Source organism: Pseudoalteromonas amylolytica, assembly GCF_001854605.1.
Taxonomy (GTDB): domain Bacteria; phylum Pseudomonadota; class Gammaproteobacteria; order Enterobacterales; family Alteromonadaceae; genus Pseudoalteromonas; species Pseudoalteromonas amylolytica.
The window spans coordinates 115,344-173,014 of record NZ_MKJU01000028.1; the positions used below are offsets into that span (position 1 = coordinate 115,344).

Annotated in this window: 54 protein-coding genes (2 of these 54 cut by a window edge); 31 read left to right on the top strand and 23 right to left on the bottom strand. The window is 44.8% G+C overall.

Annotated features, from left to right (window positions below; all coding sequences use genetic code 11):
• Nucleotides 1–776 carry the 3' portion of a glycosyltransferase family 9 protein gene (locus BET10_RS14145; RefSeq protein WP_070986490.1) on the top strand. It extends 244 nt beyond the left edge of the window, so 776 of the gene's 1,020 nt are visible here — the last part of the coding sequence; its start codon lies off the left edge, out of view; the stop codon is at nucleotides 774–776.
• On the opposite strand, the gene BET10_RS14150 is transcribed toward BET10_RS14145, so the two are convergent.
• The 5 genes from BET10_RS14150 to BET10_RS14170 all read right to left on the bottom strand — a co-directional run bounded on the left by BET10_RS14150 (nucleotide 766) and on the right by BET10_RS14170 (nucleotide 6,214).
• Entirely contained in the window at nucleotides 766–1,200 is a 435-nt protein-coding gene (locus BET10_RS14150; protein ID WP_070986248.1) for a group I truncated hemoglobin, read from the bottom strand. The two genes, BET10_RS14145 and BET10_RS14150, sit on opposite strands and share 11 nt — an antisense overlap.
• Entirely contained in the window at nucleotides 1,201–2,022 is an 822-nt protein-coding gene (locus tag BET10_RS14155) for a DUF3034 family protein (protein WP_070986249.1), read from the bottom strand.
• Complete coding sequence (locus BET10_RS14160; RefSeq protein ID WP_070986250.1) at nucleotides 2,009–4,324, bottom strand: EAL domain-containing protein; 2,316 nt, start codon at nucleotides 4,322–4,324, stop codon at nucleotides 2,009–2,011. The genes BET10_RS14155 and BET10_RS14160 overlap by 14 nt, the downstream gene beginning before the upstream one ends.
• Nucleotides 4,314–4,967 carry a methylamine utilization protein gene (locus BET10_RS14165; RefSeq protein ID WP_070986251.1) on the bottom strand — a complete coding sequence of 218 codons (654 nt, stop codon included), beginning with the start codon at nucleotides 4,965–4,967 and terminating at the stop codon, nucleotides 4,314–4,316. Before BET10_RS14165 ends, BET10_RS14160 begins: the two co-directional genes overlap by 11 nt.
• A gap of 140 nt (nucleotides 4,968–5,107) precedes the next feature.
• Complete coding sequence (locus tag BET10_RS14170; protein WP_070986252.1) at nucleotides 5,108–6,214, bottom strand: phosphoribosylaminoimidazolesuccinocarboxamide synthase; 1,107 nt, start codon at nucleotides 6,212–6,214, stop codon at nucleotides 5,108–5,110.
• A 198-nt stretch (nucleotides 6,215–6,412) separates the two neighbouring features.
• Here BET10_RS14170 and BET10_RS14175 point away from each other — a divergent pair, with 198 nt between their 5' ends.
• From BET10_RS14175 to BET10_RS14185, 3 genes are read left to right on the top strand one after another with little or no spacing between them, the layout of a single operon-like run.
• Nucleotides 6,413–7,099 (top strand): ABC transporter ATP-binding protein, encoded by a 687-nt coding sequence (locus BET10_RS14175; protein WP_070986253.1) that lies wholly within the window; start codon nucleotides 6,413–6,415, stop codon nucleotides 7,097–7,099.
• On the top strand, nucleotides 7,096–8,421 hold the full coding sequence (locus BET10_RS14180) for an ABC transporter permease (protein WP_070986254.1): 1,326 nt from the start codon (nucleotides 7,096–7,098) through the stop codon (nucleotides 8,419–8,421). Before BET10_RS14175 ends, BET10_RS14180 begins: the two co-directional genes overlap by 4 nt.
• A gap of 6 nt (nucleotides 8,422–8,427) precedes the next feature.
• Entirely contained in the window at nucleotides 8,428–8,913 is a 486-nt protein-coding gene (locus BET10_RS14185; protein ID WP_070986255.1) for a DUF3299 domain-containing protein, read from the top strand.
• 240 nt (nucleotides 8,914–9,153) lie between these two features.
• Here BET10_RS14185 and BET10_RS14190 read toward each other — a convergent pair whose 3' ends face one another.
• The 3 genes from BET10_RS14190 to BET10_RS14200 all read right to left on the bottom strand — a co-directional run bounded on the left by BET10_RS14190 (nucleotide 9,154) and on the right by BET10_RS14200 (nucleotide 14,163).
• Entirely contained in the window at nucleotides 9,154–11,745 is a 2,592-nt protein-coding gene (locus tag BET10_RS14190; RefSeq protein ID WP_070986256.1) for a M14 family zinc carboxypeptidase, read from the bottom strand.
• Nucleotides 11,746–11,843: 98 nt separating this feature from the next.
• Nucleotides 11,844–13,223, bottom strand: a complete 1,380-nt coding sequence (locus tag BET10_RS14195) for a hypothetical protein (protein WP_070986257.1) — start codon at nucleotides 13,221–13,223, stop codon at nucleotides 11,844–11,846.
• A gap of 4 nt (nucleotides 13,224–13,227) precedes the next feature.
• Complete coding sequence (locus BET10_RS14200; protein ID WP_070986258.1) at nucleotides 13,228–14,163, bottom strand: ATP-grasp domain-containing protein; 936 nt, start codon at nucleotides 14,161–14,163, stop codon at nucleotides 13,228–13,230.
• A 175-nt stretch (nucleotides 14,164–14,338) separates the two neighbouring features.
• Here BET10_RS14200 and BET10_RS14205 point away from each other — a divergent pair, with 175 nt between their 5' ends.
• Nucleotides 14,339–15,481, top strand: a complete 1,143-nt coding sequence (locus BET10_RS14205; RefSeq protein ID WP_070986259.1) for a M20 family metallopeptidase — start codon at nucleotides 14,339–14,341, stop codon at nucleotides 15,479–15,481.
• A gap of 5 nt (nucleotides 15,482–15,486) precedes the next feature.
• Here the strand turns inward: BET10_RS14205 and mutM are convergent, their stop codons facing one another.
• The 5 genes from mutM to BET10_RS22080 all read right to left on the bottom strand — a co-directional run bounded on the left by mutM (nucleotide 15,487) and on the right by BET10_RS22080 (nucleotide 18,698).
• Nucleotides 15,487–16,296 (bottom strand): bifunctional DNA-formamidopyrimidine glycosylase/DNA-(apurinic or apyrimidinic site) lyase, encoded by an 810-nt coding sequence (mutM, locus tag BET10_RS14210; protein WP_070986260.1) that lies wholly within the window; start codon nucleotides 16,294–16,296, stop codon nucleotides 15,487–15,489.
• 25 nt (nucleotides 16,297–16,321) lie between these two features.
• Nucleotides 16,322–16,801: a hypothetical protein gene (locus BET10_RS14215; RefSeq protein WP_070986261.1), complete on the bottom strand. Its 480-nt coding sequence runs from the start codon at nucleotides 16,799–16,801 to the stop codon at nucleotides 16,322–16,324.
• Between the two features lie 394 nt (nucleotides 16,802–17,195).
• Nucleotides 17,196–17,906, bottom strand: coding sequence for an alpha/beta fold hydrolase (locus BET10_RS14220; protein ID WP_070986262.1), 711 nt, complete (start codon nucleotides 17,904–17,906; stop codon nucleotides 17,196–17,198).
• Nucleotides 17,903–18,526 carry a PhzF family phenazine biosynthesis protein gene (locus BET10_RS14225; RefSeq protein ID WP_070986263.1) on the bottom strand — a complete coding sequence of 208 codons (624 nt, stop codon included), beginning with the start codon at nucleotides 18,524–18,526 and terminating at the stop codon, nucleotides 17,903–17,905. Before BET10_RS14225 ends, BET10_RS14220 begins: the two co-directional genes overlap by 4 nt.
• Nucleotides 18,519–18,698, bottom strand: a complete 180-nt coding sequence (locus BET10_RS22080; RefSeq protein WP_170829163.1) for a PhzF family phenazine biosynthesis protein — start codon at nucleotides 18,696–18,698, stop codon at nucleotides 18,519–18,521. The genes BET10_RS14225 and BET10_RS22080 overlap by 8 nt, the downstream gene beginning before the upstream one ends.
• 450 nt (nucleotides 18,699–19,148) lie before the next feature.
• Here BET10_RS22080 and BET10_RS14230 point away from each other — a divergent pair, with 450 nt between their 5' ends.
• From BET10_RS14230 to BET10_RS14240, 3 genes are all read left to right on the top strand, one after another.
• Complete coding sequence (locus tag BET10_RS14230) at nucleotides 19,149–20,069, top strand: manganese-dependent inorganic pyrophosphatase (RefSeq protein ID WP_070986264.1); 921 nt, start codon at nucleotides 19,149–19,151, stop codon at nucleotides 20,067–20,069.
• Nucleotides 20,070–20,133: 64 nt separating this feature from the next.
• Entirely contained in the window at nucleotides 20,134–20,862 is a 729-nt protein-coding gene (locus BET10_RS14235) for an AraC family transcriptional regulator (protein ID WP_070986265.1), read from the top strand.
• A 66-nt stretch (nucleotides 20,863–20,928) separates the two neighbouring features.
• The gene (locus BET10_RS14240) at nucleotides 20,929–21,627 is read left to right on the top strand and encodes a transglutaminase-like domain-containing protein (protein ID WP_070986266.1); all 699 of its coding nucleotides are present in this window, start codon (nucleotides 20,929–20,931) and stop codon (nucleotides 21,625–21,627) included.
• A gap of 35 nt (nucleotides 21,628–21,662) precedes the next feature.
• On the opposite strand, the gene BET10_RS14245 is transcribed toward BET10_RS14240, so the two are convergent.
• Nucleotides 21,663–23,087: an immunoglobulin-like domain-containing protein gene (locus BET10_RS14245; RefSeq protein ID WP_070986267.1), complete on the bottom strand. Its 1,425-nt coding sequence runs from the start codon at nucleotides 23,085–23,087 to the stop codon at nucleotides 21,663–21,665.
• Nucleotides 23,088–23,458: 371 nt separating this feature from the next.
• On the opposite strand from BET10_RS14245, the gene BET10_RS14250 reads away from it, so the two are divergent.
• The 6 genes from BET10_RS14250 to BET10_RS14275 all read left to right on the top strand — a co-directional run bounded on the left by BET10_RS14250 (nucleotide 23,459) and on the right by BET10_RS14275 (nucleotide 29,252).
• Entirely contained in the window at nucleotides 23,459–23,998 is a 540-nt protein-coding gene (locus tag BET10_RS14250) for a sigma-70 family RNA polymerase sigma factor (protein WP_070986268.1), read from the top strand.
• Nucleotides 23,995–24,699, top strand: coding sequence for an anti-sigma factor (locus BET10_RS14255; RefSeq protein WP_070986269.1), 705 nt, complete (start codon nucleotides 23,995–23,997; stop codon nucleotides 24,697–24,699). The genes BET10_RS14250 and BET10_RS14255 overlap by 4 nt, the downstream gene beginning before the upstream one ends.
• A gap of 238 nt (nucleotides 24,700–24,937) precedes the next feature.
• Nucleotides 24,938–26,461, top strand: a complete 1,524-nt coding sequence (locus BET10_RS14260) for a DUF4331 domain-containing protein (protein ID WP_420820128.1) — start codon at nucleotides 24,938–24,940, stop codon at nucleotides 26,459–26,461.
• A 10-nt stretch (nucleotides 26,462–26,471) separates the two neighbouring features.
• Entirely contained in the window at nucleotides 26,472–26,990 is a 519-nt protein-coding gene (locus BET10_RS14265) for an Ig-like domain-containing protein (RefSeq protein WP_070986271.1), read from the top strand.
• A 50-nt stretch (nucleotides 26,991–27,040) separates the two neighbouring features.
• On the top strand, nucleotides 27,041–28,114 hold the full coding sequence (locus BET10_RS14270; protein ID WP_070986272.1) for a tetratricopeptide repeat protein: 1,074 nt from the start codon (nucleotides 27,041–27,043) through the stop codon (nucleotides 28,112–28,114).
• A 34-nt stretch (nucleotides 28,115–28,148) separates the two neighbouring features.
• The gene (locus BET10_RS14275) at nucleotides 28,149–29,252 is read left to right on the top strand and encodes a HupE/UreJ family protein (protein ID WP_070986273.1); all 1,104 of its coding nucleotides are present in this window, start codon (nucleotides 28,149–28,151) and stop codon (nucleotides 29,250–29,252) included.
• 40 nt (nucleotides 29,253–29,292) lie between these two features.
• On the opposite strand, the gene BET10_RS14280 is transcribed toward BET10_RS14275, so the two are convergent.
• From BET10_RS14280 to radC, 4 genes are all read right to left on the bottom strand, one after another.
• Nucleotides 29,293–30,144 (bottom strand): hypothetical protein, encoded by an 852-nt coding sequence (locus BET10_RS14280; protein WP_070986274.1) that lies wholly within the window; start codon nucleotides 30,142–30,144, stop codon nucleotides 29,293–29,295.
• 164 nt (nucleotides 30,145–30,308) lie between these two features.
• A complete protein-coding gene (gene rpmG, locus BET10_RS14285; RefSeq protein ID WP_005493124.1) occupies nucleotides 30,309–30,464 on the bottom strand; it encodes a 50S ribosomal protein L33 in 156 nt (51 codons plus the stop codon).
• Nucleotides 30,465–30,475: 11 nt separating this feature from the next.
• The gene (rpmB, locus tag BET10_RS14290; RefSeq protein ID WP_070986275.1) at nucleotides 30,476–30,712 is read right to left on the bottom strand and encodes a 50S ribosomal protein L28; all 237 of its coding nucleotides are present in this window, start codon (nucleotides 30,710–30,712) and stop codon (nucleotides 30,476–30,478) included.
• A gap of 274 nt (nucleotides 30,713–30,986) precedes the next feature.
• Nucleotides 30,987–31,661 (bottom strand): RadC family protein, encoded by a 675-nt coding sequence (gene radC, locus BET10_RS14295; RefSeq protein WP_070986276.1) that lies wholly within the window; start codon nucleotides 31,659–31,661, stop codon nucleotides 30,987–30,989.
• A gap of 139 nt (nucleotides 31,662–31,800) precedes the next feature.
• On the opposite strand from radC, the gene coaBC reads away from it, so the two are divergent.
• From coaBC to BET10_RS14335, 8 genes are all read left to right on the top strand, one after another.
• On the top strand, nucleotides 31,801–32,997 hold the full coding sequence (gene coaBC, locus BET10_RS14300) for a bifunctional phosphopantothenoylcysteine decarboxylase/phosphopantothenate--cysteine ligase CoaBC (RefSeq protein ID WP_070986277.1): 1,197 nt from the start codon (nucleotides 31,801–31,803) through the stop codon (nucleotides 32,995–32,997).
• A 129-nt stretch (nucleotides 32,998–33,126) separates the two neighbouring features.
• Nucleotides 33,127–33,717, top strand: a complete 591-nt coding sequence (gene slmA, locus BET10_RS14305; protein WP_070986278.1) for a nucleoid occlusion factor SlmA — start codon at nucleotides 33,127–33,129, stop codon at nucleotides 33,715–33,717.
• A 146-nt stretch (nucleotides 33,718–33,863) separates the two neighbouring features.
• The gene (locus tag BET10_RS14310) at nucleotides 33,864–36,638 is read left to right on the top strand and encodes a S9 family peptidase (RefSeq protein WP_070986279.1); all 2,775 of its coding nucleotides are present in this window, start codon (nucleotides 33,864–33,866) and stop codon (nucleotides 36,636–36,638) included.
• A gap of 158 nt (nucleotides 36,639–36,796) precedes the next feature.
• Entirely contained in the window at nucleotides 36,797–37,420 is a 624-nt protein-coding gene (gene gmk, locus BET10_RS14315; RefSeq protein WP_070986280.1) for a guanylate kinase, read from the top strand.
• Nucleotides 37,421–37,511: 91 nt separating this feature from the next.
• Nucleotides 37,512–37,787, top strand: coding sequence for a DNA-directed RNA polymerase subunit omega (gene rpoZ, locus BET10_RS14320; RefSeq protein ID WP_070986281.1), 276 nt, complete (start codon nucleotides 37,512–37,514; stop codon nucleotides 37,785–37,787).
• A 421-nt stretch (nucleotides 37,788–38,208) separates the two neighbouring features.
• Complete coding sequence (gene spoT, locus BET10_RS14325; protein ID WP_070986282.1) at nucleotides 38,209–40,311, top strand: bifunctional GTP diphosphokinase/guanosine-3',5'-bis pyrophosphate 3'-pyrophosphohydrolase; 2,103 nt, start codon at nucleotides 38,209–38,211, stop codon at nucleotides 40,309–40,311.
• Nucleotides 40,312–40,319: 8 nt separating this feature from the next.
• Nucleotides 40,320–40,712 (top strand): RidA family protein, encoded by a 393-nt coding sequence (locus BET10_RS14330; RefSeq protein WP_070986283.1) that lies wholly within the window; start codon nucleotides 40,320–40,322, stop codon nucleotides 40,710–40,712.
• A gap of 158 nt (nucleotides 40,713–40,870) precedes the next feature.
• Nucleotides 40,871–42,484: a DUF342 domain-containing protein gene (locus BET10_RS14335; RefSeq protein ID WP_070986284.1), complete on the top strand. Its 1,614-nt coding sequence runs from the start codon at nucleotides 40,871–40,873 to the stop codon at nucleotides 42,482–42,484.
• 664 nt (nucleotides 42,485–43,148) lie between these two features.
• On the opposite strand, the gene asnA is transcribed toward BET10_RS14335, so the two are convergent.
• The gene (asnA, locus tag BET10_RS14345) at nucleotides 43,149–44,147 is read right to left on the bottom strand and encodes an aspartate--ammonia ligase (RefSeq protein ID WP_070986286.1); all 999 of its coding nucleotides are present in this window, start codon (nucleotides 44,145–44,147) and stop codon (nucleotides 43,149–43,151) included.
• Nucleotides 44,148–44,333: 186 nt separating this feature from the next.
• Between asnA and asnC the strand changes: the two genes are divergently transcribed.
• Genes asnC through recG form a run of 3 tightly spaced genes read left to right on the top strand, consistent with a single transcriptional unit; the run spans nucleotide 44,334 to nucleotide 47,642 of the window.
• On the top strand, nucleotides 44,334–44,792 hold the full coding sequence (asnC, locus tag BET10_RS14350; protein ID WP_070986287.1) for a transcriptional regulator AsnC: 459 nt from the start codon (nucleotides 44,334–44,336) through the stop codon (nucleotides 44,790–44,792).
• Nucleotides 44,793–44,843: 51 nt separating this feature from the next.
• Nucleotides 44,844–45,542: a tRNA (guanosine(18)-2'-O)-methyltransferase TrmH gene (gene trmH, locus BET10_RS14355; RefSeq protein ID WP_070986288.1), complete on the top strand. Its 699-nt coding sequence runs from the start codon at nucleotides 44,844–44,846 to the stop codon at nucleotides 45,540–45,542.
• A gap of 12 nt (nucleotides 45,543–45,554) precedes the next feature.
• On the top strand, nucleotides 45,555–47,642 hold the full coding sequence (gene recG, locus BET10_RS14360) for an ATP-dependent DNA helicase RecG (RefSeq protein ID WP_070986289.1): 2,088 nt from the start codon (nucleotides 45,555–45,557) through the stop codon (nucleotides 47,640–47,642).
• 57 nt (nucleotides 47,643–47,699) lie between these two features.
• On the opposite strand, the gene galE is transcribed toward recG, so the two are convergent.
• Both galE and BET10_RS14370 read right to left on the bottom strand, forming a co-directional pair.
• Nucleotides 47,700–48,716 carry a UDP-glucose 4-epimerase GalE gene (gene galE / locus BET10_RS14365; RefSeq protein WP_070986290.1) on the bottom strand — a complete coding sequence of 339 codons (1,017 nt, stop codon included), beginning with the start codon at nucleotides 48,714–48,716 and terminating at the stop codon, nucleotides 47,700–47,702.
• A 68-nt stretch (nucleotides 48,717–48,784) separates the two neighbouring features.
• Complete coding sequence (locus BET10_RS14370) at nucleotides 48,785–49,648, bottom strand: TolB-like translocation protein (protein ID WP_070986291.1); 864 nt, start codon at nucleotides 49,646–49,648, stop codon at nucleotides 48,785–48,787.
• A 132-nt stretch (nucleotides 49,649–49,780) separates the two neighbouring features.
• Here BET10_RS14370 and BET10_RS14375 point away from each other — a divergent pair, with 132 nt between their 5' ends.
• The 3 genes from BET10_RS14375 (at nucleotide 49,781) to yjjG (ending at nucleotide 51,983) form a co-directional block, all read left to right on the top strand.
• Nucleotides 49,781–50,680 (top strand): phosphoribulokinase, encoded by a 900-nt coding sequence (locus BET10_RS14375; RefSeq protein WP_070986292.1) that lies wholly within the window; start codon nucleotides 49,781–49,783, stop codon nucleotides 50,678–50,680.
• A 66-nt stretch (nucleotides 50,681–50,746) separates the two neighbouring features.
• Nucleotides 50,747–51,313, top strand: coding sequence for an inosine/xanthosine triphosphatase (gene yjjX / locus BET10_RS14380; RefSeq protein WP_070986293.1), 567 nt, complete (start codon nucleotides 50,747–50,749; stop codon nucleotides 51,311–51,313).
• Nucleotides 51,303–51,983, top strand: coding sequence for a pyrimidine 5'-nucleotidase (gene yjjG / locus BET10_RS14385; protein WP_070986294.1), 681 nt, complete (start codon nucleotides 51,303–51,305; stop codon nucleotides 51,981–51,983). Before yjjX ends, yjjG begins: the two co-directional genes overlap by 11 nt.
• A 63-nt stretch (nucleotides 51,984–52,046) precedes the next feature.
• Here yjjG and rlmB read toward each other — a convergent pair whose 3' ends face one another.
• Together rlmB and rnr are read right to left on the bottom strand one after the other, a co-directional pair.
• On the bottom strand, nucleotides 52,047–52,787 hold the full coding sequence (rlmB, locus tag BET10_RS14390) for a 23S rRNA (guanosine(2251)-2'-O)-methyltransferase RlmB (RefSeq protein WP_070986295.1): 741 nt from the start codon (nucleotides 52,785–52,787) through the stop codon (nucleotides 52,047–52,049).
• Nucleotides 52,788–52,792: 5 nt separating this feature from the next.
• Nucleotides 52,793–55,273 (bottom strand): ribonuclease R, encoded by a 2,481-nt coding sequence (gene rnr / locus BET10_RS14395; protein WP_070986296.1) that lies wholly within the window; start codon nucleotides 55,271–55,273, stop codon nucleotides 52,793–52,795.
• 177 nt (nucleotides 55,274–55,450) lie between these two features.
• Between rnr and BET10_RS14400 the strand changes: the two genes are divergently transcribed.
• From BET10_RS14400 to BET10_RS14410, 3 genes are all read left to right on the top strand, one after another.
• A complete protein-coding gene (locus BET10_RS14400) occupies nucleotides 55,451–56,347 on the top strand; it encodes a DMT family transporter (RefSeq protein ID WP_070986297.1) in 897 nt (298 codons plus the stop codon).
• The gene (locus BET10_RS14405) at nucleotides 56,313–57,008 is read left to right on the top strand and encodes a glycerophosphodiester phosphodiesterase (RefSeq protein WP_070986298.1); all 696 of its coding nucleotides are present in this window, start codon (nucleotides 56,313–56,315) and stop codon (nucleotides 57,006–57,008) included. Before BET10_RS14400 ends, BET10_RS14405 begins: the two co-directional genes overlap by 35 nt.
• 104 nt (nucleotides 57,009–57,112) lie before the next feature.
• A protein-coding gene (locus BET10_RS14410; RefSeq protein ID WP_240503704.1) for a methyl-accepting chemotaxis protein crosses the window boundary here: on the top strand, nucleotides 57,113–57,671 show its beginning. Its footprint extends 659 nt past the window's final position; 559 of the gene's 1,218 nt are visible here — the first part of the coding sequence; its start codon is at nucleotides 57,113–57,115; its stop codon lies beyond the right edge, outside the window.

The window sequence follows — 57,671 nt, forward strand, 5'->3', positions numbered from 1 at the left end:
TTGCCAAATCTTTGAAAAAATACAAGTTTAACATGGCAGTCTTGCTAAGAGGCTCGCTCAGCGAAGCTATATTGTGCAAACTGACTGGGATCAAATTTGTTTTGGGCTATAAGCAAAATGGCCGCGCTGCGCTACTCAGTCACGGTTTAAAGCTCAATCAAAATCACCATTATATTCATCGCTACTGTCATCTTATAAATGACTGTCACAATAAGCCTTTTGCACATTATAGCTTGCCTCAATTAAGCTATGAACATACTGATAAAGTAGTCAGCGATGGCGTAAAAACACCTATTGCCGTGTATTTTGGCGGAAAAAACAAAGGTGCTCGCCACTATCCGCTTGCGCTTGCGCAGCAGGCACTTATAGCGCTGTCTAAGCAGGTTGATGCGCACTTCTATTTAGTTGGCGATCCATCGGAAACCACTGACAACCAACAGCTTTATGAAACCCTGCAGGCACAAAATATCACTGCTACAGATCTCACAGGCAAAACCAGCTTAGTGGAGTTGGTTGACTGTATCGCAGCGTGTGAGTTAATGATTAGTATAGACTCTGGACCTATGCATATGGCGGCTGCGGTAGATACGCCGTGTGTGGCAGTAGTTGGATTCGGCACTTCCCCTTGGTCAGTTGTGGCACCTAAAAACCAATCGTTTATCGCTCTTACCAGTCAAAGTTGCAGTTTATCAGAAGAAAAGATCATCGAAGAAGTTCGCCCCAGCGCAATCGCTGAGGCCAGCGCTCGGTTATTGAAAGAGTGTGCTAAATCTTGATGATCTCCGAGCGCATCGGCGCTAACTTAGCAAGAATTTGATTTTGCACGGGGTGGGCAATGCCAACCTCGTCCATTGCTGCTATCAATAAATCAACCACATGATTAAAGTCATGCTCATTGATGTTCATACCGGTATGAATTTGTACCATCGAGTCCCCATCATACTGGCATGGCCCGTCCAACACATCGCATAAATGGCTGACAAACCCGGTCCGAAAGTGGCTGACATTCGTTTGTTTAAAATAGTGAAAAACCACGTCATCCTGACCAATTTGATTGATAAAAGCATCCACCAAACGCTCCAATCCAGCTTGCTCACCCACTCTTTGATACAATGACTGCGGTGCGCTTTGACAGGCAGACAAACTTATCATCACCAGTAATGCTACAACCAACTTTTGTGTGTATGTAAAACACTTCATTTAAAAATATCCTGTTATCGACACATACCAACCCGTTTGTTTGTCTACACCGGCAATGGAACCTAAATCTAACCACGCGGCAGTAACGCTCACGGATTTGTTTGGCAACCAAGCGATAAACACATCTCGCCAATGACTCTCACCTAAGCCTAGGTTATTTGCTTTCTCTCTAAACTCGACACCCATAGCGAACTCTCGGGATAGAAAAACAGCCGTACTGGCTTCAAGCAACCACTGCTTGCCTGCATGGTTCCCACCAAATCCCAATAATCCGACTTGATTGGCATCGCTATATCGTCCAGTAACATTCCAAAACCAGTTATAACCGTTGAGTGCGCCCAAATGCAGTTTACTCATTGCCACATACACATCGTTACCACTGGTATGCTCAGCGCCGACTAAGGTCGCCACAGTGCCATCTTGCAAGGACTTATGTTGAATGCCAACACTTAACTGCGGCCAATCGCTATAAACAATATCGCCATAAAGGCGAACTTTTATGGCACTGATGTCTTGCTCAATATTGGTATTGAGTGCTGGCACAGCAAAGTCTTGCTCGGCGTAGCTTAGCTCAATGCGGTCGAAGAGGTTAGCTTGTACACCACATACATCCAGTCTGTAGTTTTTCACATCCCCTCGGCTACAAAACGCACTCAGCGCCCACTCATCTTCACTGGCATAACCCGCAAGCTGAGCCCAAGGTACAATACCACCGCCTGCACTCCCCTCAATCTGGGAAACACCTGGTGTGGCTAGTAATTTACCATCCGCCAAGGCGCTCTGAGACAACACCAACAGCAATAATGCGCTAAACCACTTCATGGTAACTCCCTAACCAGTTGATAAACTCTTTAGCTGGCAACGGACGACTTAAATGATAACCTTGTGCATAATCACAGCGCATTTGTTTAAGTAACGTGAGTGATTCGCTATTTTCAACCCCTTCAGAGACCACCGAAAAACCCAATTGATGACCAAGGGAAATCGTCGATTGCACAATACACTGATCTTGGTGAGATTCATTGAGTTTTAAAATAAACACTTTATCGAGCTTAAGTTCATCAATTGGTAGCATCTTTAACCTACCCAAAGAAGTTTGACCCACCCCATAATCATCTAAAGAAATCATAACGCCTAGCGCTTTCAATGCCTTAAGCGCAGCAATACCGCGCTCTTCATTTTCGATCATATCGCGTTCGGTCAACTCTATAGTGATCAGTTTTGCAGGCACGCCATGTGTGGCAAGCATATCTTCAAGGTGAGGTAAAAAAGCACTGTCTGCAATATCTTGTGCAGAAACATTAATAGCGGCTTTCATGGTCAACCCTTCGCGCAACCATACACCCACTTGTGCTACCACTGTGCGCACCACCCATTGGGTCAACTCAACAATCAACCCCGACTGTTCCGCTAAATCAATAAACAACTCGGGAGATACCCAATCGCCATTACTACGCTGCCAACGGATCAATGCCTCAACTTTATCCACTTGGCCACTATTGATATTTAACTTAGGTTGGTACGCCATAAATAACTGGCCGTCATCTAACTGTAGCGCCTGCTTTAGCTCGTCGATGATCTCTAAGCGCTCCAAATGCGCTTCATCTTCACCGTTTTGATAGAAGTACACTTCGTGCCCATCCTGTGCAGCAGTATCAACGGCTATCAGTGCGCGTCTGATCATATCTTCTGGTGTTTGCGCCTGCTCTGGGTAACACACCACCCCAATGCTAAAATGCAAACTTATCTCCAGCTTTTGAATCACATATTGCTTGTTCAATGATGCTTGCAATTGTGCGATGCTTTGCTCCATCGTCATCTCTGGATTCACAGCGATAACACTGAGAAATTCGTCCCCGCCAACACGTGCATTAAAACCATTGATGTCCTGAGAGGTTTCTTTTATACGCTGTGCGACCGCCTGAATACAACTATCGCCCACTCTTGGTCCCAGCTTGTCATTGATATGTCGTAGCCCTTTGATATCCAGTGCAACCAAATAATAGCTTTGCTCTTCATTGAGCTGACGAGATATTAAATCTAGGGCAGCAGTACGGTTATAAAACCCCGTTAAGTTGTCATGTCTGGCCTGAAAGCGGATTTTCTTCTCACGCGTCTGAATATCTTCACCCATTTCCTGAAACGCATCTACCAGTTCACACACCTCTTGACTTGGACGAGACTCAGCAATGCTTGCTTTATAGTTGCCTTTGGCGAATTGTTTGGCCATCACCGTGAGCTGTTGAATAGGGGTGGTCAGGTTATTAGCTAGTATGCCGCTGGTAATAAAACCGAGGATTATGGTGCCAAAAGATAAAGAAATAACCGTGAGCACCAAAGTGTCAAACTCTTTGTAATGCTCACTCAAGTCTGCACTGAGCACCACACTTATTGGATTATCCTCAAGCCCGGGCAGTTGCACTTCGGTGCTCAAATACACTGGGTCCTCGCTAAACCAGCGGTTGACGATTTGGCTGTCAATATATTCCAACAGACTCAAATGTTCAGGGTGATCCGCGATAGTCGTCGCTTTTAACCCCGTGTGATGTGCGATGAAACTAATTTCCATCCCAGTCAATTCTTTTAGCTCAGCTGCGGTTGCTGCGTCTATCACAAACCCCACCATGCTATAGGCAATGGTGCGTGGTGCTTTAACGGGCAGCACTATCACTTGATAGAGTTTGTCGCCGATGACCATGAAAATAGAGCTATTACCTTGAGCAAGCACTTGTTGCATTGACTTAGAAGTCTCAGACGATAGTTTAATATCATTTTGGTTTGCCGATATCAGCTCCCCACGCGTGTCAAACAGCAACATTAAGTCGGCGTCTATACGTTGACTGTGGTTAAACAGCACACTGCTGATAGTGTCAGCGTCTCGTGTTGCCACCGCTTGCTTAAAGCCAAAATCCGCTGTTAATACTGTCGCCGCAGTCACCAATAAGCGTTCTTTTGCTTTTAAGTATTGCTGATAAACATTCTGGCCGACTTCTATATCTTGCTGTACCTGACTTTCATTGAAGTGGCTGGTAGACCACCAAAAGCTCACTAAGCTGGTCACCGTTGTTAGCAGCACCAGTCCGACACAAAGCATAATAATGCGATGTTTTAAACTATTGCCCATGATGTTCCTTAAATCTTTCACCAAAGGTATTACGTGGTGCGGGAGTAATTAGTTCAATTTCAGCCTGAACACGAGAGTGTGTTGTTGGCCATGTCATCTTGGCTCGCTCAGTAATACTGTTGGCCTGCTCAGGGTGCCAAAGTAGGTATTCACTAACACTATCTGGCAGCTCAATTGTACCTTGTGCGTCTGACACGAAGGCTGCATCTGAGTGCGCCACATAAATATAACCCACCATTGAATCATGAATGTTACAACCGAGCACGACCACACCAGGCTGTTCAAAGGTGATAGGTGCTTTGGGCGTACCCGCATACAGTTTTAGTTCGAAAGGTTTGGCAGGCGAAAATGAGTACACATGATGACGAATATCATCACTGTTTGGAAATGATACCTGCTGACCTTGCACCACAGTCAAAAGTGTCGGCGAAAACTGCTTGTTCACCTGATCCATAATGGCTATTTGGTGTGGTGGAGGGTTATTTGTCGTTACGTCCAATAGCTCCACCACCGCATTCTCTACGGGCGAGCCATGTTGGTCAACCACAACCAATGTTTTTGCTGATACTGCAACACTCAAGCTCCCCAAAAGAGCGATACCGAGTGCCATAACCAAACAGCCTTTGAACACAAAGAATGGCATACCTTGCCTTATGATTTTTTACACACTACCCCTAAGTAAAATTGACTGGGAGTAGAATTGCAAGGCATTTGACAAAGCATTTACGAGATAACTGCCAATAAACAGTGCAATCACCGTTTATTGGCTAAGTCTATGGCAGATTAGTGATTTTCAATCAAGCCGTATTGTGCATCTAGAATAGTGATGACCTCAGAACGAGGATCCGTTGGAATAACTAGTTCCTGTCCAACGATTTTGCTGGCAATACCCACATAGGTGTCTGATACGGCCATCATCACATCAACGGGCAGTTGGTAGTTCTTAGCCAGCTCTTCGCGCTCACCCATACGATCTTTGTTAAGCAGCACGTCGCTGTCAGGTACATTGTTGATTAATAACTGACGGAAACCCTCTTTAGAGTTTTCGATGATTTTACCATCGCGATAGGCCGGGCCATCCCAAATACGTGATGAATCAGGCGTGCCCACTTCATCAATATAGATAAGCTTTTCTTGACCGTCAGTATCTTCTACATAGCCAAACTCAAATTTGGTATCAACAAAGATTTGATCCAATTTGGCCAGCTCATCGCTGATCAAAGCAAAGCCTTGCGCCAACAACTGCTCATATTTGGCGACATCATCCTCTGACTTAAAGTTAAATGCGCTAAGATTGTCGGTGATGTTTTTACGACTGATGTTAACATCGTCTACCGCTGGTACGTCATCAAGGCCTGTGATAATGCCTTTTGTTGACGGCGTGATCAAAAGCTCTGGTAACTTTTGGTTCGCTTGTAATCCCTCTGGTAACTCAATACCACAGAAATTACGAATGCCTTTGGCATAATCTCGCCACATGCTGCCTGTGATGTATTGACGAGCAATCGCTTCAACTCTCACCGTACTTGCTTTGCGCACGATCCACACGTAAGGATGTGGAATATCAACAATATGATTACCAGCTAGGCCCGCATCATCAAATAGCTTAAACCAGTGAGCTGCAACACTGTTCAGTGCAATGCCTTTACCCGGTACGCCATTTAAGCCATTTTCACCTTGCCAAATACAATCAAAAGCCGAAATCCTGTCTGAAATCACCATGATAGCCAGCTCTGTACCTGCTGGTACATCATAACCTTTCTCTGCGATTAGGCGTGCGCTGTCTTCATCGGTGAGCCAGTAAACTGAACGAACTTTACCGCTGTGAACTGCACCTTTGGTGCGAATTGGTAGATCGTCATTGACGTCTAAAACTTTGTAGCTACTCATTATTACTCCAAGGGCCGGATGCACCTTGCAAGGGTGCAAAAAATGAGGGGGTTAGAAGGCGTTATAATAATCGTTCAGCGGCAAAATCACAATCACAACCCCGTTTGCCGCAGAAAGATTAGAATTTAACGATGCAAGGTTTTGCCTAACCCCAATCTGATATACCATCGCTAACATCATAGCGGTGAAGGTTTACTGATGATTGAAATTAGCGATTTAATCTACACATGGCAGAACCATGAGCGCCCCACATTGCAGATCAAACAGTTGCAAATCGGCGATGGTGAGAAAGTGTTTTTGCATGGTCCAAGTGGTAGCGGCAAGTCAACTCTACTTGGTTTACTGGCTGGTATCACCCCCATACAGCAGGGTTCTATAAAGGTGCTGGAGCAATCTCTGGAAAAGCTTTCAAGCGCTAAGCGAGATCGCTTTCGTGCAGACCACATAGGCACTATTTTTCAAAACTTTAACTTATTACCTTATTTGAGCCCGCTGGAAAATGTCACATTAGGATGTGAATTTTCTCCAAAGCGCAGACAAAAAGCCTGTGCTGAAAGAAATAATGTAACCGCACAAGCGCACCACTTACTTAACGCCTTAGGCCTCGATGGCAGCTTGCTGTCGCGCAGTGTGTCTGCGCTCAGCATTGGCCAGCAACAACGAGTCGCTGCGGCGCGCGCTTTCATCGGTCAACCTGAAGTCATCATCGCCGATGAACCCACTTCAGCACTGGATGCCGACACCAGAGAAGCGTTTATTACCACCTTGTTTGAACAAGCCAAAAAGTACCAAGCCACCGTTATTTTTGTAAGTCATGACAAGAGCTTATCTCACCTTTTTGACCGTAAGATAAGCTTGCCCAGCATTAATGAGGCCAACCTATGACCTTGCTAAAACTCGCCCTAAAAAGCTGCTGGAACCGCCGAACCAGCGTACTTTTAACGTTTTTCACCATTGCCATCAGTGTCATGCTGTTGTTGAGTATTGAGCGTGTACGAATGGGCGCGAAAAGCAGCTTTAGTAATACCATTTCTGGCACCGACTTGATTGTGGGTGCCCGCACCGGCGATATTCAATTATTACTCTCTAGCGTATTTCGCATCGGTCACAACAACAACGCCGTTAGTTGGCAAAGCTATCAGGACATTAAGCACCGCAAAGGCGTGGCTTGGACCATTCCCATCAGTTTAGGTGACAGTCACAAAGGCTATGCCGTTTTAGGGACCGATAGCAGCTACTTTGATCATTACCGCTACGGCAAAAAACAAGCACTGCAATTTCAAGCCGGGCGCGCCTTCCACAATGGCAAAGAGGTGGTGCTAGGCAGTGAGGTTGCCGACAAGCTGGGCTACCATCTAGGCCAAAACATCGTGATATCACACGGGATGGGCAACACCAGCTTTCATCATCATGATGATAACCCCATGACTATCGTGGGCATCTTGGCTCCCACTGGCACACCGGTAGATAAAACACTGCATATTCCTTTGATTGCGGTTGATATGATCCACGCCAGTGCTAGCGCGCCGCGCGCGATTACTCGCAAACAAGTCACAGGCAATGATCCCCACGAACACGACCCACACGATGACCATCATCACAATCACGCGCATGGCTCACTCGATAGTGAACCGTCAGACTTAGTGGGTAATCCAAAACAAATCACCGCTTTTTTAATGGGTTTTGACTCACCTCTTTATACCTTACAAGTACGTCGCAATATCAATCAATATAAGGGCGAACCCTTACTTGCAATTATGCCTACCGTGACCTTGAAAGAGCTCTGGGAAATGTTAGACATCGTTGAAAAACTCCTCCTGTTGTTTTCCATCGTGGTGGTCATCATCAGCTTACTGGGTATGCTCACCACCCTATTGGCAACCTTAAGCCAGCGACGTCGAGAATTGGCTATTTTACGTTCAGTGGGGGCCAGACCCTGGCACATTTTCAGCTTACTCAGTTTTGAAGCGACCATCATCACGCTATTAGGTTGTGTATCCGGTACAGTGTTATTTTACACGGGCCTATTTGTCATCATGCCAGTATTACAAAGCCAATTTGGTGTTAACCTGAGTATGGCTCCATTATCACCCTATGAACTCACCTTGTTAGGCGGTATCATGCTCAGTGGTACCCTAATGGGCCTGATCCCTGCCGCACGAGCCTACTACTATTCGTTGGCCGACGGTATGAGTATTAAAATTTAAGAGAGTATGTATATGCGATTTATTTCCCTGTTACTAGTAAGCATGCTAAGCATTGGCGCACATGCCACGCCACCCAAAGAGATTTTCTGGGAAGACTTAATCCCAAAGGGCCATGTTCAGGTAAGTAATCAGGATGCGGCCAGCCACGAAGGGACAGATCAAAATTGGGTGCAGCCAAACTTGGATGCGCCAGTTGTGAAAAGCTTAGATGGTCAGTCGGTTAGTTTGCCAGGTTTTGTCGTGCCATTAGAGGGTGACAGTCAGATGATCAGTGAATTTCTACTGGTGCCATATTTTGGAGCTTGTGTCCATGTGCCACCACCGCCACCCAACCAAATCGTACACGTTAAAATTAAAGGGGGCGTGCCCATTGAAAGTTTATATGATGCCATCACTGTCACTGGTGTTATCAAAGTAGAGAGCTGGCAAGGGGAATTAGCACAAACTGGTTACACAATGCAGGCCGTTGGTGTCGCACCATTTGAGCTTTAATAGGCACTCTCCAAATAGTGCAGCTGTTTACAACAGAGCAGACCAGTGCAATATCGACACTCATAACCTAAAGTGGTTACAATGTGCACTAGGGCAAAGCCTTATAGTTTTAAATATACCAAGTATGTTTTACCTGTTACGACCAGCAAATTTGTGTATTATGTAATGGTAATGTAATACTAATCGAGTACATCCTCCATGTATCTCTAAGTAGGGCCGCTTGATGCGGCCTTACTTGTATTAGCTCTCAGCTCGCCCCGGATAATAAATAACTGTGGGCTGAGAATAGTTTGGCACATGATCATAACTAAACACCGCATAATACTTGGCAATATCAGCATTACCAAAGTTATCCAGTGTATATTGATCCTGCCCACCATAGAGTTTCACACCATCAAATGGTGAGCGTGGTGGGTGAAACCGATTGCGCACCACAAAACTACCTACTAAGTCAGAACTATCCGTGTTCAACCAAGTTAATTTTACCACCCCATTTTCCACTTGCGTTTGCAGGTGAGTCGGTGCAGGCAGGGCTTCTATCCGCCGTTCAATATATTCCACATGCAATTGTGCAGGCTGTTCATCCTGACAGTCTCGCCAGTTAACCAGCGCATTACGCGCTTGAGATTCAGCTGTTGCTCGAATAATAAAGTACAATGGTGTTTGTGCTTTATGTAAGCGAGCCAGCTCTTTTAGGCTGTAACTATCAAAGATAAAGTTGTGTGCCGTGCGCTCCTTGAGTTGCTCATTGCTCACTTCATATCCAATATATTCAATCTTCTGCCTTTGCTTTACATGTTTAAAGTCCACGTCTTTTAACTCAACCAGCTCCACCGTAAAACGAACATCTTTTGCCGATGACAGACTATTGGTGCTGTACAAAGTCAGGCAGGCGCTGGTAAACACAGTACGCTGGGGGTCAAAACATTCATTGAGCTCAAATGCCAGTTGTCCATAAACAATCTCTCCATCAGCGTCAAAGCCTGATGACAACTTATCTGCAACGACTTTATCTTGGTAAATGGTATTGCAACTGCTCGCACTGACTGTCGATGCTAGCTCGGGTAATTGGTAGATCAGCTCTAGATTTGGGCGATAGTGTAAACCACTACCAAATGTGCCATAACCGATATCAAACTGCATTACTTGTGAGTCATTGCCTATGGGTAGGGTTTGTGGCCCCTGAATACGCAATAACAAAGTTTTCTGACCAAGGAGCGACTCCAACAAGGTGCGCTCTACACCATTGAGCGCCCAACGCAGCCAAATCCCCTGGGTCATTTTGTCAGACTCAATGGTTTGCCCAAGCGTATGCAGTGGTTTGGCATCATGAATTTTTGCAAAGTCGTAGATATCGTCGATTAAACTGGCGTCCAGTATTGAGATTGACCATTCACCATACTTTTCAATTTTTGCCGCCACACGATTCATCGGATATAAGAACAATTGTGCAGTCTCGATATGTGAGCCATCAGGGATGGTGCTCAAGTCAAAAGCAACAACACCAATACTGACCCCCCTATTTTTATCTACGCCAATAAACATCGAGTTGTAACCAAAGTGCTCTTTATTTTTGCTCAAGTAGTTTTGTGACAGATAGCCGACATGCTCTCTTGCTGGAAACAACGTGCGCCCACACTGATTGTCTGCCAAAGTCGTTTTTAAACGCAGCTCAGGACTAAATGGTGATTTGATTTTGGTGACTTTATCTACCGCACGAATATTGTAAAAGTAGAAGTGACCGCTTTTGAGCTGCGCGTCCACAAACGACAGTGACTTGGTGATCGCAACCAAATTCTCCTCGGTACAAGGAGCCTTATTGTGCTCACTTCGATACACTTCAAAATAAATATCGTCTCGTTCTTGGTACTCCCACTCCAACTCCACATTGTCGTGCCCTACATGTTTAATGGTGAACTGGGTAACGCGCGACGGAGCCAACGGTGAGTAATTAATGGCTTCACTAAGCGCATACGCCACGGCTGGGATGTTTTCAGCCACACTTTGCGCCATGTTTTTCATATAATCAGGAATGTTACGCGTCCCAACCTCAACCACCGTTGCGATGATCCCTTTGCGATAGTAATACTCTCGACCACTTCCATGAATGAGTTGCGCTGGTGGCTTCCCACGATGGATGCCGTACTGACGCCCAGTTACTTTTTTGATCTCATTGTTCATATTGGCACACAGCACGTTGAGATCTGTGCCTTCAATTTCCACCTCATGATTAAACTTATGAGCAGGAAAGAACACATTGCCTTGTGAGTGATAGTCCAGTGCAATACGAATATTGTCATGATTTTCAACAAAGTCTCTAATGGCCGAAGTTTCTGGCTCTGAAAACGCGTGGGGTCCACCATAGGTATTCGACTGCGTGTTTTGGTTACGCATAAATTTGGCGTCAAAGTTTCTGTTCAGATCCACCCCGAAAGAGCCATCACCATTGTTCCGACGGTTTTTGCGCCAAAATGAAAAGTGATTTCGCGAATACTCAAATCCATCAGGATTTAAACACGGCACCATATACAGGGTATTACGCGTCAAAGCCGTTTGCAGCTTGGGGTTAAAGCGATAGTTATCAATCACATACTGAATAAATTTAATCGCCAGTTCATTGCCAATCCACTCTCTGGCGTGGATCGAGCCGGTATAAAGCAAAGCTGGCTTATCATCGGCATAAGTAACATCCAGTGACACAGTCACCAACATAATAGGTCGTCCTTCCCACGTTTCACCAATGCTTTGTAGGCGGATAAGGTGGGGATGTTCACTCATACTCTGCTGTAAAAAATCAATGGTATCTTGATACGATGCGTACTGGATTTTCATAATATTTCCATACAACTAACAACATTTCATTGCCTCAATAAGCACCATGCCACGCAGGTGACATGGCTGTGAAGCAACCTTTCAGGGCTAACACAAAGCTAATGGCATGACTTTGAAACTTGCTGCCAATGGGTCAGTATTTTTTCGAGCTTCTTATCTTTGAGATTTTTAACTGCACATAACTGCTCAGGCGCGCTGTTAAGCACCTCAACCACACCATGAGCGCCGAAGGTATTCATGATTTCATCAATCATTTTTTCTCCAATACCCTTGACTTGAGATAAGATTTCGCGAATTTGCGCATCATCAAATTGCATACTGGGATAACTGTTGAGCGCGGTGGTTTCGTCACCACTTGGCACGCTTTTGACGACTTTTGCGCTTACCACAATGCCCTGTAACTTAAAGTTATCTTGGAAATTCCATATCTCACTTGGCCACTCTTCCTGAGCTCGATACTTAGTGTCTAAAATTGGATAGTTTTCATCATCCATGCGTGAAAACAACTCGCCACAGTCTTCACTGGGTGTATAGCGAGAAAAGCCAATATGACGCATGGTACGCAGTAAACGTGAATCAATTTTCCCTAATTCTTCCCAGTTATAAAGCGGAATATTTGGCTTCATAAAGCGGCCATCACTGAGTAACCACATCAGGTATTGCCCTATCCAATCACGAATGTACGGAAACGCGGCGAATGCTGTGGCACACTCTAAGATACGTAGCTTGCCATCCTTACCAAGCGCAATATCACACGCCCAATATTCAGCATTGGCGGCCTTAGAAGCGCGAGTTGCCAGCTCTAACACATTCTTTGGTACATCCTGATAATCCATACTGCCGCCTTGACTGGTGTTAGTTAGCCATTCACCTTCAGGGGGGCGACGCCAAAATGCACACACGGGCTTATGGCCTACCAACATCACACGTATATCCGCTTCCATGGGGATAAAATCTTGAATATACACAGGATAATAGCGTTTCTCGTTAAGCAGCGCCTGAGCTTGTTCATAGCTATCGACTTTATGTACAAAGTAGCCGCCATAATTTGAGGGTCCGTAAGAGCGTTTTATAATCTTTGGATACTGTGAATTTTCAAGATATTTCTTCGCTTTTTCAGGAATATAGAAAATTTCTGTATGGGGAGCTGGTAGATTATATTTGCGACAAAAATGGGTGACATTTTCTTTAGATTTATTGGCAAACTGGCTATCTAACGAGGGTAAGAATCGCACGTTAGGCAATGCCCGAGCAATGTCTCGAAATGTTTCGTATGCAGTAGCAGGAATATTGCCAATCAAGACATCAATTTTTTTTTGCTTCACCTCGGCAATAAAACGCGCTTTGTCATTGCCCCAGTGATAAGTAACTTGCTCGATTTTATCAGGCCAACCTTTAAAGTTAGATTTATCGAAAAAGCGCAGCACATAATCTAGATAAAGTAGCCCTATTTTGGGTAAAGATTGTTTTTTTGTCATCGTCTTACGCCACCTTAACTGAATGAAGAGCGCGTTTTTGCACAACGGTTCGCTCTATCAACTCCACCATCGCATCCAGTTTATTCTGGTTAAAATTGATACCTAATTGCTCTTGTTCAGGCGTCGCAAAAGCGGGAATGGTGTTCACCTCTAACACCACATACCGCTCTTGCTCTCGATCGTAAATCAAGTCCACACCCGCAATCTCCAATCCCAATGCTTGAGTGGCTTTAATTGCTAGCTCGACCACTTCATCATTAGGCTCTCGAACGAACACTGAGCCGCCACTGGTTATATTGGTTTTCCAATCATCTTTTGGTGCTTTGCGTCCGTAACAACCGACACATTTGCCATCTACGATATCGATGCGGTAGTCGGTATTATCGTAATCAATAAAGCGCTCAACATAGAAGTAGCGCAAATCTGTACGACTTAGGAACGGTAACAGCATATCGAGGGCATGCTCGCCATCAATTTTGACAATGCCTACCCCACCCCAGCCATCGGTTGGTTTGTAAACTAACTTACCACCAAAATCACGAATGGCCGCTTTCAACCCCGCAATATCGTTTTTATGACACAAACGATAATCAGCCGTCGCAATGCCGTGCCCATTTAACAGATGAGAAGTACGAAACTTATCTTCAGCTAATGCGAAGGAAGCAAAGTTGTTAAGTGTCGGAATAGACTGGCTAAGCGCTTGATACAAATACAACTGATATTGTGTTTGTTGACCTGCGTTGTAACTTAAAAACGCATCTAGGTGCTCCATCACGATGCCATTGCAGAGTATTTGTCCGCCCTGTGCACGCGCGTCTCGCAGGTTTAATCCGGTGCTTGACTGAATGCCACGTTCAGCCAATGCGTGAACGAGCTTTTGTTCAATGGCTTTACCGCCACCATTTTCGTACATCCAAATGCCGACATGAGGTGCTGTCACTGTGTTCTCCTTGATCCTTTGATTGGGGGTGCGTTTTTCTACTCAGCCATTGTAAAAGGATCTGTGTGACACATTTTTGACCAAATCCAGTGGACAAAATTTGTTCATAAAAGCTTCACTGAAATGCAACTGAGCCCAGCCACGATGAGCGCCAATGCAACCAAGGAAAGCCGTGATGACAACATTAAATTTCGACGAACTGGCAAGTCTCATTACATGCAACTCACACAGCAAGAATAAAGCGGGCGTGGATCAACACGGTGAGCAAATGATCGAGCTGTTAGCGCCATTAGGGTTTTCCCTGACACGCTATCAGCGTGAAACCATCGGTGATCACTTACTGTTTCACACACCAAAGCAAGCTGGTAAAAAGATACTCCTACTAGGGCATTTAGATACGGTATTTCCAGAACACACTTTTACTGACTTCAGTCAAGATAAGCAGTGGGTATATGGGCCTGGGGTGTGCGATATGAAAGGTGGCAACTTTGTGGCATTAAACGCTCTGCGCACACTACGTTCACAATTTGGCCCCTTGCACAATATTGACTTTTTACTGGTCAGCGATGAAGAAATCGGCAGTGACGACAGTAAATATTTAACCGCTGAATTGGCAAAAAACTATGACGCTTGTTTGGTGTTTGAAGCTGCGGGAGAAAACCACGAAGTGGTCACAGGTCGCAAAGGCATCGCCACGTTTGAAATAGAAGTTACAGGCAAAGCCGCACATGCTGGAAACCATTACGGCGATGGAGTGGACGCTAACTTTGCTTTGGCAAACATGCTACTTGAAATGACCAGCCTGACTAACTTAAAGCGGGGTAGTACCGTCAATGTGGGTAAAATTCTAGGCGGCATTGGCGCTAACACGATTTCACCCCATGCCAGCATGGTTGTTGAGGCACGCTTTTCATCTATTGATGAACAGCAGCGCTTATTAGACGGGATCGAAAACATCTGCTTGGCCATCGAAGTGACGGGGGTAGACATCACCATCAAAGGGGGTCTGCAACGTGGTGTGATGGCGCCAAGCAACGCACAACAGGCATTACTTGATGAGATTAATACAATCCTCGGTACAGGACTACTTACCGAACAACGAGGCGGCGTGTCAGATGCCAACATCGTTTCTTCTGTAGGAGTGCCAACTCTAGATGGCTTTGGTCCATTTGGAGATGGTGATCACACCCGCCATGAAAGAGCGTTAAAGTCGAGCTTCGAACTGCGCATCGAACAAGTGACTAAAATCCTCGCTGCATGGTGTTTTGCGTACAGTAATGCGTCACAAAACGTCAATGACGAGGCGTTAGCACAATAAACGGACTACTTTTGGCACACAGTGCAGTACACCGTGCTGCGCTGCCCTAAGCGAATTTCTTGTAATGGCGTCTCGCACTGAACGCATGGCTGTCCCTTACGACCATAAACCAGTAACTGCTGTGCAAAATAACCTGGCTTTCCATCACTTTGCGCGAAATCTTTCAGTGTAGTACCACCTTGGGTAATCGCTGCGCTCAGCGTTTGTTTGATGATCGGCGCTAAGGTTTGATAGCGCTTCAACGAGACTTTACCCGCTTCTCGTTTGGGATGTATGCCCGCTTTGAATAATGATTCATTAGCATAAATGTTGCCCACACCCACCACCACATGGTTGTCCATAATAAACTGTTTCACTGGGACTTTTTTGTTTCGTGACCGCTCAAATAACCACTGGGCGCTAAACTCATCGGTCAATGGCTCAGGGCCCAACTTCGCAAACAATGTATGGCTGTGCTTAGGTTCCTGCCACAAACAGGCTCCAAAGCGACGCGCATCATTGAGTCGAAGTGCTTTACCATTTTCAAAATGTATTTCTACATGATCATGTTTTTTTAGCGCTTCATGCTGTGGCACGATGCGTAAATGCCCCGACATGCCCAAATGTAAAATGACACTGCCTACATCAGTGTCCAATAACAAATATTTAGCACGCCTGCGTACCGAGCGTATCACCAATCCCTCTATACTGTGCACTTCATCTGGTACGGGCCAGCGTAGGCTTGCATTGTGAATAAAAACCTTAGTGACAGTTTGCTGTTCAATATGGGGTTGAATACCTAATTTACTGACTTCAACTTCGGGTAGTTCTGGCATAATTTACTCGGTAAAAACATGTCTGTCATTGCTTATCAAGGGCTAACGGTGCAAACAGTAGATTTGCTTGCTCTGTAGATAACTGCAACCAATGTTGTTGCTGCTTATCGAACAAGTAATATTGACCATCCGCTTGATACAGCTGATAACTCAGTGGTAATTCCTGTGACGCGATCCAAATTTGGGCTACACTGAGCGCTTGATCCTGATTTAGAGACACCTGCGCCACATCCAATAGCGTAGTTTGCCACAGGGCAATCAATGCACGCAATTGCTCGGGCTGCGCCTGCCACAGTCCATCAATACGCCAAGAGGTACCAATTCGTTCAATTTTATAACCAGGAAATGCTAACGTAAGCACAAAACTCTGCTCAGGAAGCAATCGCTGAGGCCCCTTAGGCTCAGATTGAGGATTGAGTTTATGGTGAATACCATTGAGAAAAAATATCATCAACAGCATGGAAATGATCACCACATTATTCCACGCCTTAGTGCCTAACCTCATGTGCTCTCCGAATAGCCGTGCAGTCCTCCATGCTCTGTTTGTAAATACAGAACACAGTATTACTTTGCTGATAATAAAGCTTATTGCGCGACAAGGCTATGGCTACCGGGGTCAACGACCTCTTGCTGCACCAAATTTATCACTGCAGGTTCTGCCACTTGCTGTTTTCTGAATTTAACAATACTCACTACTAAGCATAAGAAACTACATGAAATAATTCCCAACATCACAAACCCAAACAGACAAAATACGAGGCCGCTGTTAATCCGCCAATTAAGGCCGAACTGCCGTAGGTTTTCGGTATGATCCAATTCACTAACACCAGCAGCATGCTCGTGCCTAAGCCACTGAAGAAGGTCGCCCCATACAGGTAAGCCAGATTTTTATTCATTATTTACCGACCTAAATAAAATTGATTGAGTATGCGGGCTAGCCGCTGCGGTTGTTCTAAAGGCACCATATGACCGCATTCATCCAACAGCTGTAATTGCGCATTGGGGAGTAGCTTGGCCATGTTTTGTAAGTCTTGAACAGCAACTTTTTGGTCCTGCTGTGCACCGATGATCAACACCCTGCATGGCAGTTTGCCAAGATCCGCGCTTAAATCTTCTCGTGATGAGGTTTGTTGAATTTGGTTTAGTAAGGTTGCACCACCTAGCGACTTGTCCATGTCTTTAATGAGGTCGATTAACTCATTGTCTTGCCATCGCTGTTGACTGATAAACTCTTTTACGCGAGCGCGTGACATGCCTCCATAAGCATGAGTGTGCAGAAAATCCAGCATACCTTTGCGCGCTTGTTTTTCACCATGGCTTAGCCTCCGCGCACTGCTGGCAATCAACACCAGCGAGCTGACCTTAGCCGGGTTTACTAACGCATATTGCAATGCCAGATATCCCCCCATAGAAAACCCCAATAAATGTTGGCTCTCACAGAGCGCATCATCAATTGCTGCCAACATGTGGGCCTGTGTTTGGCATTTTTCTATGGTAACGTGACACGGCTGTACACACTCATCCAAGTACGGTATTAACCGCTCCCACAAACGATGATTGCATTGTGTACCCGGCACCATAGCAAGCTTCACCTGTTTCGAATCACTCATTTTAGTTCCATATGAAATTGGTACAACTGCACCACCTGACCTGCCAAGCGCACCGAGTTTTCTGGCATCTTATGGGTGCTTAGCGTTACACGTACTGTACCCCGTCGGTCGAAACTAAAGCCTTGATAGGCATAAATTTCATCTGGTAAAGATTGTCCACCACTTTGGCATAAATGTATTAATACACGACTAAATGCGATCACAGAATTGCCGTTGACTGGGTCTTCATTGATCCCCATTTGAGGTGAAAACATACGGTCCTTCACGTGCGCCTTATGGCTAGGCAGCCATGAGAAAGCGAACAAGGCGGTAACATTATGCTGTTGCTGAACCTCGCGTAGCTTTTGCCAATCTGGTGATAATGCTAACAATCTTTCTTCATCAAGGTGCAACAGCAACCTTGTGGGCTGCTTGGCGGCAAAGGCATAGTAGTCACCTTGTTCATTGCTTTGCTGATAACAACGAATAAGTCCATTCGTTGTTTGTAGCTCAACCCAATCAGCCGTTTGATTTAAACCACACTTAAATGCCACCGATGCCGCAGCTAACGTGCCTTGTCCGCAACTATTTACCTCTTTTAATGGCGTAAAGTATCGCAATGAGGCCTGCTTATCAGACATATATAAACATGGTCTCGGGAGTATTAAACTCCCGAGCCAGTAATTGCATGGCCTGCGCGCTTAAAGGGCTTGGGCAAAGCACAACACTGGCTTGTTCCCCTTGATAAGGCTCAGTGCAAAATACATTACAGTGAAATACCTGCAAATTTGAATGGCTGTTTGAGAAGACCACAATATTCCTTTTGATGGCTAAAGTTTAATAATCGGCTTACCTAGCACGACTTGCTCTGCACCACGTACAATCACTTCTCTATTCGCGTGCAATTCTCCTGTGACCAAAATGTTAGCATTGCCAGTATCACTTTTCACCTACACGGGTACTTTACTGTACGTAGTCTATCTACTCGCTGTAGTTTTAGTAATGAACTCGACTCTATCCTCTGTGAAATACAAGATAACCGATTGGAATGATAATACTTTTATTTTTATAAAATATATGACGGTTATTATAACTCCTGAAGATTATCCTGTTATTCGGTGTTAAATTACTGATAGATACTCTCTCTCTTAACACAGAATCTAGTCTATTCATTACAGCTATATAAGTAAGCTATTTTTTAGCTGTTTAATTGTGCATATTCTTTGCTAAAATGGCGCACAAAATTTAAAGGAGTTCCGTCTAATGACAATGTACGTAGTGGGTCACAAGATCCCTGATTCAGATTCTATTTGTGGTGCAATTGCACTGGCATACTTAAAAAACAAAATCGGTGAAACAGCGATTCCAACACGTTTGGGTGAAGTGTCGCCTGAAACACAGTTTATTCTTGACCGTTTTGGTTTTGACGCACCAGAACTAAAAATGAGCTATGCAGGTGAAAATGTTTATATCGTTGACCATACAGAAAAGACACAAGCACCTGATGACATCGACCAAGCGACTGTTGTTGGTGTTGTTGATCACCACAAACTTGGTGACTTAACAACTTCAACGCCACTTGAGTGCTGGATCCGTCCAGTGGGATGTAGCAACACTATCATTAAAATGATGTATGACTTCTACGGCGTAGAAATTCCTAAAGATATTGCAGGCATCATGATGTGTGCCATCTTAAGTGATACGGTTATTTTCAAATCACCAACGTGTACCACAGCCGATATCAAATGTGTTGAAGCACTCGCTGAGATCGCTGGCGTGGAAGATTTCAAAGAGCTTGGCATGGAAATGTTCAAAGTTAAATCAGCCGTTGAAGGCACGCCTGCGCGCGACCTTGTAATGCGTGACTTTAAAGATTTCAACATGAACGGTAAGCTTGTTGGTATCGGCCAATTAGAAGTAATTGATTTATCAGTATTTGATGAAATCAAAGCAGACCTTGAAGCTGACATCGCTAAGTTAAAAGAAGAAGGTGGCCGTCATTCAGTATTGCTACTACTTACCGATATCATGAAAGAAGGCTCACAAATGCTCATCGCCTCTGATGACGAAGGCGTAATTGAAGCTGCCTATGGCGTGAAGCCTGAACAAAGTCGCGTATGGCTTGACGGTGTACTGAGCCGTAAAAAGCAAGTTGTACCACCACTGCAAGATGCTTTTGCTTAATCACTCAAGCTGAAAATCCTGTAAAAAAACCGAAGCACCTGCTTCGGTTTTTTGCTATCGTCAAATGATGAAAACACTATTTATTGAGCCTGGCCTCTTTGCTATTCGCACTCAGGTACTTGATACCGACATGCACCGCCATGCTTTGATGCAGCTGACGTTACCCGATCAACACAGCACTTTGAACATTGACAACTATCCTCCCATACACGGTGCGATAACTCTTCTGGATACGAATATTCCTCATCAACTAACCATGCAGCAAGGCTGGGTGATACTCATTGAGCCAAGTAGCCAACTGGGCGCTCAGGCAAGTAAGGTGCTCGCAGATAATGACATCATGACTTGGCCGCTTGAAACGCACGATGACTCAGATGATCTCAGCAACTTATTAGCGCGTGCTAACCTTTCTTATACAGCCAACACAGCAATGCATCATAGTCACTTGGACCCTCGCATTGCCACCTTACTTAACCAGCTCAATCAATGCTTTAATCACGATTGCCTCAAGCCTGAGCGTTGGCTGGCAAAAGACATTGCTCAGTCATTGGAGTTGTCTGAGTCTCGTTTCTTACACCTATTTAAAGAAAATATGCAGCTACCTTGGCGACCTTATTTGCTATGGAGAAGATTAATTTGCGCCATTCAATCGCTCAGTCGAGGTGACAGCGCCACCCACGCAGCCCACATTGCAGGCTTTGCCGACAGCGCCCATCTTAGTCGCACTTTTAAAAAGCAATTTGGCATCACTTTGCGACGTGCCTTGACCTGTGTTGAAAAACCAGTTCCATAGCCAGTTTATTCAATTCTTTATTGCTATCGGCTGACATACTGCTCAAAAACACCGAGGGGTAAAAATATGCAAGAGTTCCTAGTACACACGCCTTTACTCGACTTCAATCACCCAGATATTCAGCAGCTGATTGAATCTCGACGCTGGCATACACTTGAGAAACCAGCGGCTTTAAAGGCCATATATGACTTTGTAAAAGATGAAGTATTTTTTGGCTATAGCGCTACAGACAGCTTAACCGCCAGTGAGGTATTGCAACAAGGGTACGGACAGTGTAATACCAAAGGGACTTTGTTAATGGCATTGCTACGCGCGGTTGGTATTCCCTGTCGTTTACAAGGCTTTGTTATCAGCAACGACTTAAAGCAAGGCGTCATGCCTACATGGATTTTAATGCTCGCTCCAAAAACCATCATTCATAGCTGGGTTGAAGTCTATATCAATGACCACTGGCTAGAACTGGAAGGATACATCATAGACAACGCCTATTTAAAAGCGATACAGCAGCGCTTTAAACACCATCATGGGCCATTTAAAGGGTTTGGTATCGCGACTCCTTGTCTACAAAAACCGGATAATGAATTTGTTGGCAATCATACCTATATTCAACGTGATAGCATCATCAAATCATTAGGCTTTTTTACCGTTCCCGATTCGTTTTATCATAGGTTCAGTAATTTAACAGGTATAAAAAAGTGGCTATATCAACATTGGCTACGACATGTTATCAATCGGCGAATTAAAAGAATTAGAGCTGGCTTATGAACGAAAAAAGCCGCATTAAGCGGCTTTTTATTCAACTAAGGGCAAGCCTGTCCACTGCACGTAACGCCTTCATCAAGCAGAACTTCCGTTAGTTTGTTATTCATCGTTAAATCAATTTCCAACAGCTGGTTACCTTCTAAACGTAATGTTTCCAGTACCAAGTTTTGACGTACATCTATTGCTGTTAAAGAATTTGCCGTTAAATCTAGCCACCTCAATTGCGTGTTGGAACGGATATCCAAATCGCTTAGATTAGTCTCAGCAATGGAAACGGACCATAGCTTATCATTTTTACTCAAATCTACAAAAGTCAGTGGGTTATCAGACAATGCTAGCCATTCTAACAATACATTGTTCGTTAGGACGATATCTGTAAGCATATTACTCTCTATATTTAATTGCTCCAGTTCTGAGTGTTTAGATAGGTCTATATGGGATATATTATTACCAAATGCCCACAGCGATTTAAGCTTCTCATTGTGGCTCAAATCTAATTCAGTGAGCTGATTAAGCTCAACGGATAATTCTTCCAGCGCTGTATTTTGACTCAAATCCACATTTTGAAGTTGATTTGACCCTAGAGCTAACCGTCTAAGACCAAGATTATTGCTTACATCAATACTATCCAGCTTGTTGCTGGAGACACCCAATTCTACAAGAATTACATTATTACTCACATCAAGGTTAGATAGCTTGTTGGTGAAGGCATACAATTCTACAAGAGTTACATTATTACTCACATCAAGGTTAGATAGCTTGTTACAGTAGGCATCCAATTTTACAAGAGTTACATTATTACTCACATCAAGGTTAGATAGCTGGTTGAATGCAACATCCAACTGTTGAAGTTGAGTGTTTTTGCTCACATCGATTTCCGTCAAAAGGTTATTAAGTAGCACAAGCTTTTTTATTGCGACTAAGTACTCTATACCCTGTACTGAAGTGATCCCTTTATTTACACACGATAGCTCATCCACTTCAAACGCATATGTGTAGCCAGCATCCAAAGCACACTGCAAAAAAGCATCATCTGCGATAACATCTGCTAGACGTTTTGCCTCTACAACCCTTACCATTCGCTGCAATGATGCTTGATTTCCAGATTTATCAGTAGCTGAATAAGTGACCGTATATTCACCCTCTTTTGTGAGATCCAGATCATGAGAAATCGTCACGGGGAGCACACCATCCACCTCATCGACTGCAACGGCTCCAAGCTCTTGATAACCTTGTTGCATGATAGCTGTTACATTCGCCTCACCATTGAGGGTAATAACGGGTGCCGTCGTGTCTACCTGCTGGCTGCCACCCGTATTCGATGTCGAACCTGTGTCAGAGTTGGTCCCTGTGTTAGAGTTGGTCCCCGTATTAGATTGCCCTTCTGAGCTTGAACCACCGCCACACCCAGCTAATAATGCAAAGCTGAGTAACCCTATTATTTGATATTTAATTAAACTCATTTATTTTTTGGCCGTTTATTATTATATTTGCGAGTAGCGTGACACAACAGTGTCTTCAAATTGATTAACTAGCAATAATACCTAACTCTTAACCTGAAATGAATACAAATGTTAACATAGAATGAACTAACCTATTCCACATGTGTCTTTATCTGCTACTCATTTGCCGCACTTAACAATCTAAACTACTTTTGATATGAACCAGTTACGCTTAATGGACGTAATAACAAGGTCGGTGAGTATCAGACACTGACAACAATAAACAACAAAAACAAACAATCATTCGCATCCAAAAATCACTGTGACACGTTTGGCTTTATACACTTCAATTAAATTTAAGTGACAAAGTCGGGCCTGTTTAGGGCAACTCAATGGAACATGAACAACATTTAAAATTACTCAGGGCAACGGCGCTTGGCGATAAACAAGCATTTTCGCAATTATACCAGGCAACCTGCGCTCAACTTTACGCGGTGAGCTTTAAGATGTTAAAAAATAAAGCATTATCAGAAGAGGCTTTGCAAGAAGCCTATGTAAGAATTTGGCACAATGCCAGTGAGTATCAATTAGGTAAGGGCACCGTTCTAACCTGGATGATTAGCATTGTTCGCTATCGTACACTGGATTTAATTCGTTATCAGAGCGTGCGCAACGAACACGCGTTGGAGCAAGATGCCGATGACATCGCAACCCTTAATGTCAGCGCATTTGAACATTCGGATACCACCCCACTCAAAATGGAAGAGTGTATGGATGAATTAGACTCAGAGCAAAAACAAGCGATTCACTTTGCCTACTTTAATGGATTAAGCCATCAAGAGGTCAGTGCCAGCATGGGTTCACCGTTGGGCTCAATTAAAAGCTGGATAAGACGAGGACTACAAAGCTTACAAAGGTGTCTATCCATATGAATTATCTTATTGAAGAGCGAAGAAACGCATTAGCCGCAGAGTACGTGCTGGGGACATTACGCGGTGGCGCACGTCGCCGCTATCAACAGCTAATGATGCAACATCAGTTGATCAGAGAAACCACTTGGGTGTGGGAGCAATATATTAACGTGTTAGGTCATCGGCTTGAACCTAAGCCCCCTGCGGATACAGTATGGCAAGTGATAAGTGACCGTTTAGGGTTTGAGGATACGATACACACCCGTGATAAAGAGCGTGGCAAACTGCAGCCCTTCCCAGGCACCAAACTTTGGCAGTCGGTGGCAGGATTGGCAACTGCTGCAGCACTCGTGTTAGCCGTGTTGCTGCTGCGTTATCAACCGCTCGACAAAGCACCCGCGCAATATGCTGTGGTGCAAACACAACAGGCCCAAGCCCTATGGCTTATTGAAGTTGACGAAAAGCAGATCAAAGTCAAAGCCACTGATAAGCTAGCCCAGCAAGCAAACAATGATTACGAGCTTTGGTTTGTTGCCGCGGATGGTCGCGCGCCAGTGTCTTTAGGCCTATTGCCACAAACTGGGGAAAAATCTCTAAACAAGTCCGATTTATTTGATACCACAGAACTTGCAGCCCTAGCGGTGAGTCTTGAGCCATTAGGAGGCTCGCCTAATGGCGCGCCAACAACAGTGTTATACACCACCGAGCTGATAAGTTTATAAACACGCTTCTACACACATTAAAAACCCAGCCATGGCTGGGTTTTTTAATATTCTTAAAAAAATAAAAATATTTTCAAAAAACCTGCATCCAATCCTGCCACTCAGTCGTTTGGCTTTATGACAGTTTGATTTGCTTGAGCGCAAATCACGTTTCCAACTAATAACGGAGTTTGTCATGAAAACTATATTAAATACGCTTTCCATCGCATTGGCGGCAGGGCTGTTGAACCAAACAGCCATGGCGTCAAGCCACCGGGAAGCACCCAATATCACTCGAACACCTGCATTAGACTCAACCGATTTTTATGTTTTTAATAGTTATGAGTCTGGCAAAGAAGACTATGTAACCTTGATTGCCAACTACATTCCGCTACAAGACCCTTACGGCGGCCCCAATTATTTTGCTATGGACCCAGCGGCGGTCTACAGCATACACATCGATAATGATGGCGATGCCGTAGAAGATCTGACTTTTCAATTTAGATTCAAACAGATGCTTGCCAATGAAACAGGTATCGCGCTCATGATTGGTGCTGACGGTGATAAAAAGTCTGTCGCGGTGCCGCTCAAGAATGTCGGCGGAATTTTAGCAAGTGATCAGTCCGCAGCCAACTTTAGTGAATCTTACTCATTAACCTTGGTCTCTGGTCCACAACGCACGGGGAACGCCACAACGCTGACCAATATCAGCAGCGGCAACACCATGTTCCACAAACCCTTGGATTATATCGGTAATAAAACCTTTACCGACGAGGCTGGATACGAGGCGTATGCCGAGCAGTTTGTATATAACTTCACACTCCCTGGCTGCGAGCATATGGGCCGCGTATTCGTCGGTCAGCGTAAAGACCCATTTGTGGTCAACTTAGGTAAAACCTTTGACTTGGTTAACTACGTCCCTGTGGAAGGAGACAGTTCACCGGGAGCGGGCGACGGTGAAGGGTTCCCTGGCGGGATCACCCAATCAGCCGAGAATGATGATTTATCAGGTAAAAATGTAACTGCATTGTCTGTGGAAGTTGCTAAATCATGCATCACAGGTTCGGGCAATGGTGTAATAGGCAGCTGGACTACAGCCAGCTTACCGCAAGCGCGAATTCTAAACCCCAATGCCACGTTTGAAAAAACAGAAGTGAACGGTGGGGCCCTCACACAGGTTTCGCGTTTAGGTAACCCACTAGTGAACGAGCTGGTTATTGGGCTAAAAGACAAAGACAGGTTTTCGTCGGCTCACCCCAAAGATGACGGCCAATTTGCCGACTACGTCACGCATCCTAGCCTCCCAGAATTACTGAATATCTTGTTCAAAGATGCGGTGAACTCAACTCTAGGCACAAACATAGAAACCTTAGCGCCTACTAATTTTCCAAGAATGGATTTAGTCACGGCTTTCTTAACTGGGTTTGCAGGCGTTAACCAACAAGCCACCGTCACAGCTTCCGAGATGTTACGCCTGAATACCGCCATTACAGCCAAAGCGGCCAGTGAACAATCTGCGTTTGGTGTCGCTGGAGATGACTTGGCGGGTTTCCCAAATGGCCGTCGCCCTGGTGATGACGTGGTAGATATCGCCCTACGTGTGGTGATGGGTCGTTTATGTTATCCAATCCCTGTTAACGGTACTGATACAGACTTAGGGCTGTGTACATCAGAAGATGCCAGTGTGGGTAATGTGCCTTTTACCGATGGTGCACCAGTCAACGCCAGCATGATGATGACCCACTTCCCTTATCTGGCCACACCTTTAGCGGGTTCAAAATAAGGAGGACGTCATGAATAAGTACTTAAGTCAATTGACGTTGACAAGTTTCATACTGCTGTTCATCTCAGCCTGTAACTCTGATAGTCACGACAAAGTGACACCGCCTATGATGGATGACAAAAACACCGCCCCCACCGCGATGGATTTGAGCGTCACAATACAGGCAGATACCGAGTTCTCTGGCACTTTGACTGCCACTGATAAAGACGGCGATACACTGCTTTACAGTCTTAGCAGTGGGGCCAGTTACGGCAGTGTTGAAGTCAACGCTGATGGCACTTTTAGTTATGTGCCGCAGCGTGAATACACAGGCTCAGACAGCTTCAAGTTCTCAGTGAGCGATGGCGTAAATGGCAAAGTCACTGCCATGGTGAACATCACGATTGAGCTACTTGAAGTTACTTTTTCGAGCTATAGCCGTGCAGCCTTTGAGCAGAATCAAACCGATACTCCGCTATCCGTCAACGGACGCTTGTTTATTCAAGACGTGACCTCTGGGGCGGATTACAACGACCTGTTGGAACAATAACCGGAATTAACCTCGGCCATGGATGGCTATTTTTCATTGAGGTAACACACATGTACCACAAAAGAAGTGTACTCATTACGATTATGACTTGCTGGGCTTTATTGAGTACCCCAGTCTGCTCTGAAACGTTTATACCAACGTCTGAGGAGTTTATATTAGATTCATGGCCGCTTGTTGACGATAATGCGCCTGCACAGATGAGCCTTGATGACATTGAGCAATTGCTCACTCAAGCACAATGGGTAGGTAAAAGTGCGTACAATATCAGCCGAGCGCAAACTCAGTTACAACCCTATTTGCAAACGCAAAGCCCCACCCCCCAAGCATGGTATTTATCAGCGCGTATCTTGCAACAGCAACATAAATTCAAAGCGGCGCTGGAGGCGTTACAAAAATCCCTTACGCTGGACGCAAGTAATGTATCAGCATGGTTATTAAAGGCCAATATTCATCTGGCGATGGCACAATATCAGCCAGCTCAACGTGCCTGTATCGCCTTACTAGGCAATACCGATATGCTGATTGCTTCGGCCTGTAGTCTTGAAGTCGCCAGCTATCAAAAAGACATTGCCCAAAGCTACGTCATGCTGTCGGATTTAGTGCAAAGATATGGCCTGCCAAACAGCCAGTTAGAACAAGCATGGTTGCTGCAAATATTAGCCGATATGGCCCATCGTCAAGGCTTACAGCAAGCTGCCCTGCAATGGTTAGAAAAATATACCAATGAGCAAAAACCGCTCAGCCTGATGGTGCTTTGGGCGGATGTACAGTTGGCGCTTAACAATCCAGTAGCCGTCATCACCAAAATTCCACACACCTTTAAGCAGGCCGACTTCTACGATGACCCCTTATTACTACGCTTAGCCATTGCAGAGCAGCAACTCAATACTCGCAGTTATTGGACCTCACAACTCAAAGTGAGAATCGAACTGCGTAGTGACCGACAAGATATGATGCATGCCGCTGACATTGCACGCTTTTATATCGATGTTGAATCACACCCCAAGCAAGCCCTTGAGTGGGCAAACATTAACTGGTCGATGAGCAAGCTTGCAGCCGACAAAGAACTACTACAACGGGCGCAGGCAATGCAAAAAAATAGCGACTCATCTGTGAGCGAATGAGCAGTAGAGTGACGACACCACGAGGAGCAAAAAAATGAAAAAGTTTATTTTAATCATGTCACTACTATGTTGCTTGGTTCCAGCCTATGGGCATCAGCTCAGTACGGCGTATTTAACGCTTGAGGCGGCCCCCAATGGTAAGGTAGCTGGTCAATTGCAAATTCGCGGCTTTGACCTAAATCATGCGCTACAGCTAGACTCCGATAATAATGCGCAACTAAGTTGGCTTGAAGTACATAGCCGCACTCAAAAAATCACTCAGTACATGGCCAATAACCTGTCATTATCTCGCTCTGAACAGGCTTGCCAATTACTGTTTGATGATCAACTCAAAGCTGCACAGCGTCTCAATCAAGGCTATGTGGTTGCTCACTTCGAGGCGCAATGTGCCACTGCTGGCGCACTTCATGTAACATATCACGCCGTCTTTGCTCACGACGGCGATCATAAGCTGGTTATTAATGTACTCACTCCAGATGATGGCGCTATCAGCCATGTTCTGGCGTTTGAAGAGCAAACTGTCAGCCTAGACATTACATCAGGTAGCAAGTTCACAACTTTCGTTGAGTATCTGTACCAAGGCGTACTACACATTTGGATAGGGCTGGATCACATCCTGTTTTTATTGGTGCTATTAATTACCTGTGTTTTGGTACGCAATCAAGGACAGTGGCAAGTAAAACACAGTCGTCGCAAAATAATTATTTCAACCGCTTGGATAGTCACAGCCTTTACATTGGCGCACTCGATCACACTGACGGCAACAGCCATGAACTGGTTAGTGCTAGACAGCCGCTGGGTGGAAGTTGGTATTGCGATATCTGTATTACTGAGCGCCCTAAACAATATCTGGCCTATCGTATATCGCTTGGCTGGGATCACATTTGCTTTTGGTTTATTGCACGGTATGGGTTTTGCGGGTGTGCTTTCGGAGCTGGGCTTACCTGCTGATTTGAAACTGCTGAGTGTGTTGGCTTTCAACCTAGGGGTAGAAGTAGGCCAACTTTCTATTCTTGCAGTCGCGTTACCCATTCTTATCTCGTTGAGAACCTTTAGCTGGTATCGCTTGTACTTTGTTAGGTATTCTTCACTACTGATTGCAGTTATTGCGCTGCAGTGGACCGTGGATAGGTTATAGTGAATATTCTATGCAGCGCGAGACTTCAAGTGATTAAATATCACTCAGTTACGGTGATTTCTAACTCAACCCCCGATTGTTGGGCTTGTGAGATGCTATTGGCCATATTTTCAAGACATAACATAAAGCTGGCCACGTCTTCAAGCCACTTATTGGCTCCTTGACCTTCAAGAGTAAGGGGTGTGAATACATCGCCAATGTACTCTAATGAGATCAAGAGCGCTTGAGCTTGCGTATGTTTGCGCACAATCACGCGCTGCGCGTTAATTTTAGAAGCTGCGCTGCCATGGCTGAAAAACATCTCAAACTGTTTAAAAGCATCCTTAAAGTGCGGGGTCTGAAAAAGCGCGTCTGTGGAAAGGTCATCATGCAAAATGAATTTGAGCACGCCACCTGAAAATATTAGTTCTGGTAGGCTAATAGCAGATGACTCGACTCTCGCTTGTGTAAAATAAAAGCGTACTCCGTTGCGTACCCCACTTACCGAATCATTAACTTTAATATGACTCCCTGTCGATGCAATACCAGCTTGTATGGCCTGTTCATAAATATCACTTTCACCTTTCGCTTGATATACCATATTCAGCGCTTGTGCAATCGGAGGGACTAAATGAACGTTGGTCATTACCTTGCTTACAAAGGGCTTTACTCCGATATATAGCAATGCGTATACAACAAAAATAATGCAAAGTACCGCTGGTAAGATAATGACAGCTATTATTGGAAAAAAAAGCGAGAGGGTACCTACAAGTACGAAACAAGCCCAAATGTGGTATTGGTATTTCCTTTTCAAAGCGTCAAGGCCAGTTGTAGAACTTTGAAGCTCATCAAGAGCAGGCTTTAGCTGCGTTTCTATTCCCGCTAAACGTTGGTCGATTCTATCTAGTAACATCACATTTCCTTATGATCCACTTCACTAGCGCAAGTGTACATTCTTACTTGATTATATCAAAAACATAGTAATCCCATTGTGGTGCTACTATCTGAATAAGCAGAAGGTATAAAAACAAAAAACCCAGCCTAAGCTGGGTTTTTAGTATTCTGTAAAAAGCAAAATTACTTTATTTTTGCTTCTTTGAAAATCACGTGTTTACGTACTTTAGGATCGTACTTTTTGATTTCCATTTTTTCAGGCATGTTACGCTTGTTCTTGTCGGTAGTGTAGAAATAACCAGTACCAGCAGTTGAAACTAAACGGATCTTATCACGCATGATTCAGCTCCTTAAACTTTTTCGCCGCGAGCACGGATATCATTCAATACCGCGTCGATGCCTTTCTTATCGATAATACGCATACCTTTAGTAGTAGTACGTAATGTAACGAAACGTTTTTCGCTTTCAACCCAGAAACGGTGTGTTTGTAGGTTAGGTAGGAAGCGACGCTTAGTAGCGTTGCGCGCGTGTGAACGGTGGTTACCTACCACTGGGCGCTTACCTGTAACTTGACAGACTTTAGACATGTCTATGTATCTCCAATAACTTCGCTCGAGCTTAATTTTCCCTTGGACCTTAACTGCGTAGCCCCGGGGTAAATCAGAGGGCGCTCTTTATACAGCATCTACAGGCAGAGATCAAGGATCTGATCCTATCTAATCAGCTCATGTGTAAATTTGATAGCGGCCAATTATAATGATCGAATGCCCCTTAGGAAAGCAAAAACTGCATTTAAATTAAACTAATTTGTAAAAAACACCGCAAAGTGATGTTTTTTACAACTTTGTTGTCTTCAAGACGCTAGATTAAGCCACGTTGTGCAAATGAAATACATTGATTTCCTGCCACGATAAGGTGATCTAGTACATTGATATCCACCAGCGCCAAGGCATTTTGTAGTTTTTTGGTAATTAATTTATCAGCCTGACTTGGCTCTGCCACCCCCGATGGGTGATTGTGAGCAAATATCAAAGCCGCGGCATTGTGCTTTAAAGCGGCTTTGACGACTTCTCTTGGGTACACTGAAGCAGCATTGATTGTACCTGTGAACAACACTTCATCTTTTATAAGCCGATTTTGGTTATCGACATATAAAGCCATGAATACTTCATGAGTGAGTCCTCTTAGTTGTATCGTCAAGTAATCGCTGACCGCCTGTGGCGAGTCAAATAGAGTGTCACGATGACACTGCTCCTTTAAATAGCGCTTACTTAATTCCAATACTGCCTGCAACTGCACATATTTGGCCGTACCCAGTCCCTTTTGTGCGCTAAATTCAGTTAAACTGGCGTTAAATAGATTATCTAACGTATGGTTTTGTATCAACAACGATTGAGCCAGTTCAATGGCGTTCATTCCACGAGTACCGGTGCGTAAAAAGATAGCTAACAGCTCTGCATCGGTTAACGCTTGTGGGCCAAAGTGAAGTAGTTTTTCACGCGGGCGCTCATGCGCCGCAAGGGCATTTAATTGCATCTCTTATCCTTAGAGTTCACTGTCCATAGAACACTAAGTTTAGCGACCAAATTTGATTATTCAAAAGCATCTGATTGCTGCCATAAAGGTGCCTGTATGTTATCTTTAACAGCAACTGAATTAATTCTGGATTTTGGACATGGGCCAACAAAATAAAAATATTGTTCTAGGGATCAGTGGCGGTATTGCTGCATATAAGTGTGCTGAGCTTGTTAGGCGTTTAAAAGAACAAGGCTGCGCAGTAAAAGTGGTCATGACCGAATCCGCTAAACACTTTATCACCCCACTTACCATGCAAGCTGTATCGGGAGAACCTGTTTCTGACTCGCTACTTGACCCAAGTGCAGAAGCCGCTATGGGTCATATTGAGTTTGCTAAATGGGCTGATCTCATTCTAGTCGCCCCAGCCAGTTGTAACATTATCGCCAAAATGGCTCAGGGTATTGCCGATGACTTGTTGACCACTTTATTACTTGCCACACCTGCGAAAGTTGCCATTGCACCGGCGATGAACCAACAGATGTATGCGCATGCCGCCACGCAAGCCAACCTAAACACCTTGCAATCTAGAGGTGTGGCTATTTGGGGGCCTGGTAAAGGTGAGCAAGCCTGTGGCGATGTAGGCGCAGGTAGAATGTTAGAACCACACCAATTACTAGAATTGTGCCTTGCCCCAGAGCAAGCCACCGTGTTGGCTGATGTTACAGTGACCATCACCGCAGGCCCGACAAGAGAGCAGCTCGACCCAGTGCGCTTTATCAGTAACCACAGCTCAGGAAAAATGGGCTATGCCTTGGCTAATGCTGCGTTAATGCTTGGTGCTAAGGTTAATTTGATCTCAGGCCCTGTCTCTATCAGCGCCCCTCAGGGCGTCAACGTAATCAACGTTGAAAGCGCGCTACAAATGCGCGATGCCGCGCTGGAGTATGCACCAACATCAGACATTTTTATTGGCTGTGCCGCTGTGGCTGATTATCGCGCAGCTCAAGTTTCTGAGCAAAAGATCAAAAAACAGGGTGATGATATGGCCATTACCATGGTGAAGAACCCAGATATTATTGCCGAAGTTGCCGCACTGACAAAAAACCGCCCTTACACTGTTGGCTTTGCCGCCGAAACCCAAAACGTCGAGCAATACGCTAAGAATAAATTGAAAAATAAGAACTTGGATATGATTTGCGCCAATGACGTTTCTCGAGAGGGACTCGGGTTTAACGCCGATCACAACGCGTTGACCCTATTTTGGCAAGATGCCAGCCTAGAGCTCCCTGTGGCAGATAAGCAAGCGTTGGCAATGTCAGTATTAATGGAAATCACTAAACAGCTTGATCACTAACGGATATAAATACGGCATTCTAAAATACTGGCACCGAACTGAATAAAACATTAACATAAGACCCCGAGCATAGGTGTGAGCTGCTTGGGGTTTACACTGAACATAATAACGATAACGAAAGGAAAGTTCATGCCAGCGACTAAACGCAGTAATCGCAAAGAGCAAATACTACAATCTCTCGCACAAATGCTTGAAACTAGCCCAGGTCAACGCATTACTACGGCTAAGTTAGCCGCAGAAGTAGGTGTATCTGAAGCCGCACTGTATCGACACTTTCCGAGCAAGGCGCGCATGTTTGAAGGCTTGATTGAGTTTATTGAAGATACCTTGCTATCGCGTATTAATTTGATTTTGGAAAATGAAAAAGAAACCCAAGGACGTATCTACAATATCCTCATGCTACTGTTAGCGTTTGCTGAAAAAAACCCAGGGATAACGCGAATTTTAACCGGGGACGCGCTACAAGGTGAGCAAGAAAGGTTAAGAGAGCGAGTACAAAGCCTTTTTGAGAAACTCGAAACTCAGTTCAAACAAGTATTACGTGAGCGAAAACTTAGAGAAGGTAAAGCGTTTGCTACCGAAGAAGGCGCATTGGCCAACCTGTTTCTTGCCTACGTTGAAGGTAAAATGAACCAGTTTGTACGCAGCGACTTCAAAGCTCTACCTAGCAGCCAGTTTGAAAAACAATGGCTGGAACTACAAAAAATCTGGCTCGCATAATCATGTGAGCCATGCGGCCTAGCCACATAAAAACACCTCCTCCCCCCTTTTTTATCTCCCTCACCCTGACATTTGCCGCAAGAGGCTTTAGCGTGTTTGCTTATTCATGTTAAAACGGGTTATTACGAATTAATAAGTCTTAGCACATGAAACCTATCTATTCCCTACTCAGCGCCAGCATATTGCTTGCGGGCAGTGCGCACACTCTTGCTTCCTCTGAGAAACAACCTCTTGAATTTAAAGATGTCTTTGATTTTCGTTATGCGCAAGACACTGTATTGTCGGAAAATGGCCAGTTTTTATCATTTTCAGCACAGCCATATCGTGGCGATAACAGTGGTCATGTGTACGATTTAACCACCAATGAGTTAATAGCCCAGGTACCACGAGGGGTAAAGCCACATATCAATAAGTCAGCAACTTGGGTGGCCTTTACCCAAACCCCCTCATTGCTAACGCAAGAAACCGCTAGCAAAGAAGAAAAAAAGAAACTCCCCTCACAGTTAGTGTTGGTAAACACACAAACAAAACAACAACAGACATTCGACAACGTTGTAGATTATCAGCTGTCTAATGATGGCACTTGGCTGGCTTATCGCGAAAAAGCTGATAACAGCAAGCTATCAAGTGATAACTCGAAAAATAAAGACGATTCTGTTGGCATCACGAGCGATAAAAAAGACAAAGCCTATGAGCTGGTCATCATCAATCTAAATAACGGTAATCTGCAACGCATACAGCGTGTAGGCCAATATAGCCTCAGCCCTACAGGGCTAGGGGTATTATTCAACCAGCTCAGCGATGATGGCAGTGACAATCGCATTAGTTTTGTTGAATTAAACAATTCACAACAGCATATTTTGTTTGATGAGCCGGGGATCACGCTAAGCCGAGCAAGGTGGCATCCTGATGGGGAGCTTATTGCATTTTACCAAGGTAATTATGTTAACAATGATGTGCGTCGTCGCCATTATCAGCTCACTCTGTGGGATGCCAAAAACAACACCACTAAACAGATTAGTAATCCACAGCAGTGGTTCAGTGGTAAAACCGCCTCTTTAAAGTGGTCTGAACAAGGCGAGCGATTATATTTTGAAAATCGCCCAAGACTTGCACCAAAAGAGCAAGCACTTAAATATAAAGATGATGCATCACTGACAGATTTCGACACGATTCGTGCTCAAAAAGGCCTAAAAATCTGGCACAACAACGACCCTGAAATCAAAACTCGAGAAGTAAAAACCTGGGAAGAAACCAATAAGCACCGTCATTATCAAGCCGTTTACCATCTTAATGGTGAACGTGTTGCTCAGTTAAGTGACACGCGTACTCCCAGCATCGAGCTCAACACAGAAGCCGAGTTCTTGCTGGTCAGTAATGACCAACCCTATCTAGAACAAATCATGTATAACGGGTTTTATCGTGACTACTATGCGGTGCAGGTTACCACAGGCGCTAAACACTTAATTGTTAAAGAGTCACCATTTACACCTAGCGTTTCTCCCACAGGACAGCATGCCCTGCTTTTTAAAGATCAACATGTTTGGTTGAAAACATTAGACTCGCAAAAAGTATCGGTATTAACCAAAGCAATTCGTGACGCGATATTTGCTGATGACAAGCATGATTACCCAGAGCCTCAACCAGGCTACGGCTTTGCTGGTTGGCAACTAGATGGCAGCGTTGCTTATGTGTACTCAAAATATGATATTTGGGCGTTTGATGTAAATACCTTAGAGGCAACGCGCCTGACGCAAGGTAAAGAGACACAAACACAATATCGTATCGTGCAACTAGAAGATAACAAGTTAGGGTTTGCCAGCAATGAAACCTTATTTTTAAGTGCTCATAACCTTCAAAATAAGCAAACCCACATTGCTACCTTGGCACTGGACTCAGGAAAGCTTACGAAAGTACTAAGCGATGCTGCGCGTTTTGATTTGGTGAAAAAAGCCAAACATAGCGATAAGGTCATTTTTACCAAGCAAAGCTATCATCAATTCCCTGATTACTGGCAAACCGACACGCAATTTAACACACCACAAAAAGTCACTGACCTTAATCCTCAGCTTAGCCAGTTTGCATGGGGACAAAAGCCCGAGTTGGTACAATATAAGGGCTACAATGGTGAAGATTTACAAGGTGTGTTGATAAAACCAGCCAACTATAAAGAAGGCGATCAAGTGCCTGTGGTGATCTATTTCTATCGCTACATGAGCCAACGTATGTACGACTTTCCAAAAATGGAGCTGAACCACAGACCTAATTTCCCGATGTTTACATCCAATGGTTACGCACTATTCTTACCAGATATTCGATTCGAAATTGGTCATCCTGGTCGCTCATCTACGCAAACCATGATCAACGCAGCACAAAAGCTGATTGATATCGGTGTTGCCGATCCCAATAGAATTGGCTTACAAGGACACTCATGGGCAGGTTATCAAAGCGCCTTTATGGTGACTCAAACTGACATGTTTAAGGCTGTTGTCTCTGGCGCGCCAGTATCTAACATGACATCCGCCTACAGTGGTATTCGTCTTAAATCAGGCCTTGCGCGCCAATTTCAATATGAGTCTGGACAAAGTCGTATCGGCAAAACGCTAGCAGAGGCACCTGAGCTTTATATTGAAAACTCACCGGTATTTTTTGCCGACAAGGTAAACACCCCTATTTTAATCATGTTTGGTGATGAAGATGGCGCGGTGCCATGGCAAGAAGGTATTCAGTACTATCTTGCGCTGCGTCGCTACAATAAGGATGCAATTTTCTTACAATATGAAGGAGAACCGCACCACTTGAAACAGTTTCCGAATCAGTTGGACTTCTCTATTCGCATGATGGAATACTTTGACCATCATCTGAAAGGCCTGCCCGCTGCAAACTGGATCAAACAAGGTGAGGCTTACACAGCAGAATAAACCAACACAGGCCCAAGAAAAAGCTTGGGCCTAGTTGTAAGTAACTACAGCTTAATTTTATTGACTAGCTTATCTCAAAGGTAACGTTTAAAATGTGCGTTTCGACTAAATATAGGCTATGTCAAAGCGTAGTCACTTTATTTTAAGAGCAGCATCTTATGACAACAGCAACGCGCGGTAATCTTTTTATTCTTTCATCGCCTTCTGGTGCAGGAAAGTCCAGCTTAATTAAAGCATTACTTGAAAAGCATCAGGATATAAAAATGTCAGTATCGCATACCACCCGAGCACCTCGACCGGGTGAGAATGACGGCGAGCACTATCACTTTGTCAGTGAAGCTGATTTCAACGCGTTAATCCTTAGCAAAGATTTTTTTGAATGGGCTAAGGTATTTGACAACTATTACGGTACGTCAAAAGCTGCCGTAGAAGAGCAGCTAAATCAAGGTATTGACGTATTTTTAGACATCGATTGGCAAGGCGCTCAACAAGTTCGTAAGTTGGTGCCTGAAGTTAAAACTATCTTTATCTTACCTCCTTCTCAGCAAGAGTTAGCAAACAGACTTAATGGCCGAGGGCAAGACTCACAAGAGGTGATCGCCTCTCGAATGGCGCAAGCTAAATCAGAAAGCTCACACTACAATGAGTTTGATTATGTACTGGTCAATGATGATTTTGACACCACCCTTGCCCAACTTGAGCATATCGTGATGGCCGCTCGCATGGAGCTCAGTGCTCAACAAAGTCGTCATGCAGCACTAATTCGCGACCTTTTACGCTAAATTAGTGATAAATTTTAACCATCCACTTGGCGTAGCGGCTCCCTTGCAGTAAACTAGCCTTTTGGAAATGAATTAACTTTGGAGTGCTTCGATGGCTCGCGTAACTGTAGAAGATGCAGTAGATGCAATTGGTAACCGTTTTGATTTAATCTTGGTAGCAGCGCGTCGCGCTCGTCAAATCGCTGTAGGCGGCAAAGACCCTATGGTTGACGCTGAAAACGATAAGCCAACGGTTATCGCTTTACGTGAAATTGAAAAAGGTCTAGTGAATAGCTCTTCATTAGATGTAATCGACCGTGAAGAACAGCAAAACCAAGAAGCTGCAGAACTTGCAGCTGTTGCAGCCATTGTAGGCGGCAACAACTAAACCTGTTTCGGTTTGTAAGACAATGCCAGCATTTTTGCTGGCATTGTTGTTATTAGGGCGTGTCGATCTTTGAGGTATGATTTTTGTTCAAATCAAAGGCTTTCAATACCAGAAATGCGCTATGACACATAGTAATCTATGTGAGTCGCGCATGATGCCGTAGTGGAAGCCTTTGGTTGAACCCTTTGGGCAGCGTCATTCGGTCATTTTTTCTGCGTTATCGCCTGACTTACATAGAATAACTATGCGGCGCAGGCTCAGCCTTGCCAAAATACCCGAATGACTGCTGCAAAAAACACACAGCAAAAATCTACACGCCCTAGCCCCGATAAAATAAAGTCCCGACTAGTCGTTGGTTTATCTTTCAATTCATCGTATATTCGTTACATATCGATAACTTCACTGGAACATTGGAGTGTGAATGTATCTTTTTGAAGGCCTTAAAAAGAAGATTTCTGAGTATTTATCTCCCGCAGACGTAGAGCTGGTACAAAAAGCCTATGTGGTTGCGCGTGAAGCCCATGAAGGGCAAACTCGCTCAAGCGGCGAACCCTATATCACCCATCCTGTTGAGGTGACACAAATACTCGCTGGCATGCGTTTAGATCACGAAACGCTTATGGCTGCGTTAATGCACGATGTGATAGAAGATACCGACTTTAGCCAACAAGACTTGGCCGAGATTTTTGGTGAAACCGTCGCAGAGTTGGTTGAAGGCGTCAGCAAACTTGATAAGCTCAGCTTCAAAGACAAAAAGCAGTTTCAAGCCGAAAACTACCGCAAAATGATCATGGCAATGACGCAAGACATTCGCGTTATCTTGATCAAACTGGCCGATAGAACGCATAACATGCGCACACTCGGAGCTCTTCGACCAGATAAACGCCGTCGTATTGCTCGTGAGACGCTAGAAATTTTTGCCCCTATCGCGAACCGTTTAGGTATACACGATATCAAAAATGAGCTGGAAGACTTAGGCTTTCAAGCACTCTACCCAATGCGTCATCGCGCTTTAAAATCAGAAGTGGCCAAAGCTCGCGGCAACCGTAAAGAAGTTATCAGTAATATACAAACTGAAATTGAATCGCGTTTAGCCGAGTCTGGGATCCAAGCTTCGGTCAGCGGCCGTGAAAAACATTTATATAGTATCTACAAAAAAATGCTCAATAAAGAGCTAATGTTCAACGAAGTAATGGACATTTATGCCTTTAGAATCAATGTCGATAACTTGGATACCTGCTACCGAGTACTTGGTGTTGCACATAATCTGTACAAGCCCATTGAAACGCGTTTTAAAGACTATATCGCAGTACCTAAAACTAATGGTTATCAGTCGCTACATACCTCATTAGTTGGCCCACATGGCATCCCTGTTGAGATACAAATTCGCACCCATGACATGGACCATATGGCTGATAAAGGGGTGGCGGCGCACTGGATGTATAAAAAAGCAGGTGACAGCGCAGGTCATACAGCGCAGCAACGTGCTCGTCAGTGGATGCAAAGCTTACTGGAACTACAGCAAAGTGCGGGATCTTCCTTTGAGTTTGTTGAAAACGTTAAAACCGAGCTATTCCCGGAAGAAATCTACGTATTCACGCCCGATGGTCGCATCGTAGAGTTGCCCATGGGTGCCACCGCAGTGGACTTTGCTTACGCTGTTCATACTGACGTTGGTAATACCTGTGTTGGCGCACGTGTAAACCGCAAGCCTTACCCACTGAGTAAAGCTCTTGATACAGGGCAAACCGTTGAGGTTATCACCAGTTCAGGTGCACATCCTAACGCCACTTGGTTAAACTTTATCGTAACAGGTAAAGCGCGATTGGGCGTGCGTAACTACCTTAAGAGCCAGCATCAAGAGGAAGCCATTCAGCTAGGACGCCGCTTGTTAGACTCAGCGCTTGGCGAAAATAAACTCGATGATATTCCACAGGAGAGCATTGACCGCGTTCTAGAAGAGCACAAGTTAGGCACTCTGCTCGAATTGTTGGTAGAAATTGGCACCGGTAATATTATGAGTGTCTTGATTGCCAAACGTCTGCTACAAACAGACGATGGTATTGAAAATGTTGCCAAAAAAGCCAAAGCCGCTATTATCGGAACAGAAGGCATGTTGGTTAACTATTCCAAGTGCTGTCGCCCAGTACCAGGAGATGCCATTACGGCCTATGTGAGCCAGGGTAAAGGCCTGAATGTTCACCGCCAAGAGTGTAAAAATATAAAAGGCTGGGAGAATGAACGCTCCAAGTACTTTGTTGTAAAATGGGAAGACAACCCAGAGAAAGAATATATTGCGGCCTTGCGGGTAGAAATTATCAATCACCAAGGTGCATTAGCAAAACTCACAAACGTGGTAGCAAGTACTCAAGCAAATATCGTTGAAATCGCTACCGACGAAAAAGAAAGTAACTTATACGTGATAGATTTGGGCATCACCGTTAAAGACCGTATTCACGTCGCAAACATTATGCGCCGTATCCGTGTTATGCCAGACGTACAACGCGTATATCGCAAGAAATAGGATTAAACATGAACAAAGCGATTATCTCTACCGATCAAGCTCCAGCTGCGATTGGTACTTACAATCAAGCCGTTAAGGTAGGCACAGCAGTTTACCTGTCTGGCCAAATTCCATTAGTGCCTGAAACAATGGAAATGATTTCTGAAGATTTTGCCGAACAGGCGCAGCAAGTCTTCAAAAATCTAACCGCAGTATGCGAAGCCGCTGGTGGTCAATTACAAGATATGGTCAAAGTAAATATTTTCCTAACTGACCTAAGCAACTTTGCCACTGTTAACGAAATTATGAGCCAGCACTTTAAAACACCTTACCCTGCACGCGCGGCCATCGGTGTAAAAGAGTTACCAAAGGGGGCTCAGATTGAGATTGACGGCATTATGGAGCTTCCGTCAACAAACTAATTCTTTAGTATTAAAAAGCCGCCTTTGAGCGGCTTTTTTTATGTCTATTCTTTGATCTCAAGCACTTGACTCTATACTGTTTATTAAGCACTCTAAAGCTAATACTTTGGTTTTTATCATGGGTTCGTTTTTGAGCCGCAAAGGTAAGGGTGATAAACGTGTTCAAATTGGCACACAACGGAAATGTCCTATTAGACGTTGCTCAACTAAATCCACCGAACGCAGCCTTCATCATTGAAGCGCTAGAACGTTCGCCTTATGCCGATTGTGAGATCGACAGGGATTCTATTGACGCTTTTTTCAAAAGCGAGTTTCCAGAGAAACAACTCGTTGTCGCTAAAAAAGTAGATGCGCAACTTACCATTGAATTGTCTGATGACAAAATGACTGCTACAGCTCACCTTGTAACCGCCAAAGGCGGTGCCATGATCAATTTAGAAAAAGCCAAAAAAGCAATTATCAACGCCGGTGTAAGCCGCGGATACAAGCAGGCTTACTTAGAAAAAATTCTCCAAAAACAATTGGAACTACCCGCAGGTTCTAATGCAAAAGGAATCATCGCACAGGGCCGCCCACCACAAGATGGGCAACCTGCTAAATTGGTCGCCCATGTAGTGACTATGAGAGAACGTTTGAAGCAGCCAAAGCTCAGAGAAGATGGCTCGGTAGATATGCGCGACTTTGGCAAATTGGCAAGTGTCGCTCCAGGTACATTACTGGTTTCCAAGCAGCCACCGACACCCGGCAAAGAGGGCTTTACTGTGGTCGGTGACAGTATTGAAGCTAAAGAGGGCGATGATTTCGAACTAACCGCAGGCGAAGGCACTGAAATTTCAGCCAGTAACCCACTTGAACTTGTAGCCAGCATTGCGGGCTGCCCTTCTGATATTCAAAATGGCATGCGTGTTGATGACGTATTTACCATCAAAGATGTGGACGTGAGAAGTGGTCATGTTGACTTTAATGGCAGTGTGATCGTTACACATACAGTTGGGCCGGGCATGAAGGTTAAAGCCAAAGGTGACATAACCGTCATGGGCTCGGTTGAATCAGGAGAACTGATTAGTGGCGGCCATATTGACGTAAAGCAAGCGGTTATTGGTCACTTGGACCATCAAAACAACGATCAAGGTTTAACCTGTTGCTTAGTTGCACAAGGTGATATTCATATCGCACACGGCCAATATAGCTATCTTGAAGCTAATAATGTGTATATTGCTAAGCAAAGTAATCATTGCACCATTAAGGCAACACAACTGGTGCAAATTGGTGCCGATGATAACCCCAGAGGTAAATTGATTGGCGGCGAAGTGCTAGATACACAAATGCTTATTGCCGGTGAGATAGGCAGTGAATCTGGCGCTAAAATGATTGTACGTCTTGCCCGCCACGGCGTAGAGCTGACCCAAGAAACTGACGAGTGCCTCAAAGCATTGAGCAAAACCAGCGCACAGTTAAATACTTTGCAGCAAACGATTGAAAAAGCGGATCTACTTAAAGACCCTGAAAAGAAAAAGCAACTTATGGCTAAAATTGGTGCCACACAAATGCACTATTGCCAAGAAGCCGAAGCCCTTGAAAAGAAAATGTCTGATATGGAGAGCCAGCTCAACGAGTTACTTGAAAACTCTAAACTCGTTGCCAATCAGGCCCTCAATCCTGGTGTTGAGATCCATATTTTTGATCGCGTATTTAAAACCACCCGCAGCTACCCACCGTGTACCGCAGCTCTGGTTGAAGGTAAGATAGAGATAGAGTTTAAAACCAGTTAGCACTTCTTATACTTATACCACCGGATAGACACCGAGCTATCCGATTGTTTTAACAAACATACAAGGTAAAATATTTAAGAAAATAAAAGTACTAACGTGTCATTGAGCGCAGCCAATCAGGGTTTTGACTTCATCTTTAAATATATCAGCCAGATAAACTGGAAAGCTGCTCCTTCGATAGAGGTCGCCGCCGTAATCCAAAACCATGCTAAGTCTTGCTCTCGCATCACATGTGCGGTTTCTAGCACAACAAAAACAACTATACACCAACACCATAGGGGCATCATCACTGATACTTGTGTGTTTTTACTTGCCATGTATCCCTACCGATAATTCAAAGACTGTACAGTGAAACCCATAAGTAGCAACAATAACTAAATGTTAGTTAGTGTGTAAATTATTTTTTAAGGACGCACAACACTTTGCCAGCATTAAAAAAAAGCGGCATCACCCGAGGATGATACCGCTTTGCGCTACTAAACAACACTCACTTAGAGTTTGTTGCTTGCGGGTGATACCTACATCTAATGGCACACCTTACCCACTTAAAACCTATTACGTTGCCAAAGTGATCTCTTCTTTTTACCTACCCACATGAGGGTGTTGAAAAAAAGCAACGCCACCTTGCGGCGACGTCGCTTTACACTCATTTTAAATCTCACCGTTAGCGCAGTACGTCACCAATTTGTGACTGTACTTCATCACTCCACACACTAACCTGTACCTGAGCAATATGTTGCTTTTGTAACAGCAACATCACTAAACGCGACTGACCAATACCACCACCAATGGTTTGTGGCATTGCCCCGCTTAGCAGCTGTTGATGCCAATCTTGTTCTAAACGACTTTCGTCTCCAGTCACTTTGAGCTGGCGTGCTAAAGCCTCAGGGCATACGCGGATACCCATTGACGAGATCTCAAAAGCATCTTCAAGCACAGGGTTCCACACCAAAATATCGCCATTCAATCCCTGATATTTATCACAGGTTTCCGTCGACCAATCGTCATAATCAGGCGCACGTACGTCGTGAATTTTGCCATCGCCCAATGCACCACCAATACCAATTAAAAACACTGCCCCATATTCTTGAGCAATCGCCTTTTCACGTTGCTTAGCGCTAAAGTCTGGGTACATCTGGCGCAATTCTTCGCTATGTACAAAGGTGATTTTCTCTGGTAAAAATGGCGTTAAACCAAACTCATCTGCCACCATTTGCTCGGTAGCTTTAATACCTTGATACAAGGTTTCTACAGTGTGTTTTAACGTAGCTAATGAACGCTCAGATTCAGCACAGATAACTTTTTCCCAGTCCCACTGGTCAACATATACTGAATGTATTGGTGAAAGTCGTTCTTCATCAGGACGCAGTGCCTTCATGTGCGTGTACAAACCTTCACCGACTGAAAAACCACAGTCCCCCAACGTCTTACGCTTCCACTTAGCCAATGAATGCACCACCTCAAATTGCGCTTGTGGTAGCGTTTTTACCTTAACCGAAACCGCCTTTTCAGTACCGCTTAAGTTGTCTTGAATGCCGTCACCCACTTTGGCCAGTATCGGGGCTTGTACTTCAATTAACCCGAACTTGCTCTCAAGCTGTTGTGAAAAAACTTGTTTAATGCGGCTGATCTGCTGCTGTGTCTGACGATATGTGCTCTGCATAATTAAGGACCTCACTCCCAGTATTCTTTGTTAATTAGTTTGCCGTGTATTTATCGGCTTAAAGCTATCGTCAACAAAAACCACACAAATTACAACAACCATCAATAAAAATAGCAAAACACTCTATTTTTCATCAAAAATAGGCGCTATATTTTAACGAAACGAAAATTACACAGCGAAATAACCATGGAAAATTATCAGATCGATAATCTCGATAAATCGATTTTGCACGCATTAATGGACAATGCGCGTACACCTTATGCTGAATTAGCAAAAAGATTTGCCGTCAGTGCGGGCACCATTCATGTACGTGTGGAGAAAATGAAACAAGCAGGCATTATTGTCGGTACCAAGGTCACTATCAGTGCCAAGAAGCTCGGTTACGATGTGTGTTGCTTTATTGGTGTAAACCTCAAACACGCACGCGATTACCCCAGTACCATTGCACAGCTACAAGAGTTTGAAGAAGTGGTAGAGGCCTACTATACAACGGGTAATTACAGTATTTTCATTAAGGTAATGGCACGCACAATCGATCACTTACAGGATGTATTAATCAATAAAATTCAAACGATTGAAGCAATACAATCCACCGAAACACTGATCTCACTACAAAACCCTATTGCCCGTGAGGTGATCCCCTAGCGATATACGGGTATAATCAGGCGCTATTTTGATTGTAATGAGCAGTAACAGATGAAAGAAACACGTTTTCATCGCGTAAAACGGGTGTTAGATAGACGCCAAACCGACCTGACAGTTTGTCTGGATGAAGTACATAAACACCATAATCTATCGGCTATTGTGCGCACCGCCGATGCCGTTGGGTGCCATCATGTACACGCGGTATGGCCGCAAGAGCAGCGTCGATTAACCAACAATACCTCAGGCGGCAGCAAAAACTGGGTGGAAACCCATATGCATGATGATATTGATACTGCCGTTGCTACCATTCGTGAACGAAACCCCGGTATTCAATTACTGGCAACAAATTTAAGTGATGAAGCGGTAGACTATCGCGAAATCGACTATACCAAGCCAACCGCGATTATTGTGGGCCAAGAACGCTTAGGGATCTCAGACAAAGCCCTAGCACATGCAGACAAACACATAGTGATCCCCATGCAAGGGATGGTGCAATCACTAAATGTCTCGGTTGCCGCCGCATTAATTTTATATGAAGCACAACGCCAACGAGATGCTGCTGGCTTATATGATCGTAATGATATGCTGGACGCCAAGACCAAACATACTTTATTGTTTGAAGGTTGCCATCCAATTATCGCTAATCGCTGTGTGGAAAAAGGTTTACCTTATCCAGATTTGGATGATGACGGTGAAATCGTTGCAGATGACGCTTTCTGGAACGCCCTTAAATTTAAAAAAGCGACTTAAACAAGGAATTGCATGTCTTCGCCAAATTTGTCTCACTACCCCATTACCGAGCTAAAAGGCGTAGGTCCTAAGGTAGCCGAACGGTTAGCGAAACTCGGTATTTTCACCGTACAAGACATGTTATTTCATTTACCGCTTCGCTATGAAGACCGTGCACGCACGTATGCCATAGCCGAGCTGATGCTGCACTCTCATGTGAGTATTGAAGCGCAAATAGAACACAGCCAAATTACTTTTGGTAAGCGTCGTATGCTTATCTGCCATGTCAACGATGGTACAGGGCGTCTTACACTGCGGTTTTTCAATTTTAATGCGTCACAAAAGAATGCCATGGCACCGGGTAAGGTGATCCGTTGTTTTGGTGAAATTCGCCGAGGTCAAGCTGGGTTAGAAATGGCCCACCCTGAGTACAGTATTCGCGACAGTCACAGCGAACTAAAAGACCCAAATTTAGCAACGCTCACAGCGGTTTATCCAACCACCGAGGGCCTAAAACAGTTGAGTATCCGCGCCATCGCAGACAAGGCTGTGGCACTATTGAATAAATATGATCTTGAGGAATACTTACCCGAGCAATATCGCCCAGCGGGGCTTAGTTTAAAAGAAGCGGTATTGACACTACACAAACCACCTCAAGACACCGACTTGTCATCTCTAGAGCTTGGTCAACACCCCGCTCAAAAACGATTGGCTTTTGAGGAGCTATTGGCGCAAAACCTAAGCTTGCTGCAATTACGGCATCGCGGCCAAGCAGTAAAAGCGGTACCTTTACCACCGAATAACATGCTCGAGCCCGAGTTTCTAGCCAATTTGCCATTTTCGCCCACCAATGCACAGCAGCGCGTAGTTGCAGAGATAAAGCAAGATTTGCAACAGCCCTACCCCATGATGCGTTTGGTGCAAGGCGATGTCGGATCAGGTAAAACCTTAGTGGCGGCGTTGGCAGCGCTGGGGGCAATTGCCAAGGGCTATCAAGTAGCGCTCATGGCGCCCACGGAGATCCTCTCCGAACAGCACAGTATCAACTTTAGTAATTGGTTTTTAAATCTGGGTATTGAAGTGGCATGGCTTGGGGGCAAGACCAAGGGCAAAGAACGCGAGCGAACCTTACAAAATATTGCCAGTGGTAAAGCGCAAATGGTGGTGGGTACACACGCTCTGTTCCAACAACAGGTAGAGTTTTTTAACCTCGCTTTAATCATCATCGATGAGCAGCATCGCTTCGGCGTACATCAACGCCTCGCACTGCGTGAAAAAGGTCAGTTCAACGACTGCTATCCGCACCAACTGGTCATGACCGCCACTCCCATTCCACGCACACTGGCCATGACCGCCTATGCGGACTTAGAAACCTCGGTGATTGACGAATTACCTCCAGGTCGTACCCCCATCACCACCGTTGCCGTTCCTGATACTCGTCGTGAGCAAGTCATTGAGCGCGTGAAAAGTGCCTGTATTGACGATAAACGTCAAGTGTACTGGGTATGTACACTGATTGATGAATCTGAAGTTCTGCAATGTCAGGCTGCAGAAGACACCGCGACTCAACTCAAAGAGCAATTACCAGCACTGACTGTTGGTCTAGTGCATGGCAGAATGAAAGCACAAGAAAAGCAAGACGTTATGATGGCCTTCAAACGTGGAAAGATTGATGTTCTGGTTGCGACAACCGTAATAGAGGTAGGGGTTGATGTACCTAACGCCAGTCTAATCATCATCGAAAACCCAGAGCGCTTAGGGCTTGCACAACTTCACCAGCTGCGTGGCCGTGTAGGTCGGGGCGCGATTGCCTCGCACTGCCTGCTGCTTTATCACGCGCCCTTGTCTGCGACCGCTCAAAAGCGCTTGGGGGTTTTGCGTGATAGCAATGATGGCTTTGTTATCGCTGAGCGAGACTTAGAAATTAGAGGTCCAGGTGAAGTGCTTGGCACCAAGCAAACCGGGCTGGCAGAGTTTAAAGTCGCCGATTTGAATCGAGACAAGGCATTATTGGAGCAAGTCAGACCCATCGCATTGCGAATAATGAAAGAGCACCCAAACAGCGTTGAGCCTTTAATTACCCGTTGGTTGGGAGCAAAAAGTGAGTTAGCAATGGCATAAAGCAAGCGATACAACTAGCTATGGTATAGATCTGCTGTATCGCTAGAAACGCTTGAATTAGTCTTGATAGCCATTAGGGTTGTTACTTTGCCAACGCCATGTATCTTGCATCATCGCGTCAATATCACGCGTTGCTTGCCAACCTAATTCCTGTTGGGCCTTTTCTGGTGCTGCATAACATGCTGCAATATCACCATCTCGACGTGGCATCAGTTTATAAGGGACTGGCTTGCCTGAGGCTTTTTCAAATGCATTGACCATCTCAAGTACCGAGTTGCCTTTGCCTGTACCTAAGTTATAGATATGAGTTCCCGCTTGAGATTCGAGCTTAGCTAGTGCTTTTAAATGGCCCAAAGCCAAGTCGACCACATGGATATAATCTCTCACCCCAGTGCCATCTACAGTATCGTAGTCATTACCAAACACACCTAACTGCTCTAACTTGCCAACTGCCACTTGAGCGATGTAAGGCAGTAGATTGTTAGGAATCCCATTAGGGTCTTCACCAATTAGCCCCGACTCATGGGCACCAACAGGGTTGAAGTAACGCAAAATAGCAAACGCCCAACGTTCATCTGATTTCGCGACATCTTGTAGCACCATCTCAACCATCAACTTAGAAGTGCCATATGGATTGGTTGTGCCACCTACAGGGAAGTCTTCTCGAATAGGTAAACTTTGTGGATCGCCGTACACCGTTGCTGATGAGCTAAACACGAGCTTAAACACACCAGCATCTCGCATCGCATCCAATAACGTCAATGTGCCTTGCACATTCACTTGATAGTATTCAATCGGTTTACGTACTGACTCACCCACGGCTTTTAAGCCAGCAAAATGGATTACTTGGCTGATGCTATAGCGAGAAAACACATCGTCAAGAAATGCCTTATCTAGGATATCCCCCTGATGAAAACTGACCGACTTTCCTGTGAGCTGAGCGATGCGCACAAGTGATTCCTGTGAAGCATTACTTAAATTATCAACAACAACAACATCTTCACCACGTTGCAATAATTCAAGTGCGGTATGTGATCCGATATACCCTGCACCACCTGTGACCAATATACTCATACAACTTCCCTTAAAACATACAAACAGCCCGTTATTTTAGAGCATTCTCAGCGGTTTTACAGGAGTAATTATGATTTATCGCACACAAATGCTAACTTACCAGCTTTATAGCTCAGGCGAGAAATATTGGTATCACAATATGCACTCAGATTGTGCCATTGCGATACGGCTTTCGGAGATGTGAAATCACGCATGTAGACACGATTTCCAATGGCGTAGGCCACCTTTTTATCATCCAGCCAAGTGTAATCTTGCACACCTTCTGGCATCACAAAATGATCGCTCACCTGTTGAGTCTTTTGTGAAAAGCTGGCAAACCATTGTTGCCCATTTTTATGATGAGTAAACGAATAGATGTTTTGTGCTTCATTGAACGCTAAAGTACGGCCGATATCCTTAGCGACTTTAGTCGGCAAATGCCCCGTCAAATCTGAATACTGGAGCGTATGTGGTTCGCCAAGTATAAACATGATGAGATCCTTCCCTTTACCCCACGCATGGTAGCCCACAGGTTCAATGTGATCGAAAATGCGCTTGGGTTGTTTGTTCTCATCAAACGGATAAAACCATAGTTTTTGCTTACCATCAGGTTCAACAACCACACTGGAAAGGCCCTCACCATGAGGGTAAAGTGTTGGTGAAAACTCCGACACCGAACTGTTTGTTAAATTACGGCTTTGCTTGCTGGCAAAGTCGTAAAAGAATAAATCTGTTTGTGGATTCTGCGTAGAGGTCACTTCCTGCGTATAATATACGCCATTCTCAGTCACCACTGGTTGGTTGTGATAGCTGTCATCTGATGTTAAGGGCGTCACTTTGATTGACCCTGCCACTTCGCTGGCTAGTAAAATCTGGCTTTTTGGCATTGCAGCGTGTGAAGTTAAAGTAACGGTTGCCAACACACAGCCGACTAGTGATAGAGATACTTTCATCATGGTCCTTGTTGTTTTTCTTTTATCATACCCAGATGCGCATTAAACCACAAAACTTGCTATTCGCGTCGCTTCGAGTAACAATCGAATTTAACCATTTTGTTAAAATTTTGAGAATGTCGAGGCGTCACTATGTCCCAAAAACACCCAATTATAGCTATTACCGGTAGTTCGGGGGCAGGTACCACAACGACTACTAACGCGATAAAACATATATTTCGAAGCTTAAGTGCCAACGCTGCATTTATTGAAGGAGACAGTTTCCATCGCTACACTCGCCCTGAAATGGATAAGCTCAAACGCGAAGCCTTGCAAGAGGGAAAACACATTAGCTACTTCGGCCAAGAAGCCAATGACTTTGCCGCATTAGAAGAACTCTTTAGTCGTTATGCTGAGCATGGTGATGGCAAGATAAGACGTTATCTTCACACCTTTGACGACGCTGTACCTTACAACCAATTGCCCGGCACTTTTACGCCTTATCAGGATCTAGAACCCAATACCGATGTCCTTTTCTATGAGGGGCTCCATGGTGGCGTTGTGACCGAAGAACATGATGTTGCCAAGCATGTGGATTTGCTCATTGGCATGGTGCCAATTATCAACCTTGAATGGATCCAGAAGCTCATTCGTGATACTAACGAGCGTGGTCACTCTAGAGAAGCGGTGATGACTTCAATTGTGCGCAGTATGGATGATTATATTAACCATATTACACCACAGTTTTCCCGCACTCATATTAACTTTCAGCGCGTCCCCACTGTTGATACTTCCAACCCTTTCAGTGCAAAGGATATTCCGTCGCTGGATGAAAGCTTTGTGGTGATCCGTTTTCGCGGGATCGACGACGTTGATTTTCCCTATTATCTGCAAATGATCGATGGTAGCTTTATGTCTCGGATGAATACGCTGGTTGTACCCGGCGGCAAAATGGGTTTGGCGATGGAGTTGGTACTAACGCCTCTTATCAAGGACTTGCTGGTCAAAAAGCGAGCATTAGAAAACATGGCCCCAGTCGACTTACCTATTTAACTTGCTTGCGCTTTTTGTGCCAATTACACTAACTCCCCCTCTTTTTGCCGCAGTAGGGAGTAAGTGATGGCACAAAGTAAAACGTTGACAGTTCTAGTAGGGTCTAAAAACCCAGTTAAAGTAAACGCCGCAAAACTCGTGATTCAGGGTTACTTCCCTGACTATCAAGTCCAGTGCTCAGGTTTGCATGCCCCCAGTGGTGTACCCGAGCAGCCTCTTGGTGAAGATGAAACACGCTTAGGCGCACAAAACCGAGTGAGTTACTTACAACAACACCACCAGGCTGACTTTTATTGTGCGATGGAAGGTGGTGCCCATCAATTCAGTTATGGACCAGCAACCTTTGCTTATGTGGTCATAGCAAACGACCAATATACCAGTGTCAATCGCAGCAGCAACCTACCGCTGCCTCAAGCTATTTATGATGCTCTTGTGGCGGGTGAAGAGTTAGGCCCTGTGATGGACCGCGTATTTAATACCACCAATATCAAACAAAAAGGTGGCGCTATTGGTTTATTAACCAATCACGTTGCAACCAGAGAAAGCACCTACACCCAAGCTTTGACACTGGCTATGGCACCTTTCTTACACCCTCATTTATACATGCAGCAAGCGATTCAAGATGAAGTATAGCCATATACTATTTGACGCCGATGAAACCTTATTTAGCTTCAATGCATTTTTAGGTTTAAAAACCCTATTTGCACAATACGGTGTTGAATTTACCGAACAAGATCACAAAGAGTATCAAGATGTTAATGCGCCGCTTTGGCTTGATTACCAAGCAGGGAGAATTAATGCAAAAACACTGCAAGTCACGCGGTTTTCAAAATGGGCTGAGCGCCTTAAAGTGCCCGCTGAGCGCTTGAATGAGGGTTTTTTAGAATCCATGGCCAGTATTTGTGAACCCCTGCCTGGTGCCCGCAATTTACTCACTCATTTAAAAGGCAAAGCAACACTTGGGATCATCACCAATGGCTTTGCCGCACTGCAAGAAAAACGTCTGGCTCACACTGGGCTGAGTGACTGCTTTGACTGCTTGGTCATCTCTGAGCTTGTGGGCACAGCCAAGCCAGACCCATATATTTTCGCCCACACACTGTCTTTGTTGGGTAATCCTGACAAAAGCAAAGTCTTGATGGTGGGTGATACGCCCAGCAGTGACATTCTCGGCGCTAATCAATTTGGTATTGATAGCTGCTGGTTGCAACACTCAGGAAAAACCTGCCCTGAAGGTGTAACACCAACCTATACAATACAGTCATTAACTGAGTTGGAAGCTATTTGGGGTACAGATCATTGATTGAACCACAGTAGAAAATAAAAAGCGCAGTAATGACTGCGCTTTTTCTCATACTGATTACTTTTAAAGCGCGCTACGCTGCCTGAGTACTTCAAACAGACAAATTCCAGTGGCAACTGATACGTTCAAGCTAGACACCGTGCCAACCATCGGAATTTTCACCAAAATATCACAATGTTCTCTTGTTAGGCGACGCATACCGTCACCTTCGGCTCCCATCACAATCGCGATAGGCCCTGTTAGGCTTGCATCAAACACACCTGTATCCGTTTCACCCGCAGTGCCCGCAACCCATACCCCTGCTTCTTTAATATCACGGAGTGTGCGCGCTAGGTTGGTCACTTGAACCAATGGTACGGTCTCTGCAGCTCCACAGGCAACTTTACGCGCTGTACCATTGAGCTTGGCCGATTTATCTTTTGGCACTATGACCGCGTGTACACCTGCTGCATCGGCACTACGTAAGCACGCGCCTAAATTATGCGGGTCAGTCACACCGTCTAGCACCAAAAAGAATGGGCTCGATTCTCTGGCAAGTATCTCGTCTAAGTCACGCTCGTTATAAGTCCGCGCAGCTTTTACATTGGCGATGATACCTTGATGCTGCTCACCATTTGCCTTGTTATCCAGCGCCTTTCTTTGCATAAACTGCACTGAAATACCAAACTTTCGAGCTTCGTTGATCACTGGGTTTAAGCGTTTATCTTCACGTCCTTTGAGCGCGTAAATTTCTAAAAAGCGCTCGGGTTCCTTCGCTAAAATTGCTTCAATTGAATGAAACCCAAAAATTAATTCGTTACTCACCTTAGTTATGCTCCAGAGCTATTCTTAGTGCGTTTTCTCGCGTTTTTACCCGGCCTTTTTGCCTTACTTTTTTTGGCTTTGGTCTTAGCCTTTCCCTTTGGCAACTCAGCCGCTGCTTTTTTCGATTTTTTGAGTTTGCCCTTTGGGGTTGTTTTCTTACCCTTCTTGGGTTTACGTTCGTCTTGTTTGTCTTGGTCAGAGCCACCCTTGCCGGGGATCTTGCCTGCTTTTAACTGCGCCCTTACGCTGCTAAATGCAGGTTTTTCTTCTGATTTTAAAGACTTACTACGGCGTCTTGCATAGCGATCGGGTAACTGCTCACCCGCCATAGCCAAGTTGATGCGCCGCTCATCCAAGCTCACCGACGCTACCACCACTTTTAATTTATCGCCTAAGCGGTATACCTGACGGCTATGCTCACCAACCAAACAGTGTTTGGCACCGTCAAAATGGAAATACTCTTGCCCCAATGTAGAGATATGGATCATGCCATCAATTTGCAAGTCATCAAGGCGTACAAACAGACCAAAAGTCGTCACCGAAGAGACCACCCCTGTAAACTCATCTCCCACGTGATCTTGCATAAACTCACATTTGAGCCAATCTGCTACTTCACGCGTCGCGTCATCTGCTCGGCGCTCCGTGGTTGAACATTGCTCACCTAACTGGTCAACTTCGTCGTTATCGTACTCATACGCGCCAGAGATACGCTGACCTTGCTTGTTCAAGATGCCTTTAATTGCTCTGTGCACAACTAAATCGGGATAGCGACGAATAGGAGACGTAAAGTGTGCGTAGGCATCCAACGCCAGTCCGTAGTGACCAATGTTATCGGGTTGGTAAACCGCCTGTTTCATTGAGCGAAGCAACATGGTTTGGATCAACTCTTGCTCTGGCCGCTCACCGAGTTGGTTCAGCGCTGCGGTCAGTTCTAACGGCGAGGGATCATTTGGCAGTAGGCTTTCAATACCTAAATCATTTAAGAACTGTCTGAAATGACTTAGCTTTTCCTGATCCGGTTCATCGTGAACACGGTACAGTGCGCAAGCTTCGTGCTTTTCAAGCAACTTGGCCGCCGATACATTGGCTAAAATCATACATTCTTCAATCAGTTTGTGGGCATCGTTACGAACTAACGGAACGATGGACTCAATTTTTCGATGAGCATTGAACACAAACCGAGTTTCTGTCGTTTCAAACTCAATTGCGCCACGGGTTTGCCTTGCCGATTTAAGTGCCATGTACATTTGCTGCAAATCGCTCAGGTGAGGCACCAAAGACGCATATTGTTCTCGCAGCTGCTCATCACCTTGTAAAATGGCATGAACCTTAGTGTAGGTCAGTCTAGCGTGAGAGTTCATCACCGCCTCATAGAAGCGATAGCCAGATAAACGCCCCGCTTCTGAGACGGTCATTTCTGCAACCATACACAAACGGTCAACTTCTGGGTTCAATGAACATAAGCCATTAGACAAAACCTTAGGTAGCATCGGGATAACTTGCTCAGGAAAGTATACCGAGTTACCACGCTCAATTGCTTCTCTATCAAGTGCACTGCCTTTAGGCACATAATGAGAAACATCTGCGATGGCAACCCATAAACGCCACCCTCCCGACTTTTTGCGCTCACAAAAAACCGCGTCATCAAAGTCCCGGGCATCTTCACCATCTATGGTCACTAACGGCAGGTCTCTTAAATCTACTCGACCCTGCTTGTCAGCGTCTTCAACTTCTTCACCATGAACAGCTACCTGAGCCAAAACTGACTCTGGCCAAATATGTGGAATATCATGGTTACGCAGCGCAACTTCGATTTCCATTCCAGGCGCCATATGCTCACCGAGTACTTCAATCACCTTACCTACTGCGTTCATTTGCCTGCTTGGGCTTTGCGTGATCTGCACTTGTACCATTTGGTTGTGTCGTGCGCCATTCTCACTGCCAGGTAGAATGATAATATCTTGGGTAATGCGTGGGTCTTCAGGAACCACGACCGACGTACCATGTTCGACAAAATAGCGCCCCACGATAGGTGTGCGCTCAGTCTCCAGTACTCGTACAATACGTGCCTCTACCTTACCACCCGAACCACGACTGGCCGCTTTTGCCAAGACAATGTCACCATGTAACACGCAGTTCATCTGGTGCTTGGCAATAAACCAATCTTTTTCTTCGCCTTCCACAGCCAAAAAGCCAAAGCCGTCACGGTGACCAATGACTCGCCCCTTCACCAAACCATCATCGGTTGGGATCACATAGCGCTTGAACTTGTTAAAGTGTAACTGCCCGTCACGCTCCATAGCACGCAGACGACGTTTAAACGCGACTTGGCGTTCATCATCCAACACGTTAAGGCTATTACAGAGTTGACTAAAGGTGGTCGCTTTGTCGGCAGTTTTAATATGCTCTAATATAAATTCGCGACTAGGTACTGGATTTTCGTATTTGTCTTGCTCTCGACGGAGATGAGGATCCTGTTTTGACATTCACTAGCTTGTTAATTGAGTTATGTTGTTATTTTAACCCAAAACCCGCTAATGAGACAGCCACTGGGTATGAAAGTTTTATTTAGCTGTGCGCAGGTCGGTTTCGCCAGATTGGTAAGCACTTTTACTTATCCACGTGATACACTGCCTGTTCATTAAAACTACACGATATTCATCATGCGCCCAGAACAAACTTCCCTTGTTTATCTTCACATCGCCGTGTTGCTATTTGGTGGTACCGCACTGTTTTCAAAGCTGATTAACCTATCTGCGTTAGATATCACCGTCTACCGCACTGCTGTAGCTTTTGTGGTATTGGCAGCACTGCTTAAGCTCAGTGGTAAACAGCTGCGCTTGGCAAGTGCTCGCGATTACCTTATCGCCGTGCTGCTAGGAATTGTTGTGGGTCTTCATTGGGTGACCTATTTTGCTGGCATGCAAATGGCGGGCATTGCCACGGGGATCATTGCGTTTTTTACTTACCCTGTGATCACCGTGTTTTTGGAGCCCTTGTTCACCAAACAGCGCATAAAAAGCAAAGATATTTTCAGTGCACTCATCGTACTATTTGGCATCTATTTACTTATTCCTGAAGCCAGCATAGGTAATCAAGTCACCTTGGGGATCATCACAGGGGTGTTTTCTGGTGCCCTGTTTGCGACACGTAACCTACTGCAAAAGCGTTTTTTCGCCACGTATAGCGGTCCGCATACCATGTTTTATCAAACCCTCACTGCCTGTGTGATGCTTGCCGCTTTTGTGGAAGTAGAGCCCAGCGCACTGCCGAGTCAAGATGTGTACTACATCTTATTAGCAGGGGCTGTGTTTACCGCCATCCCACACGCATTGTTTGCCAGTAGCCTAAAACACTTATCCGCCACAACTGCTGGATTAATTTCTTGCTTACAGCCCTTGTATGGGACGCTATTGGCCTTTATGCTGTTGGCAGAAAAACCAACAATTATGACCTTGCTCGGCGGGCTGCTAGTGATAAGCGCAGCGTGTTTTGAGACTTGGTCTATCACGAGGAAAAAGCCACATGCTAGTATTCGCGCATCGGGGTGCCAGCGGTAATTACCCCGAAAATACTCTCAGTGCTATTCGTGCCGCTTTGCAAGCCGATGTCGATGGCATTGAACTTGATGTGCAAAGTTGTGCCAACGATTACGCTATCGTGCATGATACCTGGCTCGATAGAACCACCAACGGTATTGGTAAAGTAAATCAAACCAGCTTGCAAGAAATCCAGCTGCTGGATGCCGGCAATGGTGAACATATTCCTTGTTTGCAGCAAGTGTTTGATGTGATTGGTCAGCAAACCATGATCAATCTTGAGCTTAAACACACGTTTGGTTTAGATCAGTTCGTTGCTTGTATAGAGCAGAATGTACAACAAGGCATTATCAAACGAGATCAGCTATTGGTTTCATCATTCGACCACCATCAACTTGTTTGGCTTAAGCAAAACATGCCTTGGGTAAAAATTGGCGCACTCACAGCGTCTATCCCGCTAAATTATGCCGAGTTTGCACAACGGCTGCATGCCTACAGCATCCACATGGACAAAAACTTCATCAACCACCAATTCGTAGATGATGCAAAACAACGAGGGTTAAAGGTTTTTGCCTACACGGTCGATAAGCAGCAAGACATCGAAGATATGCGCGCGTTGGGCGTGGATGGTATTTTTAGTAACTTTCCTTGCTACGCAAAAATGATTTTATCGCGTTCTTAGCATATATTATTGATTAAAGAAGTATTTGTGTTTTACCCACTTGCGAGCGTTGAGAGATGACCAAGTGCTCTCAATAGAATAAACATGGATATAAAGAGCAAACAATGAGTCTATACATGCGCTTATATAATCAAATTGAACAAAGCTTTTTCTACACCCTATCACGAAAGATCTTTGGCAACTTAAGTTTCGTCTTTGCCTTTCAAATCATCACCTTGATTTGGCTTTACAATGAGCTTGATAGCAACAATAGTAGCTTAGGTTTATTTTGGTTAATGGCGCTGGGCGCTGTGGGTGGCTTTATATTTACACTTTTTTATATGCGCTTTTTGATTGTCCGCCCTGTCAGGGCAATGCGCGATAGCCTACAGCAAGCAAACCGACAAGATGGTAATCTCAATGCCACGTTACCTAAATTCACCTATGATGAATTCAGAGAATTAAGCGATCAATACAACACCTTTACCCAACATCTACGTGAGTTACTGGAAAAAACCTATGAAGGTGCGCAAAGTGCCGCCACCAGCAACTATCAAGTCACTCATTCTATGGGACAAACCGCAGAGTTTGGTGAGCAGCAAATTAACATGAGTGACTCTATCATCGCTGCCAGTGACCAAGTGACCCATAGCCTACAAAGCATTGTTGCCAATACCGATCAGG

Bases quoted from the DNA above. Each gene is read 5' to 3' on its own strand.
- BET10_RS14255 (WP_070986269.1), top strand. From the start codon at position 23,995: ATGAATTATCTTATTGAAGAGCGAAGAAACGCATTAGCCGCAGAGTAC.
- BET10_RS14175 (WP_070986253.1), top strand. From the start codon at position 6,413: ATGATTGAAATTAGCGATTTAATCTACACATGGCAGAACCATGAGCGC.
- BET10_RS14195 (WP_070986257.1), bottom strand. From the start codon at position 13,223: ATGACAAAAAAACAATCTTTACCCAAAATAGGGCTACTTTATCTAGAT.
- BET10_RS14400 (WP_070986297.1), top strand. From the start codon at position 55,451: ATGCGCCCAGAACAAACTTCCCTTGTTTATCTTCACATCGCCGTGTTG.
- BET10_RS14165 (WP_070986251.1), bottom strand. From the start codon at position 4,967: ATGCCATTCTTTGTGTTCAAAGGCTGTTTGGTTATGGCACTCGGTATC.
- yjjX (WP_070986293.1), top strand. From the start codon at position 50,747: ATGGCACAAAGTAAAACGTTGACAGTTCTAGTAGGGTCTAAAAACCCA.
- BET10_RS14215 (WP_070986261.1), bottom strand. From the start codon at position 16,801: ATGAGGTTAGGCACTAAGGCGTGGAATAATGTGGTGATCATTTCCATG.
- coaBC (WP_070986277.1), top strand. From the start codon at position 31,801: ATGGGCCAACAAAATAAAAATATTGTTCTAGGGATCAGTGGCGGTATT.
- gmk (WP_070986280.1), top strand. From the start codon at position 36,797: ATGACAACAGCAACGCGCGGTAATCTTTTTATTCTTTCATCGCCTTCT.
- galE (WP_070986290.1), bottom strand. From the start codon at position 48,716: ATGAGTATATTGGTCACAGGTGGTGCAGGGTATATCGGATCACATACC.
- asnA (WP_070986286.1), bottom strand. From the start codon at position 44,147: ATGCAGAGCACATATCGTCAGACACAGCAGCAGATCAGCCGCATTAAA.
- BET10_RS14245 (WP_070986267.1), bottom strand. From the start codon at position 23,087: ATGAGTTTAATTAAATATCAAATAATAGGGTTACTCAGCTTTGCATTA.
- radC (WP_070986276.1), bottom strand. From the start codon at position 31,661: ATGCAATTAAATGCCCTTGCGGCGCATGAGCGCCCGCGTGAAAAACTA.
- BET10_RS14230 (WP_070986264.1), top strand. From the start codon at position 19,149: ATGACAATGTACGTAGTGGGTCACAAGATCCCTGATTCAGATTCTATT.
- BET10_RS14205 (WP_070986259.1), top strand. From the start codon at position 14,339: ATGACAACATTAAATTTCGACGAACTGGCAAGTCTCATTACATGCAAC.
- BET10_RS14225 (WP_070986263.1), bottom strand. From the start codon at position 18,526: ATGTCTGATAAGCAGGCCTCATTGCGATACTTTACGCCATTAAAAGAG.
- BET10_RS14270 (WP_070986272.1), top strand. From the start codon at position 27,041: ATGTACCACAAAAGAAGTGTACTCATTACGATTATGACTTGCTGGGCT.
- BET10_RS14155 (WP_070986249.1), bottom strand. From the start codon at position 2,022: ATGAAGTGGTTTAGCGCATTATTGCTGTTGGTGTTGTCTCAGAGCGCC.
- rpoZ (WP_070986281.1), top strand. From the start codon at position 37,512: ATGGCTCGCGTAACTGTAGAAGATGCAGTAGATGCAATTGGTAACCGT.
- BET10_RS14240 (WP_070986266.1), top strand. From the start codon at position 20,929: ATGCAAGAGTTCCTAGTACACACGCCTTTACTCGACTTCAATCACCCA.
- BET10_RS14370 (WP_070986291.1), bottom strand. From the start codon at position 49,648: ATGAAAGTATCTCTATCACTAGTCGGCTGTGTGTTGGCAACCGTTACT.
- BET10_RS14280 (WP_070986274.1), bottom strand. From the start codon at position 30,144: ATGTTACTAGATAGAATCGACCAACGTTTAGCGGGAATAGAAACGCAG.
- BET10_RS14310 (WP_070986279.1), top strand. From the start codon at position 33,864: ATGAAACCTATCTATTCCCTACTCAGCGCCAGCATATTGCTTGCGGGC.
- asnC (WP_070986287.1), top strand. From the start codon at position 44,334: ATGGAAAATTATCAGATCGATAATCTCGATAAATCGATTTTGCACGCA.
- BET10_RS14265 (WP_070986271.1), top strand. From the start codon at position 26,472: ATGAATAAGTACTTAAGTCAATTGACGTTGACAAGTTTCATACTGCTG.
- BET10_RS14185 (WP_070986255.1), top strand. From the start codon at position 8,428: ATGTATATGCGATTTATTTCCCTGTTACTAGTAAGCATGCTAAGCATT.
- BET10_RS14250 (WP_070986268.1), top strand. From the start codon at position 23,459: ATGGAACATGAACAACATTTAAAATTACTCAGGGCAACGGCGCTTGGC.
- BET10_RS14275 (WP_070986273.1), top strand. From the start codon at position 28,149: ATGAAAAAGTTTATTTTAATCATGTCACTACTATGTTGCTTGGTTCCA.
- mutM (WP_070986260.1), bottom strand. From the start codon at position 16,296: ATGCCAGAACTACCCGAAGTTGAAGTCAGTAAATTAGGTATTCAACCC.
- yjjG (WP_070986294.1), top strand. From the start codon at position 51,303: ATGAAGTATAGCCATATACTATTTGACGCCGATGAAACCTTATTTAGC.
- recG (WP_070986289.1), top strand. From the start codon at position 45,555: ATGTCTTCGCCAAATTTGTCTCACTACCCCATTACCGAGCTAAAAGGC.
- BET10_RS14190 (WP_070986256.1), bottom strand. From the start codon at position 11,745: ATGAAAATCCAGTACGCATCGTATCAAGATACCATTGATTTTTTACAG.
- BET10_RS14330 (WP_070986283.1), top strand. From the start codon at position 40,320: ATGAACAAAGCGATTATCTCTACCGATCAAGCTCCAGCTGCGATTGGT.
- rpmB (WP_070986275.1), bottom strand. From the start codon at position 30,712: ATGTCTAAAGTCTGTCAAGTTACAGGTAAGCGCCCAGTGGTAGGTAAC.
- rpmG (WP_005493124.1), bottom strand. From the start codon at position 30,464: ATGCGTGATAAGATCCGTTTAGTTTCAACTGCTGGTACTGGTTATTTC.
- BET10_RS14405 (WP_070986298.1), top strand. From the start codon at position 56,313: ATGCTAGTATTCGCGCATCGGGGTGCCAGCGGTAATTACCCCGAAAAT.
- BET10_RS14375 (WP_070986292.1), top strand. From the start codon at position 49,781: ATGTCCCAAAAACACCCAATTATAGCTATTACCGGTAGTTCGGGGGCA.
- trmH (WP_070986288.1), top strand. From the start codon at position 44,844: ATGAAAGAAACACGTTTTCATCGCGTAAAACGGGTGTTAGATAGACGC.
- slmA (WP_070986278.1), top strand. From the start codon at position 33,127: ATGCCAGCGACTAAACGCAGTAATCGCAAAGAGCAAATACTACAATCT.
- BET10_RS14220 (WP_070986262.1), bottom strand. From the start codon at position 17,906: ATGAGTGATTCGAAACAGGTGAAGCTTGCTATGGTGCCGGGTACACAA.
- BET10_RS14160 (WP_070986250.1), bottom strand. From the start codon at position 4,324: ATGGGCAATAGTTTAAAACATCGCATTATTATGCTTTGTGTCGGACTG.
- BET10_RS14260 (WP_420820128.1), top strand. From the start codon at position 24,938: ATGGCGTCAAGCCACCGGGAAGCACCCAATATCACTCGAACACCTGCA.
- spoT (WP_070986282.1), top strand. From the start codon at position 38,209: ATGTATCTTTTTGAAGGCCTTAAAAAGAAGATTTCTGAGTATTTATCT.
- BET10_RS14170 (WP_070986252.1), bottom strand. From the start codon at position 6,214: ATGAGTAGCTACAAAGTTTTAGACGTCAATGACGATCTACCAATTCGC.
- BET10_RS14150 (WP_070986248.1), bottom strand. From the start codon at position 1,200: ATGAAGTGTTTTACATACACACAAAAGTTGGTTGTAGCATTACTGGTG.
- rnr (WP_070986296.1), bottom strand. From the start codon at position 55,273: ATGTCAAAACAGGATCCTCATCTCCGTCGAGAGCAAGACAAATACGAA.
- BET10_RS14180 (WP_070986254.1), top strand. From the start codon at position 7,096: ATGACCTTGCTAAAACTCGCCCTAAAAAGCTGCTGGAACCGCCGAACC.
- BET10_RS14235 (WP_070986265.1), top strand. From the start codon at position 20,134: ATGATGAAAACACTATTTATTGAGCCTGGCCTCTTTGCTATTCGCACT.